This window comes from uncultured Fibrobacter sp. (assembly GCF_900316465.1).
GTDB lineage: Bacteria > Fibrobacterota > Fibrobacteria > Fibrobacterales > Fibrobacteraceae > Fibrobacter.
The window spans coordinates 31843-82147 of sequence record NZ_ONDD01000017.1 but is presented as its reverse complement, the minus strand read 5'-3'; the positions used below and the strand labels follow the sequence as shown (position 1 = coordinate 82147).

At 50.2% G+C, this 50305-nt stretch carries 39 protein-coding genes and 1 tRNA gene; 12 read left to right on the top strand and 28 right to left on the bottom strand.

The genetic code is table 11. From position 1 onward, the window contains the following. Positions 1-93 precede the first annotated feature (93 nt). Genes QZN53_RS08255 through QZN53_RS08235 form a run of 5 tightly spaced genes read right to left on the bottom strand, consistent with a single transcriptional unit; the run spans position 94 to position 9777 of the window. Positions 94-1536 (bottom strand): hypothetical protein, encoded by a 1443-nt coding sequence (locus tag QZN53_RS08255; RefSeq protein WP_163438543.1) that lies wholly within the window; start codon positions 1534-1536, stop codon positions 94-96. Continuing rightward, the gene (locus QZN53_RS08250; protein ID WP_163438542.1) at positions 1530-4250 is read right to left on the bottom strand and encodes a TIGR02171 family protein; all 2721 of its coding nucleotides are present in this window, start codon (positions 4248-4250) and stop codon (positions 1530-1532) included. Before QZN53_RS08250 ends, QZN53_RS08255 begins: the two co-directional genes overlap by 7 nt. A 3-nt stretch (positions 4251-4253) precedes the next feature. Next, positions 4254-7013: a TIGR02171 family protein gene (locus tag QZN53_RS08245; protein ID WP_163438541.1), complete on the bottom strand. Its 2760-nt coding sequence runs from the start codon at positions 7011-7013 to the stop codon at positions 4254-4256. A gap of 35 nt (positions 7014-7048) precedes the next feature. Then, on the bottom strand, positions 7049-7795 hold the full coding sequence (locus QZN53_RS08240; RefSeq protein ID WP_163438540.1) for a transglutaminase family protein: 747 nt from the start codon (positions 7793-7795) through the stop codon (positions 7049-7051). A 5-nt stretch (positions 7796-7800) separates the two neighbouring features. Next, a complete protein-coding gene (locus QZN53_RS08235) occupies positions 7801-9777 on the bottom strand; it encodes a hypothetical protein (protein WP_163438539.1) in 1977 nt (658 codons plus the stop codon). Positions 9778-9845: 68 nt separating this feature from the next. On the opposite strand from QZN53_RS08235, the gene QZN53_RS08230 reads away from it, so the two are divergent. Genes QZN53_RS08230 through QZN53_RS08215 form a run of 4 tightly spaced genes read left to right on the top strand, consistent with a single transcriptional unit; the run spans position 9846 to position 13759 of the window. After that, positions 9846-11219 (top strand): chloride channel protein, encoded by a 1374-nt coding sequence (locus tag QZN53_RS08230; RefSeq protein ID WP_163438538.1) that lies wholly within the window; start codon positions 9846-9848, stop codon positions 11217-11219. A gap of 3 nt (positions 11220-11222) precedes the next feature. Continuing rightward, complete coding sequence (locus QZN53_RS08225; protein ID WP_163438537.1) at positions 11223-12143, top strand: radical SAM/SPASM domain-containing protein; 921 nt, start codon at positions 11223-11225, stop codon at positions 12141-12143. An 18-nt stretch (positions 12144-12161) separates the two neighbouring features. Beyond that, positions 12162-12992, top strand: coding sequence for an arginase family protein (locus tag QZN53_RS08220; protein ID WP_163438536.1), 831 nt, complete (start codon positions 12162-12164; stop codon positions 12990-12992). 5 nt (positions 12993-12997) lie between these two features. Then, positions 12998-13759: a pseudouridine synthase gene (locus tag QZN53_RS08215; RefSeq protein ID WP_294652430.1), complete on the top strand. Its 762-nt coding sequence runs from the start codon at positions 12998-13000 to the stop codon at positions 13757-13759. Here QZN53_RS08215 and ftsE read toward each other — a convergent pair. From ftsE to QZN53_RS12970, 16 genes are all read right to left on the bottom strand, one after another. Further along, positions 13756-14445 (bottom strand): cell division ATP-binding protein FtsE, encoded by a 690-nt coding sequence (ftsE, locus tag QZN53_RS08210; protein ID WP_073317299.1) that lies wholly within the window; start codon positions 14443-14445, stop codon positions 13756-13758. The two genes, QZN53_RS08215 and ftsE, sit on opposite strands and share 4 nt — an antisense overlap. 35 nt (positions 14446-14480) lie before the next feature. Further along, positions 14481-15776 carry a peptidylprolyl isomerase gene (locus QZN53_RS08205; protein WP_163438534.1) on the bottom strand — a complete coding sequence of 432 codons (1296 nt, stop codon included), beginning with the start codon at positions 15774-15776 and terminating at the stop codon, positions 14481-14483. Next, positions 15776-16600, bottom strand: coding sequence for a hypothetical protein (locus QZN53_RS08200; RefSeq protein WP_163438533.1), 825 nt, complete (start codon positions 16598-16600; stop codon positions 15776-15778). The genes QZN53_RS08205 and QZN53_RS08200 overlap by 1 nt, the downstream gene beginning before the upstream one ends. An 89-nt stretch (positions 16601-16689) precedes the next feature. Then, positions 16690-18108, bottom strand: coding sequence for an MBOAT family protein (locus QZN53_RS08195; protein ID WP_163438532.1), 1419 nt, complete (start codon positions 18106-18108; stop codon positions 16690-16692). 3 nt (positions 18109-18111) lie between these two features. After that, a complete protein-coding gene (locus QZN53_RS08190; protein WP_163438531.1) occupies positions 18112-18510 on the bottom strand; it encodes a hypothetical protein in 399 nt (132 codons plus the stop codon). Between the two features lie 37 nt (positions 18511-18547). After that, positions 18548-19603, bottom strand: coding sequence for an FISUMP domain-containing protein (locus QZN53_RS08185; RefSeq protein WP_163438530.1), 1056 nt, complete (start codon positions 19601-19603; stop codon positions 18548-18550). 95 nt (positions 19604-19698) lie between these two features. Further along, positions 19699-19771 (bottom strand) — tRNA-Asn (locus QZN53_RS08180). A gap of 141 nt (positions 19772-19912) precedes the next feature. Continuing rightward, the gene (locus QZN53_RS08175) at positions 19913-20935 is read right to left on the bottom strand and encodes a pseudouridine synthase (protein ID WP_163438529.1); all 1023 of its coding nucleotides are present in this window, start codon (positions 20933-20935) and stop codon (positions 19913-19915) included. Further along, positions 20935-21570: a nicotinate-nicotinamide nucleotide adenylyltransferase gene (locus tag QZN53_RS08170; protein ID WP_163438528.1), complete on the bottom strand. Its 636-nt coding sequence runs from the start codon at positions 21568-21570 to the stop codon at positions 20935-20937. Before QZN53_RS08170 ends, QZN53_RS08175 begins: the two co-directional genes overlap by 1 nt. Before the next feature lie 64 nt (positions 21571-21634). After that, on the bottom strand, positions 21635-22243 hold the full coding sequence (locus QZN53_RS08165) for a hypothetical protein (protein WP_163438527.1): 609 nt from the start codon (positions 22241-22243) through the stop codon (positions 21635-21637). Between the two features lie 7 nt (positions 22244-22250). Then, the gene (locus QZN53_RS08160) at positions 22251-22658 is read right to left on the bottom strand and encodes a hypothetical protein (RefSeq protein ID WP_073053920.1); all 408 of its coding nucleotides are present in this window, start codon (positions 22656-22658) and stop codon (positions 22251-22253) included. Between the two features lie 5 nt (positions 22659-22663). Further along, on the bottom strand, positions 22664-23824 hold the full coding sequence (gene rsgA / locus QZN53_RS08155) for a ribosome small subunit-dependent GTPase A (protein WP_163438526.1): 1161 nt from the start codon (positions 23822-23824) through the stop codon (positions 22664-22666). Beyond that, complete coding sequence (locus QZN53_RS08150) at positions 23814-24089, bottom strand: hypothetical protein (protein ID WP_088628714.1); 276 nt, start codon at positions 24087-24089, stop codon at positions 23814-23816. The genes rsgA and QZN53_RS08150 overlap by 11 nt, the downstream gene beginning before the upstream one ends. Positions 24090-24452: 363 nt before the next feature. Further along, positions 24453-25586 carry an FISUMP domain-containing protein gene (locus QZN53_RS08145; protein ID WP_163438525.1) on the bottom strand — a complete coding sequence of 378 codons (1134 nt, stop codon included), beginning with the start codon at positions 25584-25586 and terminating at the stop codon, positions 24453-24455. Positions 25587-25701: 115 nt separating this feature from the next. Continuing rightward, positions 25702-25971, bottom strand: coding sequence for a hypothetical protein (locus QZN53_RS08140; protein WP_163438524.1), 270 nt, complete (start codon positions 25969-25971; stop codon positions 25702-25704). A gap of 2 nt (positions 25972-25973) precedes the next feature. Then, positions 25974-26201, bottom strand: coding sequence for a DUF4258 domain-containing protein (locus tag QZN53_RS12970; RefSeq protein WP_088628717.1), 228 nt, complete (start codon positions 26199-26201; stop codon positions 25974-25976). A gap of 182 nt (positions 26202-26383) precedes the next feature. Between QZN53_RS12970 and QZN53_RS08135 the strand changes: the two genes are divergently transcribed. The 4 genes from QZN53_RS08135 to purF all read left to right on the top strand — a co-directional run bounded on the left by QZN53_RS08135 (position 26384) and on the right by purF (position 30895). Further along, entirely contained in the window at positions 26384-27277 is an 894-nt protein-coding gene (locus QZN53_RS08135; protein ID WP_163438523.1) for a geranylgeranylglycerol-phosphate geranylgeranyltransferase, read from the top strand. 711 nt (positions 27278-27988) lie between these two features. Beyond that, positions 27989-29143, top strand: coding sequence for a hypothetical protein (locus QZN53_RS08130; RefSeq protein ID WP_163438522.1), 1155 nt, complete (start codon positions 27989-27991; stop codon positions 29141-29143). 10 nt (positions 29144-29153) lie between these two features. After that, positions 29154-29297: a hypothetical protein gene (locus QZN53_RS08125; protein WP_163438521.1), complete on the top strand. Its 144-nt coding sequence runs from the start codon at positions 29154-29156 to the stop codon at positions 29295-29297. 212 nt (positions 29298-29509) lie between these two features. Beyond that, positions 29510-30895 carry an amidophosphoribosyltransferase gene (gene purF / locus QZN53_RS08120; RefSeq protein ID WP_163438520.1) on the top strand — a complete coding sequence of 462 codons (1386 nt, stop codon included), beginning with the start codon at positions 29510-29512 and terminating at the stop codon, positions 30893-30895. A 54-nt stretch (positions 30896-30949) separates the two neighbouring features. Here the strand turns inward: purF and QZN53_RS08115 are convergent, their stop codons facing one another. Further along, positions 30950-31870, bottom strand: a complete 921-nt coding sequence (locus tag QZN53_RS08115) for an NAD(P)-dependent oxidoreductase (RefSeq protein ID WP_163438519.1) — start codon at positions 31868-31870, stop codon at positions 30950-30952. 198 nt (positions 31871-32068) lie between these two features. Between QZN53_RS08115 and QZN53_RS08110 the strand changes: the two genes are divergently transcribed. Genes QZN53_RS08110 through QZN53_RS08095 form a run of 4 tightly spaced genes read left to right on the top strand, consistent with a single transcriptional unit; the run spans position 32069 to position 35133 of the window. Further along, entirely contained in the window at positions 32069-33103 is a 1035-nt protein-coding gene (locus tag QZN53_RS08110; RefSeq protein ID WP_163438518.1) for a D-alanine--D-alanine ligase, read from the top strand. A 2-nt stretch (positions 33104-33105) separates the two neighbouring features. Further along, positions 33106-33741, top strand: coding sequence for a tRNA (adenosine(37)-N6)-threonylcarbamoyltransferase complex dimerization subunit type 1 TsaB (gene tsaB / locus QZN53_RS08105; protein WP_163438517.1), 636 nt, complete (start codon positions 33106-33108; stop codon positions 33739-33741). A 29-nt stretch (positions 33742-33770) separates the two neighbouring features. After that, positions 33771-34214, top strand: a complete 444-nt coding sequence (rimI, locus tag QZN53_RS08100; protein ID WP_163438516.1) for a ribosomal protein S18-alanine N-acetyltransferase — start codon at positions 33771-33773, stop codon at positions 34212-34214. After that, positions 34207-35133, top strand: a complete 927-nt coding sequence (locus tag QZN53_RS08095; protein WP_163438515.1) for an ElyC/SanA/YdcF family protein — start codon at positions 34207-34209, stop codon at positions 35131-35133. The genes rimI and QZN53_RS08095 overlap by 8 nt, the downstream gene beginning before the upstream one ends. 38 nt (positions 35134-35171) lie before the next feature. On the opposite strand, the gene QZN53_RS08090 is transcribed toward QZN53_RS08095, so the two are convergent. The 6 genes from QZN53_RS08090 to QZN53_RS08065 form a co-directional block, all read right to left on the bottom strand. Next, complete coding sequence (locus QZN53_RS08090; protein ID WP_163438514.1) at positions 35172-36938, bottom strand: glycoside hydrolase family 9 protein; 1767 nt, start codon at positions 36936-36938, stop codon at positions 35172-35174. Positions 36939-37110: 172 nt separating this feature from the next. Further along, positions 37111-40224, bottom strand: a complete 3114-nt coding sequence (locus QZN53_RS08085) for a right-handed parallel beta-helix repeat-containing protein (protein ID WP_163438513.1) — start codon at positions 40222-40224, stop codon at positions 37111-37113. Continuing rightward, positions 40224-41810, bottom strand: a complete 1587-nt coding sequence (locus QZN53_RS08080; protein ID WP_163438512.1) for a FecR domain-containing protein — start codon at positions 41808-41810, stop codon at positions 40224-40226. The genes QZN53_RS08085 and QZN53_RS08080 overlap by 1 nt, the downstream gene beginning before the upstream one ends. A 146-nt stretch (positions 41811-41956) precedes the next feature. Continuing rightward, positions 41957-42286: a translation initiation factor gene (locus QZN53_RS08075; RefSeq protein ID WP_073317374.1), complete on the bottom strand. Its 330-nt coding sequence runs from the start codon at positions 42284-42286 to the stop codon at positions 41957-41959. Between the two features lie 9 nt (positions 42287-42295). Further along, the gene (locus QZN53_RS08070) at positions 42296-45748 is read right to left on the bottom strand and encodes an MFS transporter (protein WP_163438511.1); all 3453 of its coding nucleotides are present in this window, start codon (positions 45746-45748) and stop codon (positions 42296-42298) included. A 112-nt stretch (positions 45749-45860) separates the two neighbouring features. Next, on the bottom strand, positions 45861-50279 hold the full coding sequence (locus QZN53_RS08065; RefSeq protein WP_163438510.1) for a cadherin repeat domain-containing protein: 4419 nt from the start codon (positions 50277-50279) through the stop codon (positions 45861-45863). Between the last annotated feature and the right edge of the window lie 26 nt (positions 50280-50305).

Sequence of the window (50305 nt, the reverse complement as noted above, 5' to 3'; positions counted from 1 at the left end):
CTATTTCAAAACAAGAATGTGACATCGCCTCACTCTCGCCAACGCTCCTGCTTAACGCATGGAGCTTATGGCTCACAGTTATACCGTTCGGCTCTATTTGAGTATTTTATCGAACACGGCGAAGTATTCGTCGCGGTAGGCCAGGTGCCAGCGGGAATCTTGTTGCAAAGCTTGCATAAGCGTATCCCAGCGGGCATAGTATTGCAGCGGGAATAAGGCGCGGTCAATGCCAAGGGAATCGGCGTCATGCATAAACAGGACCGGGTCTTTGGCGTAATCCAGATACCGCTCAAAAAAATCCGCTGTCTTCAGGATAAAACGTCCATCGATATAGATGGAATCGGCAGGATTCATTAGCGCCAAGTAACCGCCAGCGCGGTCATCGTTAAACAGCTTGCCAACATGCGGGTGTTTTACCATCCATGCTGCGGCATGCACTGGCACACGCTGGTAAGCGACCATAGAATAATCGTAAGCCGAAAGCGAACGAGCCCAAAAGCCTAGAATAAACGCAAGAAAAACTAGCGTAAATGAATAACGTGGAATGTGAAATGAGGTCGGAAGTTTCAGTTGCTTTGAGGGAACCGGGAGCGTTACCAAAAGCACCGGCAAGAACAGCACAAAGTTTCGTTCGGCAACAAGAGCAAGAATCGCCGTTATCAAGAGCGTCACATTCAAAATATCGGGCCTGCGAGCCTTATACAATTGCCAGATGGCAAATCCCATTCCAGCGACGCAGAACAAAATCATCAACACGCATTCCAGCGTATTCTCCCCCGCCATCAAGAGCGTGAATGGAGAGCGGTTTTCGGCGATTTCGCTCGCAAAGATGGACGCCGAGGACGAAAGTCCGAGCAATCGGTCCAACAACCCGAACGGATACAAGAACAAGTTCAAACCTTCTTTGTGCAAGAACGGCATCGCAAATAGTGCGACAACAAAAGCGCTACGCAACGCAAGCGCCTTCCGCGAAGGCCTATCGCCCGCCCTGCAAGGATTCCAAATTCCGGCAACCAGCACAAGCACCGCAAAAAGCGGGCCCAAAATGTACAAACCTTGAACTTTGCACCATGTCCACTGAATTGCAAGAACAAGAACGGCGAGGAGCGTGTTTACGGGAGTCAAGCGACCGTTCGCAAACAATCTCGGCAAGACATTCCAAAAAATTCCGAGAAACAATAGCGAAAAAAGCACCGGGCGCATTTCGAAATGGTAGCGGAAAAAGAACAGCGGGATAATGGTTAGGGCGAGGAATGCTGACCCTGAAACGAGTTCAAGGTGACAAGGACGACGGCGAAGGAACAGCGCAAAGACCGCTCCCCACAACACCGCTTTGAACGCCACCAAGAGCGGAGCACCGCCCAAGCCGTAGACAAAGCCAACTAGCAGTTGAAAGTATTCGTGCACATTCACAACGGGCGTGCGAACAGGCGTCCATGTCGTCACCCATTCGCGGGCACAAGCCAAATGCCACCAGATGTCGGTATCGGTCAGCGGAAAGATCGCAAACAGAATGACAAATGCGGCTATTACCATTTCAATGTTTTCAGGACAGAATCCAAGCGGTCTGTCATCTGTTTTTTGCCGGCGACACAGAGGTGATCACGGTTAAAAGACATTTGGTCCGTATAATCATGATCGCCATTCTTATTTTCATCCATTAACACAAAGTATCGATTTGCCTTGGCAAGCGAATCCAGCTTTTTCTTTTTCTCGGGATATTTACTGCGCTGCAGGCCATAAGTTCCAAAACTACCCGTCTTTTTGTACTGGGGGGCCATCGGGAAAATGATTCCGACAACATAGATATTCTTGGCGGCCGCACTGTCTACAATTTCAGCAAGTTCATTCAACCTTGCATCCAGATAGCGATCTTCTTGCTTCGTGAATACAGAATCCATCAACACGTCGGTTCCATCGGCATCCCAGCCGCGGCATTCGTCATCGAGTCCGCCGCGAGCAGAATAGCGCTGCATCCAGCCTTGACTTGCCGGATACGCATTCTCGACCGCTTCGATAAATCCGCTGGGCAGGCCAGATTTCCAGAAGTCGTGATGGGCATCGTAATCGTAACCGGGAACACCCATATGAATCAAACGCAAGTGGTCTTCCCTTCCGCTCCAATTGTCCAAATCTAGGGACATCACAATCGCTTTCAAGTTGTCGGAATGGTTCAACGCGTAATTTTCAACAAAATACATATCGCGGTTTCCGTCAATTCCAGAAATAGCCGTATTCAGCATATTCCATTCCGGATACGCATCCGGATCAACCCCCATTTCCATTCTGGAACTTCCGACTAAAAGCACTTCGGTTACATCAAGATTCTTCCAGTAGAGTTCCATCTTGATACGGGACTTTTCCGATTCAATGTCCAAGCCTTCGCCATAATAAACGCCGGCGCTATCCAGAGCCAACAAATCATCGTAGCCCGTAAAAGCCGTATTCACCCAAAGCGCAGGGTGCCAGAGTTCATCGCCTTCGGCCAATTCCACAACGCTAGAGTCCGAAAGATTCACCAAGACGATTTTCGTATGGGCACCGTTTGCATTCGTAAACGTCGCAACCGCCATATTGTGGTCACCCGGGACCCATTCGCTATGATCGAAAGAATAGCCCTTCGGAGCACCCACCGACTGAATCAATTTGCCCGTACTGTCAGCCACAAGAATCCGTTCATGGGTTCCATACTTAGAGCCAACATAGTCTCGCCCAGTCTTGCTTGCAAAATCAAGGAACATGGTACGCTTACTGCTATCTTGAGAAAGCGATGCGTTGCAGGCCTGTTCTCCATTATACCAAACTTCGGTTTCGCCAGCCATGTTCACCCGCAAAAGACGAGCTCCGGTAACAGCCAACTTTTGGTCTTCACTAATGCCACCATGGTATGCACCATCGAACAGCTTTTTCGGTTCGCCAAATTTACCCTTCGAGAATTTCACTTGCCAAGTCGAAGTTGACTTGAAGGTTGCATCATCCTTATTGTTGCCGGCATCGTTCACATACACAATAACCGTATCGCCGTTTTCAAGCACACGCCAACGCGGAATAGCCGCACTCTTTACATCCAGCTTTACAAGAGCCGAACCCTCGGCATCCAAGTTGCGCACATAAACAGAAGACTTGCCCGAAACGCCTTCAAGCTTAGTGCTAAAGGCAACCATCTTGCCATCCGGCGAAATATCCGGGTGGTATACATTCAAGGTATCTTCAATTTCAACGACCGAAAGTGCGCCGTTGGAATAATCGACAAAAGACAAGTTTCCCGACAAATCGTTACGGAACACAAGCTTGACTCTGTACGTATCAAAGAGCGACTTGATCGTCGAGGAACTGGCAAGAGGAATCACGCGGCTACCGGCAGCTTTACCATCAGAATTCATCCACAAAGCATCGGGAATTGCGCCAAAGGCCAAGCGGAAGCCCACATAATCAGCACGGGTTGAAGACGTTACCGTATACACGTCACCACGACCATAAAGGGTAATGGATTCTGCAGGCGTTCTGTAGCTTCCGCCCTTGACCACACGCTGACCAAGCGCACCGCCATCGGGAGCGCCCACATAGTTCATAACAGTCGTATCGCGGAAATTGCCAAGCCAGTCATTCATCCATTCCATGGCATTTCCAATCATATCGCAAACTTGCGCTTTTTCAAACTTCGAGCAAACCGCATGCAAATGATAATCAGAATTATCCGCCGTCCAGGCATCCTTTGCACTCCAGAAACGGCCAGCAACAAAAGACCATTCCGCCTCGGTCGGCAAGCGATACGCATTCACCTCGGGATGGAACGCAAAACCTTCCAAATTCACGCAATGCTTTTCGGAATTCAGTTCAATATTGCTATACGTATACGCTGTATCGAATCCCTCTTTTTTGCTGCGGGCATTTGCAAAAAGGACTGCATCGTAGTAGGTCAAGTTCGTTGCCGGATAAGCATCTTTTTCGCAAGGGACCGAAATTTTCGAAGATTTCATTAGCGAATTGAATTCGGCGCAAGTCACTTCCGACTTGCCTATCGAAAAATCGTAATTCAGGGTCACACGCATTTGCGGGCGTTCATTCGCCCTGGCAGCACCTTCGTTTGTACCCAGCAAGACTTCCTTTTTTTCATGCCTGACAACAACCATATTGTCCAGCGTGTCCGATTCAAACGCAGAATCGACATTCTGCTGCGAATAGATGTATTCAGAATTAGAACAAGCAAAAAAGGCAAAGCTCAACAGCAACAGAAAAATACGATACATTGCTTACCTCATTTCCTTCAAGACAGCTTCAATACGTTTGGTGATTTTAGGAGCACCCTTGGTGCAAAGATGGTCTTCATCCGATGCGACTTTATCATCGTAATCATGCTTGCCCATTTTATTTTCATCAAGCAATTTGAAATTCGGATAAGTCTTTTCCAGAGCCTTCAAATCGTCGATAAGTTCCTTCGCCAAGCTTCTACGCAAGCCATAACGGCCAAAAGCCCCCGTTTTTCTGTAAGCCGGATTTTGCGGGAAGATTACGCCCACCACACGGACATCTCTCTTTTTCGCGGTCTCAAGAATTTCCTTGAAAGCCTTCATTGAATTTTCAAGAGTTTCCGGATGATCATCGTAATACAGGGAATCCATCTCAATATCCGGATTTTTACTCCAAGGCTTACAACCGGTTCCAAGCATACGTCCGCGATCATCCAGGTATATATAATCGCCTTCAACCGTCATATAATTCGTCGTATATTCCAACAAACCAGACGGGTATCCGTCTTGCCAGTAATTATGGTTCTTGTCATAGACAAAGCCCGCATAATTTTTGTAATTGTTCTTGAAGAAGTTGTCACTATTCGGGCCTTCATCGGTCTTATACCAAAAATCGATATCCAACGAAATCACGACATACTGAAGCTTTTTGAAATGCGGGTAAATGTAATAGTCCAAGAAGTCCTTTGACATGTATATGGAATTCGGAGTCTGGGCCAGGTTAATCGCATAGAACGGTTGTACAAAATATTTGGGCGACACAGAATGTAACGGACGTGACGAGCCCACAATCACGACATTAGCCGTATCGCGGAAACGCCAAAGCAATTCCATATTGTAACGCATCAAAATGCCTTCAAGATTTTCGCCTGCATGCATGTATACACCGGCACTATCCTCATCGACTTCAAACCTGGATTTATCCAAAGCATCCGGAATCCAGAGATTCGGTTGCCACAAGTCATCGCCTTCAACCAGCTCGGTTATACTGCTATCACGCATGTTCACAAGCACAACCTTCTTGTGCATGCCGCTTGCTTCCGTAAGGGTTGCCACCGCATAGTCCGAACGGCCACGCACCCATTCCGTGTGATCAAAGGAATAGCCCAAAGGAGCCTTTATAGAGCTAATCAGCTTACCCGTACTATCCACAACCAGAATGCGTTCGTGAACACCGTACGACTCGCCCACGAATTTATGTCCAGTCTCGCTGGCAAAGTCAAGGAACAACGTTTTCTTGGATCCATCGGTCGCAAGCGAAACGTTGCAGGCCTGTTCTCCATTGTACCACAAAGTATCGCGGGCCTTGGAGCGAACCGTCGAAGAACCTTGCGCCACTTTGGCGCGGAGCAGTCTAGCGCCCGTCACAGCAAGGCGTTCATCGTCACTGATTCCGTCGTGGTAGGCTCCGTCAAAAAGCTTTTGAGGCTTGCCGAACCGTTCATTCTGGAATTTCACCTGCCACGTCGATGCCGACTTGAAAGTACCATCGGTTCTGTTATCGCCTGCATTGGTCACGTAAACAATCACCGTATCCCCATTCGGGAGAACCCTCCAGCGGGGAATCGCGGCATTATCGACCTTCAGTTTCACAATTTTAATATAGCCCAGCGAAAGCGACCTGACATACACTTCCGACTTGCCAGACACCCCTTCTAGTCCCGTAGAAAAAGCGACAAAGCGCCCGTTCGGAGAAACATCCGGATGATAAACTTCCAAAGTATCCTTGATTTCGGCCGTATAGATGGTTCCATCCGAATAATTCACATAAGCCAAATTACCGGTCAAGTTATTGCGGAACGCAAGAACGACTTTATACGCATCCAAATGAGATTTCAACGTACGCTGGTTCACCAACGAAATTACGCGCTTTGAATTGGGAATACCGTCATAGTCAATCCACATCGCATCAGGAATTTGACCAAAAGCCAAGCGGAAGCCAACATATTCGGCACGAGTAGACGATGTAATCGTATACACATCGGTACGGCTATACAAGTTAATGGCAGACGGCAACTGACGATAGCTTCCGCCTTTCACAATACGCTTGCCCATGTTGCCGCCATCGGGGGAACCGGCGTAATTATATATGGTCGTATCTCTAAAGAATCCAAGCCAGTCATTGACCCATTCCATAGCGTTACCGGCCATATCGCAAAAATCGGTAGAATCCGTAATTCGTGTACAGACCTCTTGCATTTGGATTCCCGAATTTTCAGCATTCCAGCTCGCTTTCGGATTCCAGCGGCGACCGGCCACCAAAACCCATTCCGCCTCCGTCGGCAAACGATAGCCGTCTACATCGGTATGGAAATAGAAACCTTCGAGGAATGTGCAATGGCCATCGCTATCGACCTGTTTGCTCGTATAGGAATAAACCGTATCAAAATTATCGGCCTTGCTTTTTTCATTTGCAAACAAAACGGCATCATAGTAGGTCAAATCTGTTGCCGGAAGATTCTTGTTTAAACAGGAGAGCGTGAGTCCCTGCGGTTTCATCAATTTATTGAATTCGCTACAAGTAACTTCGTGATGTCCCATCGAAAATGAATAGTCAATTTTGACTTTCATCTGGGGGTATTCTTCTAACTTCGCAGCGGTATCGTTCGTTCCAAGAATTGCAGTCGCATTATAAGCCGTCACGCGAATCATGCCATCCAGTTTATCTTTTGAAACCCCAAGATAAACATAATCGGATGTGGGATTCACATCGGCACAAGCAAAAAACAAGAGCGATATTAAAGAGAGTAAAATAACCCGCATTTGCAAAAAATAGCAATTTAGGGCAAAAATCACGATTACAGGTGGTCAGGTAAACGGCTTTTAGCAATCTCTTGGTTGGCCTTGATGCCCGGATATTCCGAGAAAAACTCCTCGGCCATGCGGTACCAGGTCAAAGCACGGCGCAGGTCGCTATCCAGGTACAGGTTTCCCATATTGAAGGCAGCGAGTCCCACAAACTGCGTGGCTGTAAGCGGTTTAAATTCAAGCCCAGTCCAAGGGCCGGCCTTGTACTTTTCGCGGTACTCAGCGTCAGTATAGCTATAGCCTTCGCGATTGGGTTCCAAGTTGATTGCCGTCGAGGAATCTGCGCCATAGCGCAAGAATACATGCCCTGGGAGCATGATGACCGAAAGAGGCAAGTCGCGCGCTTCGGCAAGCATCATCGCAAGCCAAGAAAGCCCCATGCAGCCGGACTTTTTCATTTGCAGCACATGCAGCGGAAGTATAGCCTCTGCAGTCACGGCAGCATCGCCCGCGCCAGCAAACTCAAGGCCCCAATACGTCCAGAGCAAGCTTTTCAAACTCCACAAGGTATCGCCGGTCGTCGCAAGCGAACTATCAAAATAAGCGAGTCCGCCATTCCAGAATTCAATAGAATCGAGGCATCCCGGCAAACGATCTTCAAAGGAACAGGCCGCATCCCTAAAACTCATCGTCTCGGCTCGCCCGCTCCAAAGCACCAGCGCCAATGACGCCGCAAAAACGACGATTAGCACCGGCCAAAAGAAACGCTTAGCGAGAGCAGAAAGACGAGCAAGCATAGAGACTAAAGAGCGTCCCACTCCATGGGAGACTGCCAGAAGTCGCGAGCCGTCATCATGTAAATCACGAGACGCTTGCTCTGCATATCCTTCTTCATTTTCATCATGCGGTGATAAACGCCCGGGCCGCCGCCCCAACTGGTAAGCACCTGTACATCGAGCCCTGTCGCATAAGCCAAAAGCGAGCCCGGGCCGCCGCTCTTTTGATCGACGGATTCAAACACGCCCGTAAAGGAATCGCCCATCAAGAGAATCGGCGAATTCTTGCCGCCCTTGTAGGCTTCGGTGCCCTTGAAGATTTTCATTGCAGGCAAAGTATCTGCCGGGTACTTAGACTTTTCGGCATCGGGCAAATGCGCCACAAGATCGCCTTCACGAACCGTTTTTGTTTCTTGCAGATTAAGTGTACCAGGCTGTGCGCCCGATTCAGCGTACCAAGAATACTGCGTCACGCGGCTAGCCAAGAGTTCCATGGCAGCAAGCATGCCAGGCAAAGACCAGTGCGTATCGTAACGCTGGTAGCTGTAATGCGGAGGTTCATCGCCCGACTTGGCTGCCATCAAGGCCGGGTAAAGATCAAGTACGTCGAGCCCTGCGGCAAGCATTTCGCGGGTAAATTCACGACCGGCCGGGTTCACGCAAAGGTCAGCGGCAGTGCCATCAACCAGGCGTTCGCCATAAATTTCTTCTTTCACCGGAACCGGCACCACCAAGAGTTGCACATTCAGGGAATCCAAGTACTTCTTGAGTTCTAGCAAGCGCGGGAGCGGATTATGCAAGGAATCCTGCTTGGTTATTTTATCTGCAAGCAAGTAATTGGCGTTGCGTCTAAACCAGAGCATATCGCCACCAGCCCAGGCATTTTGTTCCTTCGGGAGTTTCTTCAGCTTTTTCGAGAGAGCATCGCGGAACTTTTTCGTATCCGCATTTACAGGACACGAGCCTTCGAGCGAGGCAAGCGTTTCAAGCCTGAATGCAGAGCTTGTATCGAGCATGCGGTTCACCGGAACCACCTCGCCCGCTTCTGCCAAGGAATCCGCCGTACGCTTGGCGCGCAAGGCTTCGTCATTCATGCGGAATGCCGGTACTTCAAAAGCAATCCACATCGGCGTACCCATCGGGTTTCCGCGCATCACGGCAAAAGGCCTATTCTTGTCACCTTCCCAGGTCGCACCTGCCGTATGCGGTTCCAAGTCGGTATTCAAAGTCGGATACCAGTAAGACGACAAAGTACGAGCCCAGTTCATGGCATCGTCAATGTTCATTTCGCCAGTCAAGTAGTAATTCAAAATTTCAGCGGTTTCACCGGTAGAGCTAAACTTCAGCTTTCCGTAGAACACGGAACGGCCCGTCCATGGTGCAGGCATCACTTCGACCCACCAGTCCACTGAACCATTGCTCAAGGGAACGCCCCACATGCGAGTCACCGTCTGGAAGGCCCTGAATACATCGGGTTCATTCCACTTGACCGCTTCAACGGAATTCAACAACTGTGAAAGCGAATCGTTTCCGGTCTGCGCATAAAGAATCTTGGCTAGCGGTTCCCAAGCCAAAGGCTGGCGGCCCGCAATAACGGCAGGTTCATATTCCGAAAGGGAATCGAGCATCGGGAACGGATATTCAGCAAGCTTTGCCGAAGCCATTTTGCCCGTATAGTTTTCAGGCTTTTCTTCTTTGCCCGCCAAGCGAATCGGATTATTGAAATACGCCGCGAAATCAAGGGCTGCAAGGGTCGGCTTGTTGACCACACGCACCTGTTTGTCAGCACTCAAGAACTTCATTTCGAACACGGTCACCGGCGTCGAAGGCTGAGGCGGGAGTGCTGCCGGGCGCTCCGCAGACACGTTCTCGGTTGCGGGCGTGTTTGCATCCGATTTATTCGAGGCGCAAGAAGAAAGTACTGCCACCAAGAGCGACGACGAAAGCATCGCCAAAGAAATCTGAGTCAATGAAAATTTTTTAGAGCGGGATTCCAATTTCATATTTCAAATATACAAAATCTGCTTTTCGGACTAAATTTCTAAATTTACCGCGCAATCAAGGATTATCCATGAATTTTAGAGATTTTGGCAAATACAACCAATTCAAGGAACAATTCGCCGGCATGTCCCCCGAAATGAAGGAGCAAATGATGCGCATGGCGAAAGAACAGATGAAGGCGAGAATTAGCGCATTTGTTCAAAAGTGGCTTTCGTTACCGATTTTGACGATTGCCGCGGTTGTCGTTGGCGCTGTTGTAGGAGCCCTTACGGCATTCTTTGGGCAGGTGCTCTTGGCCGTAAGTGCGGTGCGTGATGCCAATCCGCTTTACTGGATTCCGGGTCTTGCCTTGATTGGTGTTGCAATTGTGCTTGGCTACAAGAAATTTGGCAAGGGCACCGAGCGCGGCATGGACATGGTTTTCGGGGTCGCCCACGGTAAAGAAAACGAAATTCCGCTGCGCATGATCCCGATGGTCGCGGTAAGCACATGGCTTACCCATTTGTTCGGTGGTAGCGCCGGCCGCGAAGGCGTCGCGATTCAGATTGGTGCGACTCTCGGGCACAACATCAGTAAAAAGATTCCTGTGGAAAACGCGGGCAAGATTCTGCTGATTGCAGGCATGGCCGCTGGCTTTGCGGGCCTTTTCCAGACACCGCTTGCCGCCATTGCGCTCGCACTCGAAGTCCTGCTGGTTGGCTACTTGAATCTATCGGCATTACTCCCAGCAACGGTCGCCGCATTTACGGCCTACAAGGTTTCTGAAATGCTCGGACTTGAAAAGTTCTCGGTGAATTTGAGCGCCCTGTTCCCGGATTGGAATGTGGCTGGACTCCTGTGGAACGAAAATGGTTTGAATATTCAATTTGTGCTGAAACTTGCGTTGCTCGGCGTACTTTTCGGCATTGTCGGCGGCGGTTTTGCCAAATTGCTTTCGCTCGCCAAGAAACTTGCCGCGAACAAGTTGCCGAATGCGGTCAAGCGCATCGCCTTTGTCGGCATCGCCATTAGCCTTCTTTTGCTGTTGTTCTGGCAGGGCCGCTACGCGGGCCTGGGCACGAATCTGATTGATTTCTGTTTTGCAAGCGGAGCCGCCGTTGGAACGACGGTTTTTGCCTGCGACTGGATTCTGAAATTAGCGCTCACGATTGCGACGATTGCCGTCGGGTTCAAGGGCGGCGAAGTCACGCCGTTGTTCGCCATCGGTGCAACATTCGGCGCTTGGGTAGCCGCCATGGTGGGCGTTCCCCTGCCACTTGCAGCAGCCCTCGGTTATGCCGCTGTCTTTGGCGGAGCCACCAACACGCTCTTGGCCCCCATCTTTATCGGCGCCGAAATCTTTGGATTTGACACCTTGCCCGCCTTCTTTATCGTTTGCGTAGTCGCCTTCGTTTGTAACGGCGGTCAAAGCATTTACGCCCAGAAAAAACTGAGACTCAAGTAAAGCATGAACGCGGTCTACATCGAAATCACGGACGTTTGCAATTTGAATTGCAGCTTTTGCCCCTGCGGAAAAGCGAATTCATCAGCATCGTCCCATTCGATAAATAAGCCGCGCGAATTCATGAGTACGGAACTGTTTGAGCGATGCATTACCGAATCGGCGACTGTAGCCGAAAATGTCTACTTTCATGTGCTTGGCGAGCCCACGCTGCATCCGGGATTCGGCCTCTTCCTGAAAAAACTGGAATCCACGCCCCTCAAGCTGAACCTGACCACCAACGGCACCACCATTGCACGCACCGGCAAGTTGATTCTTGCCTCCCCCGCCGTGCGACAGGTGAATTTTTCGACGCACGCCTACGCAGAACTTTCGCCAGAGATTGCCAAGCGTCATCTCCAAGATGTCCTCGACTTTTGCAAGATGGCAAACGCCGTACGCCCAGACCTGTACATCAATTTAAGGCTCTGGAATGTAGGCGATGATGCCAGCGATGTTTGGAATCGTACCATGATTTCAAAGGTCAACGAGGCTTTCGGTCGCTCCTCGGGCAGCGCCGAACCTAGCGCGCAAATTTCGCTGGAGCATTTCTGTAGCCGACACAAGAGTTTCCCCGTAGTCGGAAAAATCTACCTGCATCAAGATTCCCGCTTTGAATGGCCCGAGTTAGACGAAAGCCACGCCAAATCTACCGCAGGTTCATGCCGCGCCCTTGACACGCATGTAGCGATTTTGCTCAATGGGCGCGTCGTCGCCTGCTGTCTTGACCATAGTGGGCAAATTACGCTTGGCCGCATCCAAGAACAAAGCCTCGTCGAAATTCTTAAATCGCCTGCCGCCAAGAGCCTCCGCGAAGGATTCGAGAAGCACGAATTGCGCCACCCGCTTTGTCAAAGTTGCACCTTCTGCAAACGCTTTAGCAAATAAGTTTATATTTGAGTCAAGATGCCAGCCGTTACTGTTCAAGATTTCACAGGCGTTTACAGCGAGCAGCCCTTTATGCAAGGGTTGCTAGAGTCTGCGGCTACCGACAAAAATATTCATTGGTTTGATTGCACTCAAATTGACGGCACCGACTGCTACTGCGATGACGAAGCTCAAGCCATTCTCCGCCAGCAAATCGAAAGCGTAGGCAACGATTCCTTCGGCATTCATTTCTTTGACAACGGCAATTACCACTACATGAGCATGCTCTGGACGGACAGCGTTCAAGAACCTTTCGACCTTGTGGTATTTGACCACCATCCCGACATGCAACCGCCTAGATTCGAAGGAATCTTAAGTTGCGGTGGCTGGATTAAAGAAGTTCTGGGCCACAACAAGTTCGTGCAGAACGTCATCGTTATCGGAGTCGCCGACCACCTGGTTGAAGAAATCCGCGAAGACCTTACCCAAGTAAACTCCGCCGAAATTCTGAACAGAGTCACCTTCATCCGCGAAAGTGAGATAGCCTCCCTCTCATCTCACTTTTCACATCTCACATCTCTTTCGTCTAGCCTCTATATATCCATCGACAAAGACGCCCTCTCTACGGCAGAGGCCGCCACCAACTGGGACCAAGGTTCGCTCACTTTTGAACAACTCGCCGACACGCTCCAAACGCTAGCACAGAACCGAAAAATTCTCGGCATTGACGTTTGCGGCGAACGCGCACGCGACATGGGTTTTGAAGACACTGCTACAGCAGACGCGCTCAACAACGCGCTAAACAAAAAAATATACAACATGCTCATGACTTTAGCAACAAGAGGAGATTCCGCACCCAGTGCGGAATGACATTAATGGCGTTTCGTAGCAGCAACAAGTCCACAAAGCAGGGCGCCCACGGCGTTGCCCGCGTAATTTCCAAGCGCGGCTATTGCAGCCGCAGCCAAGCCGAAAAGCTGGTGCGCGAAGGCCACGTGATTCTCCGAGGCAAGCCCGTACGCGACCCTGAATCGCCCGCTTACGAAAACGACGAGATTCTCATAGACGGCGCCCCCGTTACAGCAAGCGAATTCGTCTACTTCGCCATGAACAAGCCCCGCGGAATCGTCACCACCGCAAGCGACGAAAAAGGCCGCAAGACCGTGATGGATTTATTCCGCGAACAATACAACAAAATGTACTCCGGCAAGCCCATGCCGCACATTGCACCCGTAGGTCGCCTCGACGCCGCAAGCGAAGGCTTGCTGCTGTTTACTAACGACACAGCCTGGGCGGATCGCGTACTCACCGACGCCACCCACCTCAAAATCTACCGTGTGCAAGTCAAGGGCAAACCCACCGCCGACGAACTTTCGCAAATGGAAAAAGGCTTTAGCGTTCCGCCCCGCGTCTTCGGCGAAAGCGAAGAATTCATGCACGCCGAGCGCGCGATTCTTCACAGCGAAGGCGACAAAAACTGCTGGCTTGAAATTACTTTATCCGAAGGCAAAAACCGAGAAATTCGCCGCATGCTAGCCCACCTCGGCTACGAAGTCATGCGCCTTATGCGCATTCAATTCGACAAGTACTCGCTAGGCGATTTAAAACCCGGCGAAATTCGCGCCATTCAGGTTTAAATCAAATCTCTGTTCAGGAGTTCGCCGTGGTCAAGCACCAAGCGGCGGAAAGGACTATTCAAGTAAAAGTCCGGGTTATGGGTTGCCATCACCACAGTCGTACCGCGGGCATTGATTTCCTTGAAGATCTTGAAGACTTCTTCAGCGTTTTTCGGGTCAAGGTTACCAGTCGGTTCGTCAGCCAAAAGAAGGTACGGATTATGCACCATCGCACGCGCAATCGCCACACGCTGCTGTTCACCGCCCGAAAGCGTATACGGCATGGCAAAGCGTTTCTGGCTAATGCCCACAAGGGCTAAAGCATCGAACACCGCGGCATTAATCTTGCTGCTAGGAGTACCAACAATGCGGAGCGCAAGCGCCACATTTTCAAACACATTGCGGTCCGGCAACAACTTAAAGTCCTGGAAGATGATTCCCATCTTACGGCGGAGCGACTGAATCTTGCTATCCGGCGTATTCTTGCTGTCATACAGGCAATCACCCGTAAACTTCACCATCACCTGGCCGCCGCGTTCTTCGTCCGGGCGTTCGTCCATGTAAATCAACTTCAAAAGCGTTGACTTACCGGCACCCGAATGCCCTGTCAGAAAAACGAATTCACCTTTATGAATACGCAACGTCACATTGGAAAGAGCCTTCCAATTATCCTCGTAAGATTTAGTGACGTGGTTAAAGTGAATCATAAGGCCCGCGACCTATTGTTTTAACGAAAAATAAATTATTCCGTCATGCGGATTTCGATATGGACTTCGTCGCGCCACTTTTTCACCAGCGCTTCAAGCTTCTGATTTTCGAGATGGGTTGCAGCCATCTGTTCAATCTTGCCATAATCTTCATCCAAAGTCAAATCGCGAGTCTGGCGGGAATCGTCCAAGCGGAACAAGTGGTAGGCGCCATCAATCAGAACAGGTTCCGAAATTTCGCCCACGTTCAAGTTCGCAACCGGTTCCACATATGCCGGTTCCATTTCGTTGCGCTGGAACCAACCGAGGCGGCCGCCGGCAAAATTGCTGGACTTGTCTTCACTAAACTTCTTGGCAGCAGCGGCAAAGCCTTCTGTCGTCTTAATCGCTTTTCTCAGAGAATCGGCGCGAGCAAGAACCGCGGCAGAATCCTTCGCCGTCGGAATCGTGCGGAGCAAAATCTGGGCAGAACGCACACCGTCTTCTTTACGGCCGAGCACGCGGGCAATATGCCAGCCAAGCTTCGTCTTCACCGGGTTAGAAGAATACTGACCGTTCTTCAGCAAATCCAAGGCACGTTCAAAGGCCGGATCCAGCTGGCCTCGCTTAAAGTAGCCAAGGTCACCGCCCTTCGCAGCAGAGGTATCCTGCGAATGGGCCTTCGCTAACAGTTCGAAGCTCATACCCAGGTTCAAGGTGTCAATCAAGGCATCCGCAATACGCTTCACAGAATCCACAATCATGGAATCCGGTTCAATCGGCAACTGAATGTGGCTCAGGAGCACGCAATTGAACTGCTGCGGAATAGAATCCTTGTAATTTGCAAAAAAGGCATCCACTTCCTTTTTGGTCGGCGTAACAGAACCGACGTGGCGCTGACGCACGCGGGCCATTTCAATATGGTTGCGGATCTGCTTCGAAAGCTGGTCGCGGTACTGCGCCATGCTAATGCCAAGCTGGGCACGAATCGCCTTTTCGAGCGTCGCAAGGTCCGTATTCTGGCTTGCGGCAAGCTGCGACAAGTGGGCGTTCACGCGCTGGTCGACTTCGGCATCGGTAATTACAATAGAATCGCGATCAATGCGGCTCAGCAAGACCTTTTCTTCAATCATCTGGTCAAGCACATACTTGCGCTGGTCTGCTTCAGACATCGCAGAACCTTCGGGCGTTTCCTGAAAACGGTACAAGTTATTCAAGAATTCCGAACGCATAATCGGCTTGCCATCGACCACGGCCGCAACCCCTTCCATCAACACGGGTTCAGCCATGGCAAAAGCGGCTAAAGCACTCAACGAAATAACAAATTGTTTCACTGCAACAGGAAACTTCATTACTTTTCCTTTTCGCTAAACACATTCATCTGCGAGAAAATCGGGCGAGCCTTCTTCCATTCCTTCTTCAGGCGGGCAAACACGGTCTTCTGGTGTTCGACCCAGGCGCGGGCAGCCACATCTTCAGCGACTTCGGCATAGGGCAACACATCGGCAGAATCGAGTCTCGACAGCACAACGACAGCCTTGAGCTGGCCACCGCAAAGCTTAACCTGCGAAAGCTTGCCGAATTCCACATCGGTAAACGACGGCAAAATGCAGCTATCGGGGCTAACGGCAACCGTGTCAAAGCGTTCAATGCGCTTCACCATCCAGCTTGCAGCCGGATAAGTTTCATATGTCAGCTTCTTATGTCCCTTATGGTACATTTCAGCCATCTGCCAATCCTTAAAGTAAATCACGGCACCGGTCAGCAAGTTCCTGCCGCGCACAAACAATTCCGGATGGGCATGGTAGTAATCCAGCTTTTCGGTATCGCCGAGCATCATGGTGTCGGCAAAGGTCTGCAAGTAATAGTCCACCGTAATCTTGCGTTCAGTACGTCTTACCTGTTCCTGAACGGCGGGGTCCTTCCAGAAGCCCTTGGCCATGGCTTCCTGGTAAATGGTTTCTTCATCAATCCAATGTTCCAGGAACGTCAACTTTTCACGGTCCGACATGTAATCCCATTCAGGGACAAGACGGTAGAGTTCGGCCTGACGGAGTTTGGTTTCGCCCACCGAAACCACAACCGGGTCTTCCTTGGAAAATGGAACATCGCAGCCCGTCAAGCAAATGAGCGAGCATGCACAAACAGTCAGCAGAGAACGGATAATTTTATTCATCGGGGCTAAATTTAGAAAAAACCGAGCCCGCCGCCCACTCAAACAACATTCTTTTACTTTCAATCAGGCTTTTTTCTAAAGCCGTAATCTTAGAATTGGAAATAAAGGAACGGATTGTAGCTTTGTGTAAACAAAGCGAGAATAGCCACGATAAAGATGACTAACGCCACAACCATACGAACCGGCGAAACCTTGCTGCACCAATCAAAGCTGCGGAACTTCCAGAACGAAAGCAAGGCAGCAAGAGCCATAAAGAACAGGCATGTCGGCGTAAAGATTTCAGCCGAAAGAATCGCATCGGCAGAGCTCACCGCATTGAACCCAAGCATGCACTTCCACATGCGCCAGGCTTCACCAATATTGTCGGCACGGAACAGCACCCAGCCAAAGAGCACAATCACCTGCGTAATCAGGACCTGCACCACTTTGGGAGCCTTGTAATAGAAAGCATTCTTGTTGTTCGCGCGTTCCACGATCATAAAGAAGGCATGGTACAAGCCCCAACAAACAAAGGTCCAGTTGGCACCGTGCCACACGCCGCTCACGAACATGACCAGGAACAGGTTAAAGTACAGGCGTGCCGTGCCTACGCGGTTTCCGCCCAGCGGAATATACAGGTAGTCGCGGAACCAGCTCGTAAGCGAAATATGCCAGAACTTCCAGAATTCGGTAATGCTCTTGGAACGGTACGGGCCGTTAAAGTTGCGCGGGAAATGGAACCCGAGCATGAGTCCAAGACCAATCGCCATGTTCGAATACGCCGAAAAGTCAAAGTAAATCTGGAACATGTACGCAAGCGAGCCCCACCAGCTATTGAGCACGCCAGGAGCATCAGCCGCAAACACACGGTCCGCAATAATGCCCACCTGGTTTGCAAGGAATATCTTTTCGGCAAAGCCAAAACAGAAAAACGAGATGCCGCGCACAAAATTTTCGAGCGTATGCGTACGGGTCGCCAGTTCTTCGGCCACGGTATTATAACGGACAATCGGGCCCGCCACCAACTGCGGGAACAAGGCCACGTAGCAAGCAAACGTCGCAAAGTCCTTTACCGGAGGCGCAGTCCCACGCCATACGTCAATGGCATAACTCATGGACTGGAACGAATAGAACGAAATACCCACCGGCAAGAGCACTGTCATAACAGAGAACGGTTCACAACCGAGCTTTGTAATGACGTCGTTAATTACGCCCATGCCGAACATGTAATACTTAAAGTAACCCAGCGCACCGAGGTTTACCGCAATAGCAGCCCCCAGCGCCAGATTCCGCTGCAGCTTAGAGGCTCCCGGAGCAGAGATAAAGCGCCCGGCCACGTACACCACCAGGGTGCAACCGAACATCAGGAACACGAGCCACGGTTCAAGCCAACCGTAAAAGACGTAGCTGAAAACCGTGATAAAGAAATTCAGCGTCGAATGCTTCGCGTGCAGCTTGTACAGCACGAAGTAGCCGACCAGGAACGTCGGCAAGAAATAGAACAGGAATAACTGAGAAGAAAAGACCACGAACTACTCGTTTACTTCGATAGCAAGGTAACGCGGAGATTCGTCGTCAAAGTATTCGTCTTCGACAGCGCCGTCCCAGTTGCCTTCGAGCGGCACGAGTTTGAGCTTATGCTTGGCCTTGGCCTTGAATTCGCCTACATTGCCCTTAGACTTGTCGGCCATTTTGTCCTTGACCTTGCCGCGAGCGATGAGCGGGTTGTAAACGCCCACCAACACGTCCTTGGCATCCAGTTTGCCCGATTCCACCTTAAGCACCTTGTACTTGAACACATACACGTAGCTGTACAAATCGTTGCTCGGCATCTTGCCCGGAATTTCGGTCAAGCGGCCTTCGATAGAAATAGGATCAGCCACGGCAAATACCGCAGCGGCAAACAAAATGGCAATCAGTTTTTTCAGCATAAAGCCTCCGAGATATAATATAGAAAATCTCGGTCGCCTAGTCGTCCAAAATGCAGCGGACAGACATCACCCAATCGACGCTACCGGTCTGCCTAAAGGCACGCAAATCGCCCCAATCATCCAACAGGCAGCGATATTCGTAATCATCCGATGTCCAAAATGAACCATGAATGCCACCACAAATGTTGGTTTCTCCAAAAAACACGGTGGCAACGCCCGAGAACCCAAACAGGTCAAAACCGACTTCATTAGGCCAGGATTTAACGGATTTTAAGCCATTCCCCACTATGGTGCTATCTTCAAGCTCAAGAGCAGCAAAATTGTCAAGTTCATCCCACTCTTTGGAGCTGGGTAAATGCCAGCCTTCGGGGCAAACCGTCAAAGCATCACTCTGATAGTAAAGGCGCCCTGTTTGCGTACAGTAATATTCGTGATCATACATGCACTCGCTGTTTTCGGAGGCGTAGTTCAAGTTTTGTGCAATCCAAGTCTGCGAACCAATCTTCACTGTACGGTAAACCTGACCGTCACGGGTATCCAAGAACTGACCATAGATGCCGGAACCAAGCATTTTGGAATTCAGGTAACCGGTATAGACACAATCGTATTCAGAACAGTCGTATTCAAGCGTCAAGTCTATGACCACATGCGACGAAGACGATTTTATCGATGCCGAGGATTCCGGTGCAGACTCCGAAGAACTCACGCCAGCATTTTCAGAAGAAGAAGACTCTTCCGCTTCGGACGACACCCCTTCGGATGACGAGGATTCTTTTTTGTTTTCACTGGACGAACTGGACCGCCGCGCTGAAGAAGAAGATTTAGCCCTCTTCGATGAACTGGAGAGTTCCACCCTGAGCCACAGGCCATCTATACACTGATAGTACGTGCCATCATTCATTACCAGAGACTGCTTGGGGTTTGGATTCTCGACACACGGCCCCATATTCTCCACATTCAGGTCGTCGTCAATGGAATCGTCATCAAGGGAATTAACCGGAGAACTTGTCTCCACAACCTTGCTATCACCGCCGCACGCACTCAAGGCCAGCGCCGCTAACAACATTGTGTACCGCAAAAAAACTTTGCGCATTCCGTTCTCCTTCTTTGCTACAAGTCTCTTCCCCAAGTATAATAAAAAGGTCCAACAACAGAAAAAGGTTCCGACTTGCATCGGAACCTTTTTCACTGCTTCACTTGGACTCGAACCAAGGACAACGCGATTAACAGTCGCGGGCTCTACCAACTGAGCTATGAAGCAATCTAGTCGTTAGACTCGGTCGTTGAGATCGCTCTCATCGACGGCACCAAATATAGATATTCAGAATATTTCGTCAAGGGGTAAGTGCGAATTTTTGCGATTTTTTTTGAAAATATTCATTTTCGAGGGCTTTTTTGCAACTTACGCATTCTTTTTAGCGTTTTGGACAAGCACCGCCATGTCTGCCGGGTACTCTTCGCAGTCGAAAACGCGCGGTTCTTTCCAATAAGGCAACTGGATTTCGACCTTGTACGCATAAAGCATCTGCGACTTGCCGCCGAGGGCCGCCAGGTCTTCGGCGCTAAGGCCTTCTTCGGAATTGTCGACAGAAGGATCGCGCGACCAGGAGCGAGACATCTTCTCGTAGTAAACGCCATCAAAGCTGTATAAGCGGTCGCCCAGAATCGGGTACCCGAGCTCAGCGAGGTGTGCACGAATCTGGTGCTTGCGGCCCGTCAAGAGTTCCGCCTCCACCACCGAGTACTTCGACTCGCCTGCCACCGGCTGCGAAAGCTGCCCCTCGCCCACCTTTCTAAAGCGCGTGTGGCAGGGCTTGCCATCGGCAAAGTGGTGCATGCGGAGCCGCAAGCGGTCCGCGGGGTCTTCGCGCAAAGGCATCGTGCAGTCTACAAGTTCAGACGGGAAGTCCCCGCGCACGACTGCCATATAAAATTTTTTCAGCAAAATGCGGTCCAGATTCTTCTGGAATCTTGCCGCCGACTCCGCATACTTCGCAAACAACATGAGTCCGCCCGTGTCGCGGTCCAGGCGATGCATGGGGGTCGCGGTCTCGTAGTCTGTCCCACGACGCACAATCGCCGTAAAGGTATTGTAGAATATATGGCCCGTATGGTGCACCGGCACGCCTGCAGGCTTTGCCACCAGCATGAATTCGTCGTCTTCGAACACGACCTTAAAATCCGTCGGAACTTCGGGCTCGGTGTAGTTCGTTACGTGGTACACCACCTTGTCGCCGCGATGCGCAATAGTTTCCAGATTCGCAGTTTCGCCGTTTACCGCCACAAAGCCGTTCGCAATCTTTTCGCCCCACAGTTCGCGACTGTGGTAAGTAAAGCGCTTGCAAAGCGAATCGAGCAACAGCCAGCCTTCATGCTCCGGCTGCACAACGCTTTCAAAGTACATATCAGATGGGGCGCGCGACATTATTCTCTATACAAATTGTGTTGCTTTATATACTCGTACACCTTCGGGTGTAAGCCCTTGGGTTCTTCGCCACACAGCAAAGCCTTGCGAATCGCGGTACTCGAATACACGCCTTCAAAGCCCTGCTCCGGCCCAAGCCAAAGCAAATCGGCATAGCCCTTCGCCTTGTGTTCCACGATATCCGGCTTCGGGTAACCGTTACGCGCAAAAACAATCAGCTCAATGTCGCGCAACAGCAAGTGGCCATTGTAATTCGTACCGAAAAAGTTCATCGGGTCGCGCCAATGCGGAATGCCGTCATACGTATCGGCGCCCGTCAGCAAGCGAAAGTTGATGTCCGGGAATTTTTCCTTGAGTCCGCACAAGAATACGTACGAGCCACGAAAGTCGCCCTGTTCAATTTCCAAGTCCGAAAGAATCAGCCGCGGGTCGCCTTCCATGGCGAGTTCCAGCATGGCAAAGCGGTCTTCGGGGCTCGCATTCAGCTTCTTGTCCCAGCGGTCGGGACTCGGCATAAACCACACCTCGTCGCAAAATCCTTTTTGCAAACAAGTCTTTGCTACCCTAATATGGTCCAAATGAACCGGATCGAACGCTCCCCCTAAAACAGCAACATTCTTCTTATAATCAGACAACTTAAATCCTCAAAAATCAAACATAGATTGCTTCAACCCATAAAGGGTTTCGCAATGACGTTCCCTAGAACACGTACACCGAGAATCCCAAATTCATCTGGATGCGTCCGCCATGAACTTTCTTGTCCAAGAACGGGTCGTAATGCGTCAACACCCAGCGATAAGCGACTTCAGCAAACAGCATCGTCTTCGAGAAAATAAACAACAGCGAACCAAAGCCAGCGCCCCATTCGTTCCAAGCCACGTCACCCAGGTCGCTCAATTCCTTCACGCGGGAATACGAGCCCAGCAAATACACTTCACCCAACAAGTGGAGTCCCAGTTCGAAATCCATTTCCGAATGGTCCACCTGATAATCCTTGCCATCATCGTTATCTTCTTCGTAACCGTACATGCCGTAGCCCACACGGAGCAATGCCATTCCCGGGTACCAGATACCGATCATCGGTTCAATCTGGCGGAGTCCGATTCCTCGGTCAGAGCCCACGCCCGTACCGGAGCCAAAGCCAAGAGCACCGCCCACAATCAACGGCGTGCGGATTCCGTTCAGCAACGGGCCGGCAGATGTTCCTGCAGCAGCCCCCGTGGTCGGGTCAATGGCCGCTTCCATCTGCGACCAGGCCGGAACGCAGGCAAACAGCGCAAACACGAGCAAGGCAATTATCTTTTTCATAGGCACCTCACGATACAGCTATCACCGCCACACCGAGCCCCACCAACACGTTCACCGCGGCATCGACCTTGGTCATCTTGAAGAATTTGGGGCGGATCGACTCTTCCTTAAAAATCTGCGAAATTTCCAAATGCGACAAGTACATCGAAATAGCGAGTTTCACAAATACGGCTCCCACCACCCAGTAGGCAAACTCCGAAAGATACGTAAGCGCAATATACAGCACCGAAAGCGTGCCCGTCAAGAAAAAGTTCGAGCGGCGCACGGCACTCTCGTCCGAATCGTTTTCCAGCGCCATCGCCTTGAATTCCTTGACCTTTTCGCAAATCGCCTCGTAACTCGTCACCAGCTGGTGCAGGTTATAGCCCACCAGCACAATCGACGCCACCAAGGTAATTTTTACAGCAATATCCATCAAACCTAATTCCTAGAATTCAAAATTCTCAAATAACTCGCATAGCGGGCCCGCGAAAGCTTACCCGATTCCACCGCCGCGCGCACAGAACAACCCGGTTCCTTCAGGTGCTTGCAATTGCTGTACTTGCAAGTAAACAAGTCACCCTCGAAAAATCCCGGGAAAATCTTCGCCAAAGTCTCGCCGTCCATGTCATCGTCACCGTCGGCAAGACCAATGCTCCTGATCCCCGGCGTATCAATCACGTAGCCGCCACCCGGAAAATCGAACAGGCTCGAAGAAGTCGTCGTATGCCTACCCTTTCCGTCGCGTTCACGCACGGCACCCGTTTCTAGTTCCGCACCCGGCACCAAGGCATTCACCAGCGTTGACTTGCCCACGCCGCTCTGTCCGCTGAACACAGACGACTTGCCCAGGAGTTCCTCGCGCAGGCGTTCCAGGCCCACCCCCGTCTTCACGCTCACGGGAATCACCTTGTCCACAATGCTCATGAAGTCGCGGATATCGTCGTTCAGGTCGGCCTCGCCATTCGGCAGCAGGTCCATCTTGGTCAGCACCAGCACGAACGGCAAGTTATTCAGGTTCGCCGCCAGCAAGAAGCGGTCCATAAATCCGTAGTTGAATTCCGGCTGCGTCACGCTCGCGACAATCACCACCTGGTCAACGTTTGCTGCCAAGGTGAGCTTACGTCTAAAGCTATCGCGAGGGCCGGGGCGCTTGAGTTCGCTCTTTCGCGGGAGCACTCGCACCACACAATACTTCTGCGAGCCAACGCCTTCGCCGCTGTCCTCGTCTTCGTTCACCTGTCCCAAAAGCACGCGGTCGCCCACCGCCGGGAATTCCCCCAGCGCCTTCGAAGTCGTCGCACGGTACATGGCCGTGACAGTCCCTTCTTCCGGCAAGCGCACTTCGCAAGTGCGGCGATGCACTTCGACCACCAAGCCCTCGACGCAATCCTTCTCGTCGATCTTTTCGAGCGGGTCCTTGATTTTCTTGATGCGGGGATTCTTGAATTCGCGACTGAAACGCTCCTTGACCGGGCGCTCGTCTACCACGCCCGATTCCAATTCACGCATCACGTCAATACGCCTGCTGCGGTGATCGCGGCGGGTCGGCTTTACGCGACGGAGCGGTTCCGGTTCGTCATCGAATTCGTTATTTAGCATCTTTCTTGCAATTTAAAAAATCCGGAAGCGTTTCCTGGAGTTCTTCTTCCGAAACAGGCCTATCCTGACGAATGGACTCCATTAAAAAATGAATCGCCTTGAGTCTTCCATTACATTTTTCGATACAGTTGTCGTAAAAGCCCTTCGTTTTGTAGTCGCCTTCGTTGATATGCTCCGACGCATACAAGAAATGCTCCACGCAAATCGAAAGTTGCTCGGCTTCCGCCCGCAAGTCCACAAGATTGCTTTTGGTAAAAAACGGCATACCGCAAATATAGTAAAAGGGGGACGCCTCCCCCTACTTGCAGCCCCGTGCCGGGTCTTCCACCACCCCCTCGAACGGGCGCTCAATCGCCGCGCCCGTAACGCCCTGGGCTACAAATGCCCACGGCTCCAGAGCTAAGCTCGCCTCGCTCGCATGGCCGTTCCGGAATGTTCGCTTTGCGGTCAGGCACTCGCCTCCGCTTTCCTCAAAGCATGCCACTCCCGCTGTCATGCCGGACCCGATCCGGCACCTCCTTTGATGCAAGCTAAAAGGGCCACACGGATTGGAAATGCCTAACGGCATTCTTTACAATATAATTGTCACACTGATTCGAAATCACTAACGTGATTTCTTGTTAGGACTTTATTTAACGAACGTGTCGCCTTCATCCATTACGCAACGGACTGGGAAAGCGCTAATCTTAAAACTTGGTGCTATACTAAAATATGAATCAGAGAGACTAACATACATTGCACCAACATCTTCTTTTGCCTGTTTTTCCTGAGGCAACCACAATATGGCAACATTTCTGTCACTAGCCATAGCCGATCCATCCCCATAAGGCAACACAGACATCCCACTGGAATTCGTATTTTTTCCATCCTTCCATACGGCACGAGACAACATAGTATAACTAGCATCGATTCCTCGTGGTAAAGCAAAATGTTTCCATTCGGTTTCGTTCATCACATGCCAACCTTCCGGACACACTCCCTGCACCTTGGCATCGTCGCCAAGTTTAACATTGCATTTTGAGTTATCAGCAACACCGACACTATCACACACTTTAGGAAGCCCCAAAGCCTCACTCCAAGTATAAAGTCCACCAAAATAATTGTCACAATACCAAGGATCATCGTTGTAACAACGTTTTTCCACTTTTGAATCGTCAAAAACAGTCGTTGTACTATCGATTATCGTATCAGCGTAATTCAGATTCTGAGTCATCACCGTAAAAGAATCAATGACAGTAGTGTTGCCACTTTGGACCTCCATATAGTATTGAACCGTTTTGTAAACCTTTCCATCACGAGGATCTTTAAAAGAACCATAAGTCACAGCCGGATTAAACACGCTATCCATATTCGGATAGACCTTGGGTTTTACTACATCCACAATAGAATCAACAACCCACTTGCCTTCTTTACAACTCACAAATCCTGTGTCTATTTCAGAAACAACTATTTTTTGTTCACCTTCTTCACATTGTTTAAACAAAATCGCAGAACTGCTGCTAGAATTCCGCGCGCTACTACTCGACTCGACCACCGACGAACTACTATTCTTACCGCTTACAGAACTAGAAGAGGATTTCTGCTTTTCTACTGATGAACTAGAATTTTTCGAACCCTTAGATGACGAGGATTGGAGATTACCACTCGAAGACGAATAATCACCGGCCGGTTCTGGGGAAACAGAAGAGGAAGAATCGTCTCCGCATGCAACAAGCATTGTCAGGAGAACGGACAAGACAAGAACGCTTTTAAAAATCTTCACAGAACCTCCAGTAACCTCAATCGTTTTTGACAAATTTAGTTAAATGTCGCAGGAATTGAAAAAGCCGACCCCAAGGATCGGCTTCGAGAGCTTCGTATGATTTGCAACCCGACCACTATGCAACTTCTATGTCAAGTTTGCTTTCGGTATAGCGTTTGACCACAGAATTAAGCAGAGTCTGGTACGGAATGCCGACGCGTTCAGCCTTCGCCTTGAACGCTTCCAAAACGCCCGGATCAAAACTCGTCCCGACTTTAGTCTTGCGTTTTTTAACAATTGCAATGGCTGTTGCCATCGAGGGTGCCGGAGGCATAGCGGTACCGGCATTATCGCCTGTTTCTTCGTACTCTTTCTCAAGAGCCAAAGCAAGTTCCTTGTTCGTCATAATTACCTCCTCGGGAAAAGCGTAATCAGTGTATCCGTGAGCGCATTATAGGCCAACCTAAATTTGCGTCCATCAAACAAAGTATCTACCAAAATCACAGAGCTGTCAAGATCAGATATTCTCCAAGATACGATGGGTCCATTGGAATCAAAGAAAGACCTTACCTGTTCTTCGGAAATACCTCTCTCGTCCATTCTCTGTTTTGCGTGTTCGCTAATTATTATGTTCATAATATATATTTCTATCTAGATATTGTCAAGATATTCTACTTTAGAGTGAAATTGATTCACCCCTCTTTACTATCACGCTTTTTTGGGCCACTTGAATACCATTTTCGATTGTAAAATTTTCAACAAAGCCGATCAGCGGAAGAAGAACCTTTCGTTTCTACAAATATTTCTATATTCACGCCATGCTCCTAGCGCTCGTTAAAATGTCCCGGCCGGTGAATATCGTGATTGCGATGGTCACGCTTGTGATTGGCTACTACCTGCTTTCGGCGTTGCCTACAACGACGGGCGGTATCGAATGGTTTCCGCTTGTTTTGCAGGCGCTCGGTTTTGCATTTGCAATTGCCTTTGCAAACATCCAGAACGACATCTGGGACTTGGATAGCGACCGCCTGAATCGGCCGGAGCGTCCGCTGGTGAGCGGAAAGGTTTCGGTGGCAGCGGCGCGAAGGGCGTGGATTATTCTTCTCGTGCTCACGATTGCGGCGGGCCTTGCCGACAGCCTGATGACCAAGACGAACTTCACGGCTTGCATTTTCTTTGTGCTACTCAGCGCGCTTCTGGTCGCCTACAACAAGTGGCTCAAGCACATCCCGCTTTTAAAGAACATGACGGTTGCCTTCCTTTGCGCAACACCCCTGATTCTCTGCCTGTTCTACCCCACGGGCCTCAAGGAATCCATCGAATCGACGCTTGGAATTTCGAACAAAATCGGACTTCTCTACCCCGCGATGCTGTTCGCAATACTCCTCACGACCGCCCGCGAAATCTACAAGGACCTGGAAGACGAAACCGGCGACCTCAAGGCAGGCATCATGACGTTCCCGCTGATTGCAGGCGCCCCCACCGCAAGGCGCCTCGCCGGCCTCATTTGCCTTTTCACCTGGGCCATTTTACCGCTGCCTGTCGCGCAGGGTTACTACCCCATGCTCTTCTTGATTATCACCGGAATCGCCTTTACTCCCGCCGTCATCGCGATTCTCGTTTTTGCAAACAAGCGTAACTACCGAAACGCTCAAAAACTGGTGAAAATCGCCATGTTCGCAGGCCTTATCTCCCTCGTCGTGAGCTGTTAAAAGCCTCCTTACTCAAAAAAGTACTTTATCCAAAGCCAAAACGGTAAGTTTTTTGTAACTTTTACCCGTATTTCATTATTTTAAGGAGGAAATATGAAAATCACAAAGTTAATCCTGACATTACTGTTTTTACCCCTTGGAGCATTCGCCCTAGACCCCCCGATAGAACCGATCGAAACGGTGAAAGTTTCCAGCGAAGACGATTTTGAACATCGTTCTACCTTTGACGGCTGTTGGTCACTACAAAAAAACACAGACTACATATTAACCCAAAACGTAAAATTGACAAGATGCCTTCACATCGGAGCAACCATTCGCCTAGATCTCAACGGCTACACGCTATCACGTAATTTAGATGATCTTTTTGTTACAGAAAAAGCATTGATTTTCCGTGTCGATAGGACACTTATCATCGAAGACAGCAACAAGAGCGAGAACAATAGAGGCATAATAGCAGGAGATTTCAACATTAATACCAGCATCCCTGCAATTCTCGTTAATGATAACGGCAGTGCCTTCCTGCTATCAGGAATAATCAATGTTACGGAGGAAAATCTGGCCATCGACTTACACGGGTCCCTTCAAATAGATGGGGGGAGTGTTTATTCCTATGGTACAGGTATAACCGCTCATTCCGGCTCAAAAGTTGAAGTATTCAGCGGATCTGTCAACGGAAACAACAGAGGTATAGTCGCAAAAGAAGGATCCAAAGTGACTCTTGCAGGAGGATCATTCAATACTAACTCAAACTATGCTGTAGAAGCTTTTGAAGACATCAATATTTCTGGCACTCCATATTTTCCCGATTACAACGCGCTGGTTCTCTCTAACGGAAAGAAAATCAATATTGTAGGCGAATTAAAAGATAAAGCCCTCATCAACGTAAACATTGCAGAGCCCTTGACAGACAAAAATCCGAAGATTGCCCTTTCCGGACAATCGGAAAACGTTACCAAAGACGCCATCAATAATATCTTCAGACATGTCACAGGAACAGCAACTGGTTACGAATTATACGCCTATAACAACACGCTCATGCTGAGAAAGGATTACCCCGCTATCCGGTACATAACCGAAGACGGGAAAACAACAGCATACATCGATGGCGACTACTACGGTTCCGTCGGCGACGTCGAAGAAAAACACGTAGACTCCGTCGTTTTCGAAAGAAAGTTCCCTCTTTCAGCAAACGGATACTCCACGATTATGCTCCCCTTTGCAGTGAACCTGAATCAACTGGGCGGGGTCAAGAATATCTACGAATTCCGAGGAGTCGAAGAAGTCAACGGCAAAATGGAAGTGCAAGTCCAAAACCTAAAAGAAACCTTTGATAACGAAAGTCAAGTTCGTACCACCGCATATACCCCGTATCTCATACAGATGGAATCCGAGACCCTCGAAATCAAGGGTGCTGTAGATATAGAAAAGACTCCTTTTAATCACGACTTCTTATACCAAAGTGGCAGCTGGTTTATTGACGGCTCCGATGAATACATGGAATTCACACAAGAAATGCTCGAAAGCGGCAACACCTATGGATTTAACGACCAAGTCACAGAAACCTTCAAAACCGCAGGCCAGTTTGTCAAAATCGGTGCAGGGGCCACGCTCCCGCCCTTCCGAGCATTCATATTCTCAAGAAATATTTTCTCTCACGAATACACTGAAAAGAATTACCCTGCCGCTATGAACGTCGTCATTGTCAGTAGCACCGACGGCAACGAACAGACGACCGCGATCGGCCGCATCGATACCCGTTCCGGAGAATTCAAGATGATCCGCAACTACGATCTTAAGGGCCGCAAGCTGAACAAAACTCCTAAAGCCCGCGGAGCTTACTACGGCAAGAAAGTCTTAAAGAAATAAGGAGGAAACAATGATCAACGAACTGAAGAAAAATTATAGCGCCCCCGAAATGAAAGAAATCAAGCTCAGTAATCAGGTCAACCTGTTGCAAGAGAGCTATGCTGGTCTACTTTCTAGACTAGATTCCTCATCGGACAAGACGGACATGGCATAGTCTAGTTTTACACAAAACGTAAATTTTACAGAAAGGTTTTACACTCATTGTAAAACCTTTCTTCTTTTTACTTAGGGATTTGGCGTTTTTGAGCCAAAATCGCCAAAATGGCACATTTTTTGCTTAACAAGGGCGGCCGTTCCCTTGCTTGCACCCGTCCGGGTGGGCTGTGACCTTCGAGGTAGAGGGGACATACATTTCAAAGAGGCGTTATGCTCGACGAATTGCACGAAGAATGCGGCGTGATCGGCATTTACAATGGCGACACTGTCGTAAGGAATATTACCATGGGGCTTTACGCCCTGCAGCACCGCGGGCAGGAAAGTGCCGGATTCGCGGTCACCGACGGAGACAAGATTCGCGTCCGCAAGTCAATGGGACTTGTATCGACCCTTCTCCGAGAACACGACATCAACGAATTTGACGGATTTGCAGGCATTGGCCACGTCCGCTACAGCACCACAGGTGCTTCAACGCTTGCCAACGCGCAGCCGATTCTGGTGAGTTGCAAATGGGGCCAGATCGCAGTCGCCCACAACGGAAACATCACTAACGCCGCCGAGCTCCGTGCCGAAATGGAAGCCGACGGCCATATTTTTCAGACGACTTCCGATTCCGAAATTCTTCTGCATGAAATCGCGCGCACCGAGGCCGCCGACTTAGGCGAAGCCATCAAGAAGGCAATTACGAAATTCACCGGCAGTTTCTGCCTCGTTTTCATTAGCAAAGACACCATGTATGTGGCCCGCGACGGATTCGGATTCCGCCCGCTGTCGCTGGCCCGCATGGGAAAAGCCTGGTGCGTTGCCAGCGAAACTTGCGCCTTCGACTTGCTGGGCGCCCACTACATTCGCGACATCCAGGCCGGCGAATTCCTGACCATCACCAAGAACGGGCTGCATTCCGAACGCTTCGTGCAAAAGGATCGTCTCGCTCATTGCATTTTTGAATACATCTACTTTAGCCGCCCCGATTCCAAAATTTTCGAGCAGAGCTGCGACAAGGTCCGCCGCAAAATGGGCAAGCAGCTCGCCAAGGAATGCCCGGTGGATGCCGACATCGTGATCTCGGTGCCCGACAGCGCTACTACCGCCGCTCTCGGCTACGCCCAGGCCAGCGGCATCCGCTTTGAAATCGGCCTGCTCCGTAACCACTACGTGGGCCGTACCTTCATTGACCCCACGCAGAACGTGCGCGAACAGAAGGTCAAACTCAAGTTCAACCCCATCGAAGGCGTGCTCAAGAACAAGCGCGTCTGCGTCGTGGAAGATTCCATTGTGCGCGGCACCACGCTCAAGATCCTTTCCAAGATGCTGCGCGATGCCGGCGCTTTAGAAGTTCACATCCGCATTGCATCGCCTCCGGTGGCACACCCGTGCTTCTTCGGTATGGATTTCCCGAGCCAAGGCGAACTTGCAGCAAGCTCCATGACGCCGCCCGAAATCGCCAAGATGCTCGGCGTCGAAAGCCTCGGCTACCTGAGCGTTGAAGGCATGAAGGAATGTACCGGCGAAGGCGAAAACTACTGCGCCGCCTGCTTTGACAACGACTACCCCGACTACATCGGAATAGACACGACAAAGACCCGCTGCGGTTAAAAGAAAAAGCGAGAGCATTTGCTCTCGCCTTTTTTATTTTCGTCTAAAGCCAAATTAAATCTGGTTATACGTCCACTTGACGTGATCCAGCATGAACTCGTGGGCGTCAAAGGCGAGCCCGAACTGTTCCTGGATCTTGCTCACGTCAAAGAGCATGGGCTCGTCGCCCCAACCGAGGTCAGTTTCGATGATTTTGGATTTGCAACCAGGTTTCATCGAGACCATCATTTCGGCAATTTCCTTCCAGCTCATCCAGACTTCGCCAAGACCGAGGAAGATTTCTTCGTTCTTATCGGATTCCAGCACGCTCAAATAAAGCTTTGCCTGCTGACTTGCGTGAATGAACTGCGTGCCGTCATTCTTGATGATATTGATGTCGCGGTTTTCCTTGACAGCCTGCGCCATCGCAAAAAAGCGACGGTCCGGCTGAGAGCAGCCATCGGGCCACGCGGGATTGCCGAACGTATAACCCGGGCGGATAATGTTGCGGGCCATCTTGACTTCGGGGAACTGGGTTCCATAACCATGCGTAAAACCAAGCACGAAGGCTTCACCAGCGGCCTTGGTGGCACCGTAAAGGTCCATCGGCAAGTTGCTCGTCACTTCGCGCATCGAAGGGCGCATACGGCCCATAGCAGCCGTGCTACTCGTATAAATAAACTTCTTGCAACCGGCCTTTGCTGCATTTTCAAGCAGCATCACCGTTGCACGGGTATCGTTAGCAAGCATCGTGCTCGGGGTATCACCCCAACCAAGAGCAATATGAATGCAGGCATCGCAGCCCTGAAGTCCTTCGGCCATCAGGTCAAAATCTGTCAAAGCGCATTCCACGAACGAAACATTGGAATTAGCCTTGAGTGTCGGAACTTTATTGGGGTGTCTGGTCGCAATCACGACTTCGTGACCTTTTTCCAAAAGGGCCTTGACCACATAATGTCCAATGAACCCTGTTCCACCAGTAACGAATACTCGCATACATATACCTCTCTATACCTATAAAATACAAACCTTTTGCAATACAGGCAACCTAGTTTGTTAAAAAAAGTGGAATACAAGATAATATGAGAAAATTTCTCATCACACATCCCACATCGCACATTTCGCACTATCTACTGCCTATTTTCTACGATTTTACTACATTATTTACAAAGATTTTTACTAAAGAGGTTTATAATGGCTCGTATGCGCGTACTCGTTTTAATGGGTGGCCCGTCCACCGAACATGATGTTTCCGTTGTCAGTGGCACCGGCGTTGTTCGTGCCATGAACCCGGACCGTTACAACATCCACCCGGTACTTATTGACAAAGACGGCACCTGGCACTGGTCTTCCCGCGAACTTTCCCCCTACCAGAAGGACAACTTCTCGGTCAATTACTTCCGCGGTCTCGAAGGCACTGCCGCAAACTGCAAAAAGAACCCCGCCCTTTCTGAACTTCCCGACGCCGACATCGCATTCCTCGCCCTGCACGGCAAATGGGGCGAAGACGGTCACATTCAGGCTTTGCTTGAAAACTGGAGCATCCCCTACACCGGTTGCGGCCTGCTCGCTTCTGCCCTCGCCATGGACAAGGTGAAGTCCAAGGAAATCTACAAGGCCAACGGCATTCCGACTCCGCCGTACCGCGTGATTTGGAAGCACGACTTTACTGGCGACACGCTCGTATCTGTTGCTGACGAACTGGGATTCCCGCTGGTTATCAAGGACCCGCTGGGTGGTTCTTCTATCGGTATCGGTATCGCCAAGGACTTGGACGAAGCCGGCAAGATTGCCCAGAATTTGTTCAAGGATTCTAACCGCCTGCTCTGCGAAAAGTTCATCGCCGGCGAAGAAGCCAGCTGTGGCTATATCGAAGGCGAAAAGCCGCTTCCGCCGACCGAAATGCGCATGACCACACGCGAATACTTTGACTTTGAAGCCAAGTACAACGGCGAATGCAAGGAAGTCACTCCGGCCGAATTCGACCCGGATCTCACGGCCCGCATTCAGGAACTCGTGAAAAACGCCCACTACGCCTTGGGCGGTGCAGGCTACAGCCGTACCGACGTCCGCATCACCAAGGACAAGCAGCTGTTCGCTATCGAAACGAATACGCTCCCGGGCATGACTCCCACGTCGCTCTTGCCGCAGCAGGCTGCCTGCAACGGCATTACCTACAGCCAGCTGATTGACTTGATTATCGACAAGAGCCTCTACATCAAGCGTTAATCATGACCTTCGATTTATTCGTAGATACTTCGCGCAAGGGAATCTCGATGGCGCTCCTTGAATCGGGCGCCGCCGACCCCCGTTACTTTGAATCTATTGACGAGGCGGCGCGCGGTGAAACCGCATCTGCCATGCTCGACGCCCTGCTTGAAAAGGCCGGCGCCTCGCTTGACCAAGTCACGCGAGTCATGGTGACGCTCGGCCCGGGCTCTTTCAGCGGACTGCGCACGGGAGTCGCCTTTTGCGAAGGCTTAAGCTTTAGCGGCAAGCGCAAACTCTACGGCGTATCTACCCTGCAAGCCCTCGCCTGCTTTGCCGACGCGCCCGAAAATGCAGCCGTCGTCATCCGCGCCCGCAAAGGCTACTGGTACCTGCGTCTTGCCAACAACGAAAGCTTTATCGAAACCGCCCAAGTGGTCGACGCCCTCAAGGCAAATCCGGTAAAGACCGTCGTTGTAGACGAGGCCGCCCTCGCCGACGAAGCATTGCCCGCCGTATTCAAAGAAATCGGTGCTACAACGGTTCTCGACAAAGGCCGCCCGCTAAGCGATTGGGCAAAGCTCTTCGATTCGGTCACCCCGAGCTTGATGCAAGAAGCAAACTACATTCAACCGTCGTACTTTGAAAAATTGCACTGAGTTTGCCCGAAGCCTCTAGGAACTGCGCTATGTCCATTCGCAAAATGAATTCCGCCGACATTCCTGCCGTACTGAGGATTCAGGCCGAACTTGCGTTTCAAGACTGGAACGAGCGACAATACGAACAAGAAATCAAGGCGCCCTACACCTACGCCGTCGTCTACGAAAGCGAAGGCGCCATCGAAGGCTACGCCGTATTCCACTTGTTGGGCGCGGATTCCGAACTGCTTTCGATTGCGGTAAGCAACAACGCTCAGCGCAAGGGAATCGGCACGCAGCTTTTGCACGCAGGGCTTTCACAACTCGATTTAGACAAGTCCGACTGCTGTTTTCTAGAAGTCCGCGAGAACAACATCAAGGCCCGCAACTTCTACGAAAAGCACGGATTTAATTTGTTCGGAATTCGAAAGAAATATTACGCCGACGGCGAAAACGCGGCACTTTACCGCACCGAAGGAGCTCAAATTGGCTAAGCTACCCACCAAAAAAGAAATTCAGAAAAAGAAAATCATCCTAAGCGCTGTCGCAGCCGCTTTCATTTTCTTGATTATAGTCTTCTACATGGTCATGACGCGAAGCGGTCACTGGCTTGTTGACGACGATGAATTCGAACATGTAAAGTGGGCCGTGGTTTTAGACGGACAATCTGCCGACATGGAACGCATTGACCTTGCCGCAGAACTCATGGCCAGCGGAAAGGTAGACTCCGTGCTCATTCTCGGTCGTCGCATTCTTCGCAACCGCAGCAATGCCGAATTCTATCTCGAAGACTTTATGCGTCTCGGCAACTTCGACAGCAACTCCGTCTTTATCGCAAGACACGACGATCCTTCGACTATCGGCGAAGCCTACACCATTATCCCCTGGCTCAAGAAACACAACGCCGACACAGTGCTGCTGATTACAGGGGCCGCCGCAACACACCGCGTCAAGCGCATTTTCAATGTACTTTCTGGCGAGGCTCCGGTTTACCTGACCGTAGATATTCACCACTACCAGTATAACGCAGACGCTTGGTATTCTAACCGTGAATCCCGCAAGGAATGGCTCCGCAACTGGCTTTCGCTCGCCGCCTCTTATTTTGACTTACTTCCGGCAGGCAATCTCTCCGACGCCGATTCCTTCTACTACAAGCCCATTGTTTCGGCCAAGGAATACGAAGCAGAAAAGAATCCCATAGTCGATTTACAGTCGCTGCTTCCGAAGGTCAAGGAAAAACTGGAAGAACCGGTGGAACTCCCTAAAGATACCGTCGCAAAAGACACGGTCGTCAAGGACTCTACCAAAAAAGAATCCAGCAAACCCGATAAGAAAGAAGCCGAGAAAAAAGACAGCGACAAAAAGGATTCTGACAAAAAAGAATCCGATAAAAAAGATTCTAGCAAAAAGTAAAACAGGCTAGACGATCCGATTCAATCGGAGTTGAGCCATTAATCGGTGCAAAGCAAAGCAAGCACTGCTGTAAGCGGCGCATTCCAGTTAATGGCCGTTTCGTTACTAGCGAACGAGCAGCGTTCATCTGTATACGAATAGCCCGAAGCTTCACCCGGATAATGCGGCACCACATTCGGCGTACGGTGCATATCCTGGCGGTCGCTATTGATGCCACCCACCAAAAGTCCCGGAATCGGTTCATCCACGCCATCGGAATGACTCAAGCGATGATGCGGTTCTTTCGGCGAACTCCATGCAGACCCCGTCACAAAGCTGACGTCTACAGGATTACGTCCGTAAATGAAATTCACCAGTTCGCGGCACCAGAAATCAAGCGACATTCCGCCCAAGCTAGGAGCCCAGCGCTTTACAATGGCAAGCGTCAGAGCATGGTTTGCAATATCGCCATTACTGCCCCAAATGAACCGGCGGACAGGAATGCCGTAAGCATCGGTTCTCTGCAAATCAATGATTTCGCGGGCGGTCATAGCAAGAGTCGTGCGGGCAAAGAGGCGGAATTCTTCGTCCTTATCTTGCAAGGCAAGCGCAATCCATCCAAAATTCTGCGTATCGCGCCAGTCCAAGCAAGACTTAGGCGGAATCACCTTCATGTCTTTCAAGAGCAACGGACGCAGGCTTTCGGCAGTAAGGCCTTCCACAGCTTCGCCGCGGGCCTGCAATTCGCGGTAAAGCATAGCGCGGGCCCAGAAAAATTCGTCTTCGGCATGATCGTCGCCGTAACCGCCGCTGCCTTCGGTATTATGCGGCCAGTCTTCGAACGGGCGCGACACCGCCCAATTGTAGGCCTTTACCGCGGCTTGCAGGCAGCGTTCTGCGAACGCCGTATCGCGTTTGCGATACACGCGCGAAGCTGCAGCCAGCGACCCCGCAAAATTCAGCGTCGAGGTCGTCGACTTTCCAAGAATCATGCGCTTTTGCAACGAGTCCGAATCTTTAGGCGAAACAAAGCCGTCCCAACGTTCCGGCGTCACCTTAAAGAACACGCCGCCATCGGTATCCTGCATGCGCAAGAAAAATTCCAGTTCAAAACGGACTTCGTCCATCAAGCTGTACATCTTGTGGCCATCGGGACCAACAATCGGTTCTGACGCATTGATGGCCTTGTAGGCGCGGTTATCACTCACGGAATCCGCAGTCAATTCGCAAGCAAGCAACAAAGTCGCAACAGACACGCCGCCATTCACAATGTACTTGCCGTAGTCACCGGCATCGTACCAACCACCGTGGGCATTCCAAGTTCCTTCGCGATTCATACTCGGATGAAACCCAATGCAATCGTCCAGGTGAGCCGCAGGCCTTGCCCACTTGCCCGCAAAATCAGAAGTCAATTCAACACCGCTGCGCTGGTAATAAAAAGACTTGATATTCGCAAGCAACTGACGGTAAAGCCATTCCGTCGAAATTTCAAAAGTTTCGGTTTCAAAGACCAAGGCATCTTTTTCGGCGACACCTTTCTTCAAAATCTGGATAAAAAAGATTCCCGTTTGAGAAACACCCGAGAAATCACCTGACCAAAGGGTTTCTCCAGTATATTCGCAAACACCATGATGTTCAAAAGACCCCTCTACCAGAGAACCTTCCCACATGGTTGACATATTGTCACAATGGAGGCGTCTTACAACACGGAATTTATAGGAATCAGGGCCTTCATGGGCCGATTTAAACTCCTGCGGATTCACAAAGAAAATCTTTGCCGCGTCGGGAGCATAGCCGACATGGTTGTAGCGAACAGGAATCTTCATATGACAAGAATAGTTATTCATAATACTATTCCCTAGTACCCCTGTATACAAATCTGTTTACCGCTGCAACCGAGCATTTTCCAAATCATCCCTAATAAAAAGAACTATAGCAAATTCTTTGCTATAGTTCGAAAAAATCGCTAAAAAAAGCGTAATTTTTTGTTTGGGTTAGCTAAAACTCGTAATTCAAGGCCGCAATTATATAGAAATCTTTATATTGGTCGGCCTTGCTGTCCGGGCGGTAGTTAAGAACCGTCCCCACGGTCCAGTCAGAATACAGAGCCGGAGAATGGTGAATGCGCAGCTTTGCCGAGGCGTCAAGGTCAAACTCCATTTCGTCGTAATCCTGATTTTCGATTTCGTAGCTCAAGAAGTTCTGACGAAGATTACCCGACAGCGTCAAATCCAAGAAATTCGGCTTGAGTTCCATTTCCAGATTGTCCATCAAGTTCCATTCAAATTCACTCATGTCGTTGCGGTTGTAGATCTTGTATCTGGGAGTCAAGGCAACCGTATTACGCATGCCTTCGAGCGTTGTCGTCAAAGAGATCGGATAGCGCTGTTCCAAGTAGTCGCTGCCATGCAGGTAATAGCCGAGAATGCCGTAGGTTTCGTTCTTGAGCTGGAATCTCGAAAGCAGACGGTCCTGTTCAAATTCCGACATGTCCGTAAACACCACCAACACGCCACCGATTTTCAGCACGTTGTCCGGCAACTTGCAAGACCAGCCCAATTCCAAGGTATGCTTCATCAGCTTTTCGGTAAACTGGGTGGCCAAATAAGGTTCGTCGGCCAAGGCATAGTAATCAGCCCAGCGAGCAGAGTCGATCTTGATGGTGTCTACACCGTTGAAAACCTTCATCGTTGCACGGCCCTTGATTTCTTCGAACCACGGATCGTCATAAATGCCCGAAGTGCCAGAATAGTTAGCGTACAGGCGCTGCGGTGTACTACGCGTTCTGTAGTTGAAGGCGTACTTGAACGTAAGTCCCATCTTGTCGTTCAACTTGAAATCGTTCTTCAAGTAACCGTCATGAATGTAGAGCGTTCTCACAGGGTCCTGTTCATGCTCTCTGAGCCAGTTGGTGTGTGCGCCCGGAAGTCCCCACTGCGTACCTTCACCCATTCCGAACAGATTATAATCGTTACCTTCACCGGCAGCGTTTTCGACATTCATGGTATAGCCAAAGCCCAAGTTCCAGAAGTCGTAAATCTTGTGTTTCAAGTTACCGCCAATCATACGAGTATTCTGCAGTAAATCTTCGGAACCGGCGCTGTAGTATTCGCTACCGACATACCTGAAGAAGCCTTCGACAAAAGTACGCGGATTAGACCACTGGTAAGATCCAGCAAAAGCCCAATGCTCATGACCCCAGAATTCACCGCTCGTCGGAGCAACGTCATCGCTATGGATAGTCTTTGCCACATCCTTCGCCCTGTTCAAGACTCGCTTCAATTCTTGACGCATTTCAGAAGGAGTCTTCATCGAGTTTTCGCCAAAAATCTGTTCCAGTCGTTCCCTGCTGAGCGAATTCACATCGTTCACATTGCTCATGAGCCTATTGAGCAGCGCAAAGTTGGACGGATCAAGACCTTCTTCTGCAAACACCTGGTTCACGGCACGCATCTTGGCCGCATTCAACGTGTCTGCACCACCCACAGCAATCTGGCCGTTCAACTTGATATCGCCTGGATAAAAAAGCCAGTTACCATCGGCGAACAAGTTTCTCGAAGACACCACCGGTTTCGCGGTATTCGTATTCGGATCCATGCCATCTCTCAAGAACGGATCATGCAAGTAATCCTCGCTAGACACAAAACCCAAGGTTCCGTTAAAGCGGCGGTGCATATTCCAGCGGACTTTAGCGCCGCCCACAATCCTCTGGGCCTCGGCTTCGCCGTCGTCCACATAGTCCTTGTAAACATCATAATTGCGATTACCCACAATCTTGGGAGCATTCTCTTCGCCAACAAACACCGAGCCCATGAACATCGGGTCATTCGCCGAATTCTTGAACAAATTGATATCGTAGCTTGCGCCAAAGGCATGGAGTCCGGCCAAATAAAGTTCGCCACCGTTAGCATAGAAATCACCCAACACCAAACGTTGCATTTCGTCGGTATAGCTAGCCTGGAATTGGTAAACCTTAAAATTGTCCCACTCATCGCTCGAAATATCGGCCACCACTTCAAACGTGGCTCCAGTCGGCGATTTCATCAACAGGTTTGCATTCCAGTTCGTAAAGAAACCCGGAACCTGGAAATAGTTGATGTAACGTTCGCCAGGCTTAACCGTATCTTCTTGCGAAACGTAATTTTCGCCCGAAGAATTGTGGCGGGTCAACACCTTGTGGTAACCCAGCTCAATCCCAACGTTACCCGAAATGCTCCATGCAGAATCCTGGGAACCCTTCATGGCGCCAACATACTTGGTGCCGTCGGCATACGGGTTCACCGGTTCTTCGCCAAGGGACTTCTTGTATTCACCGATGTTTCTCGAGAACAGCTTTGCATTGTCTGCCAAAGCCGGGCGAACATCTTGCGGCGGGATATCGTTGGCAACAAAGGCAATCTCGTTGTTCTCAACCGTAGAGTTTCTTTGCGTAAGTTCGTTGTCGCCCAAGTCAACAACACCCACTTCGTTCGCATCGATTTGCGTACGCATCAAATTCACAGTCGAATTTTCGCCAGCGACAAGAGCCACATGGTTACCTGAAAGTGTAGACGCATCGATATCGATTGCGGCACTGTGCGTAGCCCACACACCGGCATTCACGCAGTCTTCAACTCGAGTCCACTGCAGGGCCACAGAACCGTTGCGCACAAACACGCCCGCACGGTCTGCATGCGAAATAACGCCGTCGCGCACATCGAGCGAACCGCTTTCAACAGCAATGCCGAACACGGCATTTTCGATACTTGTCCCCTGAATTTCAGAGCGCTTGGCACCCGTGACCGAAATACCATTCCACAACTTGCCATCATCGGCAGAAGTCATGGTCACTGCGTTGCCCTTTTCTCCCATAATGGCAAGCGAGCCACCACGAACATCAAGCCCCGTTCCTTCTTTAAAATAAAGCGCCGTACCCGCTTCAACGACAAGCGCTTTCCCCTCGGGCACGACAATAGTTTCATTCACCAAGTACGGTGAGTTTTCTTTCTTTAAAAATCCGGTAAGTGTACCGCCTATGGTGCTCTTTTCGAGCGCTCCCCCTTCAACGGCAAAAGCACTCACATGGAGTGCTACCATAATTATTGCGGTTGAAGTCCAAACCCTTAGCTTCATCAACGCACCTCGTAATCCTTCTTAGCTTTAGCCGTGTAACCACTCTTGTGGACGACTTCGATATCTACATGATTTTTCGCACCTCGCGAAACCATGACCGGAATTTGGTAATCCAAAGTATGAATCTGTGTCAACGACTCCTGCAAGATAATCTTTCCGTTAAAGCGGACTGTCACCTTGTTCAAGTACTCAGGATCGTTTTCAGGTATCCGGATTCTAAACTGGAGCGTTTGCGAAATGTGGTCCGGAATATCTTGCGGCGGAGGCGGAACCTTCAAGATTTCGTGAGGCTCTCCAAAGACATCGATAGTGAATCGCTTGTTGGGGTAGCAGCCCATGGTCTTTGTGACTTCGACCTTGTTGGCGGCCTGGTCTTCGACACGGACTACGTATTCATGGCGACCCTTCTGGAGTTTAATTCTCTTCTGGGCATTCTTGGTAATCGCTTCTTCCGAAATCTGGCTACCATCCGATTCAATAGCCATCACGGCAGCATCGTTCTTCATGTCGCCCACCGACACGTTTGCAACGCAGTGCAAGGAATCGTAAGAAGAAATCGACGCGGTCGGAGCCTTGGTATTCACTTCGGGGCATGCCTTATTGATCTGCAAGTCAATCGTCTTGGAACTCGTGAGGCCAGCGCCCTTGAATTCCAAAGTTGCCTTGTCGGCAGTCCAAAGACCGTTTTCGTCGCTAATGGCAATCTTTTCGGAGAAGGTGTGAGCCTTGTCGTCGGCAGCGCGAATCAAGTTATTCGAGGTAAAGCCCTTGCCCACCTTCAAGACCAGCGATGCATTTTCGTCAGAGGTACGGTAAGAACCTTCAATCGAAAGACCGCCTTCGCAGATTTCTACCGGAGAAGTCGTGCTTACGACAAAACCATTTGCCGGAAGTGTCGCGGCAGCCTTCTGGGCTTCTTCGCGAAGTTCTTGCTGGAAGGTAGAGTCGGCCTTCTGCAATTCAGCCTGCAAGTCCTTTACCGACTTAGACTTGTCTTCCAAAATCTTGCTCAAACGCTTGGCAAAGCGGGCCTCGCCCGAAGACGCGAGCTTTACGACCACCAGAGAATCGGTTCCGAACGTGGTTTCGCCTGCGCCAATAAACACCGGCTTGTCGGAGCCTGCGGGGGTAATTTCGAGTTTACCGGTCTTAAGGCCAGCAAAGAATACGCCTTCGCCACCAATATAACCTTCGGTACCGCGAATCGATGCAGTTGCGGTTCCGGTCTTAAAGATAAACTTGGATTTTTTGTTTTTGAGTTTGTGGACGGCAAAGTTCAAGAAACCCTTTTCAACATCGATCTTGGTTTCAAAACCGCCTTCGTCGTTGGGTTCAAACAGCTTTTCCATTTCGACGATGGTGTTTTCACCAATCATAATGGAACTACCGTCAGGAAGTCCGAACACGACTTCGGATTCGACACCCGTACGCACCTTGTCGGACTGATAAATCTTGACACCAGTCCTAATTGCAGTCCATTCATTCTGTTTAGCTTTCCAACGGTCTACTTCGCCCAAAGTCATACGGACTTTACCGACCGCAGTCGCAGAAAATACCATTGCCGGCATTACGGCAAGAATCATCATTGAGCGTAAAAATGTTTTACTTGAAATGGAAACTCTGACCATCATGTGCCCCTTTCTATATCAAGTAAAAAGATATTCTTTTTTTACGCAAAAAGCATTACTTTTTTTTACAAGGTGATATAAATCAAGCCCAAAAACGGCTTTTTTTAGCCACCAGCGAGTTTTACGGTATATCCGCGCTTTTCTAGTTCTGTTTTTAGCAGATTCCGCTTATCGCCCTGAATTTCGATTACAAAATCCTTGACCGAGCCGCCTACCCCGCACTTTTGCTTGAGTTCACGGCCCAATTCCTTGAGTTCGGCTTCATCGAGCGGCACTCCAGTCACTACACTGGCCATTTTTCCGCCCCCAAGGCGCTTGAGTTGGATTCTTACCACACCATCGCCTTGCGGACGCTCCGCTTTGGGCTTTTCTTGCTTGACGCGGCCCCCTAAAGCGGTTGAATAGACCAATGTAGAACGTTCTTCGATACCCATTACTAACCTCTAGTCGTTTTTAAGGCCCAATCTTTCCATGGCAATCTTCTTACCGGTCTGGAAATCGCACTTTCCGGAGCCCAATTTGGGCAAATCGTCCAGTTTAAGCACGTAAGAAGGCTGCATCAGCGGCGGAAGCCCCACCTGCTTGAGCCTATCCTTGGCCTCGTCTTCAGAAATATCGCCTGCAAACAACAGGGCAATCTTTTCGCCCTTGGAGCCATCGGGCACGGCCACCGTAAAGTGGTCCACGCCTTCAAAGAATGTCGTTTCCGAAATCTTGAAGTCAACCGAGCCCAAGCTCACCATTTCACCGCCGAGCTTTGCAAAACGGCTATAGCGGTCTACAATGGTGAGGTAGCCGTCTTCGTCTACGTGGCCCTTGTCGCCCGTCTTGTACCAACGGCGGCCATTGATAATCGCAATTGCCTGAGCGGTCTTTTCGGGGTTCTTGAGGTAGCCCTTCATAATCTGGGCACCACCGATCAAAATCAAGCCATCTTCGCCAATGGGCAATTCTTCCATGGTATCGGGGTCTACAATACGGAACTGCGTACCCGGCAGCGGTGCGCCCACAGTACCCGGCTTGTTACCCACCAGCACGGTCTTGTAATCATCCATCAAGGTGTCCTTGGTATTCACGGCAGCCACAGGAGTCGTCTCGGTACAGCCGAAGCCTTCAAAGATTTCAAGTTTGAATTTGGTGCGGTAAAGCTGGCGAACATCTTCGCGAATCTTTTCGGCACCGGCGTAAATGCGGCGCACGCTTGCAAACATCAGCGGGTGTACCGCGCGGTTCACACCCCACATGCGCAGGAACGTGCCCGTCGCCACCATGAATGACACCTTGAACTGAGCACAAATACGCGACACAAGCTTTGCATCGGTCGGATCAGGGCAGGTGGCCACCGGCACACCTTCAACAAGGCAAAGCATGGTCGTAATCGAAAAACCGAACGCATGGAACAGCGGGAGCGAACCCAAGAACACGTCGTCTTGGCAAGGGTTCAGCACGCTTTCGCACTGTTTAATGTTACCCATCAAGTTGTAATGCGTGAGTTCCACGCCCTTCGGCCTACCTTCGGAGCCCGAACTAAAGATAACCGTGGCCACATCGTCAAGCGTCACTTTCTTGAAGAATCTTAGTTCCAAGTACCAAGCAGGCAACACGAGCACTCTCAAGAAGTTGAGAATCAAGGCACTCTTCGGAATCATTTCCTTCAGGTCTTCCATGTAGTATACTTTGTACTTCGAAAGCAGAATGTCCATGTTAATGCCCTTCTGCTTCAGCTTTTCGACAAAGACCTTGGCGGTAATAATGCTCTTGACATCGGCAACGCCACAGCAATAGTCCATGGTTTCGGGCGTATTGGTGTAGTTCAGGTTGTAAACCGTCTTACCGCGCACAAGGCATGCCATGTTGGCAATAATGCCCGGGCCCGAAGGCGGAATCAACACACCCACCTGCTTTTCGCCGATAGTTAATTTATCAATAACCTTGGCAAAAGAAAGAACCGCAGTCGTAAGCGTATGGGCCGACAAGTGCTTGCCGTCGGGGCTATACACCGAAGGACCACTCCCCACCTTCTTTGCCGTACGAATCCAGGCAGAGGCCACCGGACGGAGCTTGCGGATATAGGTTTCCCAAGCGGTAATAGAAAGTTCCTGCACGGCGCGCTTGATCGTTACCGGGTCGGCTTCGAGCGGGAGCTCGTTACCAAAAGCAACCGTCACAATACGCCCGCCCGAATGCACCAAGTCCTTAAAGCCAGCGTCGGCCATAGAATACGAACTACCCCACAGGCCCTGCACATAGAACGGCAACAACTTAACCTTAGGCACATCGCGAATAGCCGCCGAATAATCAAGTCTAAAGCGGTTCATGTTACCGGTCGAAGTCATTGCATTTTCGGGGAACATCACAACAGCTTCACCACGCAACAGCGCACGGCGCGCACTTTCCATCGCAGGAGCCGGGTTCGAAATATCCAAGTTGATCGTCTTCATCTGCGAAAGCAGCAGGCGCACATACCACTTTTCATACGGTCTGCGCGTAATCACAAAGCGCATGGGCCTCGGGCTTGCCATCTGGATCAGAGCCCAGTCGATGTACGAAATATGGTTACCCACCAACAGTACCGGGCCTTCCCACGGAATATTTTGCACACCCGACACCAAGAACTTGTAATGAATCGAAAGCGCCGAGCGCAACAACTGGCGGAGCAATGTATGCGGCATGGCCCAAAGCGCCCACACCGTACCTGCCAAGCAGAAAATACCCAAAATAAAGAACAAGTCCATGCGCCCAAAGTTCAAGTACTTAAGCGCCACCATCAAAAGCACGTCAAAAGCGATAATGCAAATGTTCTGCACCGCATTGCTAATCGAAAGCACGTGGCCAGCCGAACGCGGCTTAGTATTGTACAAGAGCATCGCAAACATCGGAAGCGCATACAAACCGCCACAGAAACCGAGCAAGGCAAACGCAATCGCATTATAGGGGCGCGGAATAAACGGAATAATCAGAATCAAGGCGGCAGCACCGGCCGTACCCAGCGGAATAAGTCCCATTTCAATAAAGGCCTTGGACATGCGCATGGCGTAGTAAGAACCAAGCACCAGGCCCACAATCGTCCCCACAATCGCATAGTTCGCCATCAAGTCCTTATCAAACAGCGAGCCCGAACCGAACATGTCTTGCACAATGAACAACAGCAAGAAAATCATGACCCAGAACATCGAAAGGCCAATAATCGACTGGCGGAGCGCACGGTTCTTCCAGGCCTTCTTGAACTTGCGGCGTGTAAAGGCAAAGTTGTAGTAACGGCTCCAGGGGAACTTCATTTCGGCGTCGTAGGCGCCAATAGAGGGGATTGCAAATGCGAACACGGTACCAAGGAGTTCCACGACGGCAATGCCCGCAATAATCGGGAGCACGCCCTGCATCAAGTGGGCAAAGTCAAGCGTCTGCGGAGCAATCTGTTCAAACGCCACCGCGGTCGCCGCAGCAGACAACAGCAAACTTACGAAGGTAACGATCGTAAAGCGGCCGGCGCCATTTGCAAGCATGCGCACGCCCACCAGTTCCTTGAGGTAGCCGCTTTTTGCCGGCGAGGCAATGGCCTGCAGCACAAAGAAAAGGGCCGCAGCCGCAAACACAAATGTCATACTTCCGATATACGCTGCCACACCGAACACGCCCACAGCCGGGATCATAAGCAGCGACGTAATGCGCAACACGCGTTCCTTGGGATACTTGTCCGAGAAATAGCCGGCGGGCGTTACAAGCAGCACGCACGGCAAAAGAATCAAGAGGTGCAGGACTATAAACGAACTGTCGCTCGATTCAAACAAATGCAAACGGTTAAGCACCAATTCCAAGAGGGCGATAAGAGCCGTGGTCGAAGCGACCTGTGAAAAAACGACCCCGTAAAAAGCGAAAGAACCTTGATGTTTTTCCATTTCTAATTCCTTGGATTTATGGGGTAAAAGATACACTTTTTGTATGTAAAAAACAGAAAACCCCGGCTAGGCCGGGGTCTATTTATTTCAACAGGTTAATTTTTTTTAAGAATTAATTCTGCGGACGGCGATAACCGAAGGACTTCAAGAGTTCGTCCTTATTCTTGATGACGTCACCCTTGCGCTTTGCGGAACGTCCAAAGCCATCGCCAGTTTCCTTGTACAGCTTGGCATCGAAATCAGCAGACGGGAGCGTACAACGGAGCTTCGAACGAATCGTGGCTTCGACCTTGTAGACGTAGGCGCCGGTAGCGTACTGCTTGCCGTTATCAGCCTTCACAAAGCCGTGCTTGTCCGGTTTCTGTTCAAAGTACAGTTTGAGCACGCCAGCTTCATCCGTAAAGCTCGGGTCGTTCAAATCCTGCTTGAAGTTGAAGTAATCCACGAAGCCACCCAGAGAGGTGTACACCCAAATCTTGGCGTGCAGCCTGGAATCATACAGGTTGAACTGACTGATATCGCTCGGGACCTTGACTCCGTCTTCGCAGAACTTTTCAACGTATTCTTCGACAGAAATCTTGGTTGCGTTGTCAGCGTCCACACCTTCGAGCGGGATCATGCCGTCAGACACAACGAGGTCATCCAAGGTGGCCAAGCCGCTCACGGTACCATAGCCTTCCTTCGGAACAATCACCGGCAGCTTGATATCCAAGGCGAGAGTCGGGCCCAAGTGACCTTCTTCCATTCCCGGATACGGTTCTTCACCACTGCCTTCCTTGTTCTTGACATGGCCACCGATCATGGTTTCAACTTCCTTGCCCGTAGAGGGGTTCTTGACGCTTACAGCGAAGGTCTGGCCCTTCTTCGGCGGGTTCACAGAATAGTATTCTTCGACCTTATCCTTGTCGATTTCGGTGACAGGCTGTTCCACAGCGATAGCGACGCTCTTGGAATCCTTCATCATGACAGACACCGTATCAGAGGCAGTGTTACCCGCCTTGTCGCGGTAGAAGCGCACGATGATATTCGGTCCCTTTTCAAGACCCTGGATTACCAGAGAATCCTGTTCGATACCGTTCACAGTCCACTTGACGTCTACGAAGTTCGAACGAACGACGGAGTACATCACCGGAGATAGGATTTCGACAGTCGGAACAGTCTGGTCAAGCACAATGAACACGGATTCGGTTGCAATGTTGCCATAGATGTTCTTGTAAGAGTAGGTCACAGCGTAGCCAATGTCGCCTTCGGCGTTCTTGACCATGTTACCCTTCTCGTCGATTGCGTAAGACACAACCATCGGGCTGCCCAGCTGGTCGATCTTCACCGTCGTCACAGAGAAGATGCCTTCGCTCACGTTGGAGTTCTTTTCGGAATCCTTGCCCTTGCCGGACTTGGAGCTCTTCGAAGAAGCACCCTGGACCATGAGTTCGCCGTTCGGACCCTTGGCATAGATTTCACCAGTCATGGCGTCAGCGATGTAAGAGACTTCAACTTCCTGGTCGCCGACCATGGTCTTGTAGGTCACCGTAATGACTTCAACTGATTCTTCCTTGCCCTTGGAGTTGATTACCGGCACCTTGATCGGTTCGCCATCAAGTGTAACCATGTAAGACACGGTCACAGTATCGCTACCGACAAGCTGCACGTAAGAGCGCTTTTCGGAATCACTGTTGACAGCGGTACGGGTTACGCCACCAGACGGAGTTTCGTCGAGCATAATCTTGCTGTCCGCAATCGAATTAATCTTCTTGAGCGTTGCGTCAGACACCTTCACCGGTTCAAGGTTCACTTCGAGTGCGAACGAAGTATCGCGCTTGTTAGCCGGATCCTTCACGTGGACGTAAACGGAATCGCGTTCCTTGTTCACATAAATGTTGGTATCGGCAGAGCCCGTATTTTCAACAATCGTGAACACGTTTTCGGCCTTGACGTGAGTCGGGTTCGCGGTCACTTCAACGAGCGGAATTTCGTCGTTGTACATGATGACCACGGTATCCTTACCCGGCAAGTCCTTAGACGGGTCCTTATAGGTAATCACGATGACATTCTTACCCTTCTTGAGCGTCGTATCAGCCGACACGATTTCGCCATCCTGACGCCAGGTAATCACGCCATCCTTCTTGTTCGTATATACCGTATCCGGGTAGTTCCAAAGCGTATCCGGATTTTCGTACTTGGTGATAATCACTTCGGACTGTTCGATCACGTTCGTCACGTTGATCTTGATCTTTGCGGTATCGTAGAACTCGCCGTCATCCACCTGAACATAGATTACGTATTCCTTCTTGGATTCGTAATCCAAAGTATCCTTCAGGATCACAATGCCCTTCTTCGGGTCAATCATGAACACAGCGGAATCGCCGTCCACAATCGTGTAAGTCAGGTCGGTGAATTCCTTCTTCTTATCCGGGTCGGTAGCCTTCACCGTATCGATAACAGTCCAAACCGTAGTAGATTCCGGAACGGCAATCGTCTTATCCGAAATAGAAGGCGGTTCGTTAACATCGTGGATGTTGACCACAATCGTCTTCGTGGTGGTAATCGGACCATTCTTGGCAGAGATCAACTGACACTTGCAGTTATCGTCGTACAAGCTGTCCGGAACATCCACCAGGTCAGTGATAGCGACATCAATCTTAACCGTCGGATTCTTTTCGTAGTCAAGACCGGGGCACTTTTCTCTCTTGACGCTCACGACACCGGTATGGCTGTTGATTTCGAAGCAGCCGGTCGGATCCTTCGCAATCTTGAAGGTCATCACGGAATCGAAGCGGTCAATATCAAACCACTTGATGGAATCGATAACGGTACCCTTCGGAGAATTTTCATCGACGCCAAGCGTATCAGTCAAGATTTCAGGTTCTTCATTCAAATCAATCAACTTGACAGGAACACGTTTATCAGTATAAACTGTATTCAAAGTTGTGTCACCGTATGTCAAGATAACCCAATATGCGGAATCCTGTCCACAGATATATTTACCATTTTCACAATCTAAAATGCTATCTGTGACAAGCAAGATTCTCATAAGATCGCTGGGATCCTGCACAATATCAAACAAATCAATATTGCCACCAGTCATCTTGGGATAGTTATCAAACAGCTCCGAATTCCTAGACAAGGAGTCTATATCGCTCGGGTGTTCCACGTGACCAAGAGTATCAGGCACCTTGCCGTTTTCAGTAATAACGAGAGGCCATACGTCGAACAGAGGCTTTTCGTTTTCGTCCGTCACGCGAATGGTACGATAGAGCGTATCGGCCATGCCCTTCGGGTCAGTCACGACAATACCCATCGTGTATTCCGGATCCGGATCGTTACGAGAGCTTGCATTTCTGAGAGCTTCGTAATCGAGGAGTTTTTCATCGTTGACGGTTACAGTAATCACAGAATTCTTATAATCGATCTTAAACAGGTCAGAGCCCTTCGTGCTTACGCTCGGGATAGTCGAACCGACATCGAACCACGTAACCTTTGCACCAGCAACATGGCCGGTATCTTCATCAACCACATGGTACTGGAACAAGACCGTACCCGTCGGAGTAACAATCTTCCTAGTACCATTCGGATTTTCCGGATTTTCCTTGACACCCACGGTCAAAGTATCAGTCGGCGTAACGCCACGGCTGGTGGTATCACAGAAGGCGATGCAGTTCTTGTTGGAATCGTCTTCGCCATCCGGATCATCCGGGCCGTCAATCACAATGATCGGCGGTTCATTGACGTTCTGAATCTTGACAGTTACTGTTTTAATAACAGGATCAAGGCATCTGTCTGTCTTGACATATTTGCTTCCGCTCTTTTCCCATTCGCAGTTGTCGACCTGAACATCGAACTTATATTCAGTCTTGGACGATTCATAATCCATCTTAGAAGAATCCTTAACAACAAGCAAGGAATCCTTCATAGCAAATGGAATATCGCCATTCGGATCAACAACAGAGTATTCCAAGCGAGCGAATTCATTCTTATTAATAGTATCCGGGTCTGTAGCAATCACAATACCGATTGCTTCGTCATTCTTCATGTTTTCTTTAGGATAGAAGGTGAATTTAGCCTTGTCAGTCTCCTTGATATCCTTATTGAAATCAGTAACACCCGTAATAGTCGGAGCTTCGTTCACGTCGACGATCTTAACGATACGGCGAAGCGAATCGCCCATGGAGGCGGTTTTATCATCAGGATCCTTCACGTAAACCGTCAAGTGATGGGTATCCTTGACCTTTTCGTAATCGAGTTTAGAACCATCCTTCACGGAGAGAATCATTCTCCATTCGCCGTTCACCTTCTTCATTCCAATCTTGAAGAGGGAATCGGCGCCAGAATTGCTTCTGTCCTTCATGGTTGCAACAAGCGTATCCTTATGGTTGACTCCCACGTCTTCGTCAACAACCCAGTAGTCGAACACAACATAGTTGGTCGGCGAATTTTCCTTGACAGACAGCGTCAAAATCTTAGTCGTATCGCCGGTGCTCGGAGGAGGATCATCGCAGAATGCTACACAGAGTGTATCGGGAGGATTCGGCACACAGGAATCGCCTACGCAATGTCCCG

What these genes read in the sequence shown, in the direction of transcription:
- QZN53_RS08150 (WP_088628714.1), bottom strand. Translation starts at nt 24,089, where the DNA reads ATGCCGTTTTTTACCAAAAGCAATCTTGTGGACTTGCGGGCGGAAGCC.
- tsaB (WP_163438517.1), top strand. Translation starts at nt 33,106, where the DNA reads ATGACCTTCGATTTATTCGTAGATACTTCGCGCAAGGGAATCTCGATG.
- QZN53_RS08235 (WP_163438539.1), bottom strand. Translation starts at nt 9,777, where the DNA reads ATGAAATTGGAATCCCGCTCTAAAAAATTTTCATTGACTCAGATTTCT.
- QZN53_RS12970 (WP_088628717.1), bottom strand. Translation starts at nt 26,201, where the DNA reads ATGAACATAATAATTAGCGAACACGCAAAACAGAGAATGGACGAGAGA.
- QZN53_RS08200 (WP_163438533.1), bottom strand. Translation starts at nt 16,600, where the DNA reads ATGAATAAAATTATCCGTTCTCTGCTGACTGTTTGTGCATGCTCGCTC.
- QZN53_RS08245 (WP_163438541.1), bottom strand. Translation starts at nt 7,013, where the DNA reads ATGCGGGTTATTTTACTCTCTTTAATATCGCTCTTGTTTTTTGCTTGT.
- QZN53_RS08160 (WP_073053920.1), bottom strand. Translation starts at nt 22,658, where the DNA reads ATGGATATTGCTGTAAAAATTACCTTGGTGGCGTCGATTGTGCTGGTG.
- QZN53_RS08215 (WP_294652430.1), top strand. Translation starts at nt 12,998, where the DNA reads ATGGCGTTTCGTAGCAGCAACAAGTCCACAAAGCAGGGCGCCCACGGC.
- ftsE (WP_073317299.1), bottom strand. Translation starts at nt 14,445, where the DNA reads ATGATTCACTTTAACCACGTCACTAAATCTTACGAGGATAATTGGAAG.
- QZN53_RS08070 (WP_163438511.1), bottom strand. Translation starts at nt 45,748, where the DNA reads ATGGAAAAACATCAAGGTTCTTTCGCTTTTTACGGGGTCGTTTTTTCA.
- QZN53_RS08110 (WP_163438518.1), top strand. Translation starts at nt 32,069, where the DNA reads ATGGCTCGTATGCGCGTACTCGTTTTAATGGGTGGCCCGTCCACCGAA.
- QZN53_RS08140 (WP_163438524.1), bottom strand. Translation starts at nt 25,971, where the DNA reads ATGACGAACAAGGAACTTGCTTTGGCTCTTGAGAAAGAGTACGAAGAA.
- QZN53_RS08135 (WP_163438523.1), top strand. Translation starts at nt 26,384, where the DNA reads ATGCTCCTAGCGCTCGTTAAAATGTCCCGGCCGGTGAATATCGTGATT.
- QZN53_RS08255 (WP_163438543.1), bottom strand. Translation starts at nt 1,536, where the DNA reads ATGGTAATAGCCGCATTTGTCATTCTGTTTGCGATCTTTCCGCTGACC.
- QZN53_RS08085 (WP_163438513.1), bottom strand. Translation starts at nt 40,224, where the DNA reads ATGAAGCTAAGGGTTTGGACTTCAACCGCAATAATTATGGTAGCACTC.
- rimI (WP_163438516.1), top strand. Translation starts at nt 33,771, where the DNA reads ATGTCCATTCGCAAAATGAATTCCGCCGACATTCCTGCCGTACTGAGG.
- QZN53_RS08250 (WP_163438542.1), bottom strand. Translation starts at nt 4,250, where the DNA reads ATGTATCGTATTTTTCTGTTGCTGTTGAGCTTTGCCTTTTTTGCTTGT.
- purF (WP_163438520.1), top strand. Translation starts at nt 29,510, where the DNA reads ATGCTCGACGAATTGCACGAAGAATGCGGCGTGATCGGCATTTACAAT.
- QZN53_RS08125 (WP_163438521.1), top strand. Translation starts at nt 29,154, where the DNA reads ATGATCAACGAACTGAAGAAAAATTATAGCGCCCCCGAAATGAAAGAA.
- QZN53_RS08190 (WP_163438531.1), bottom strand. Translation starts at nt 18,510, where the DNA reads ATGCTGAAAAAACTGATTGCCATTTTGTTTGCCGCTGCGGTATTTGCC.
- QZN53_RS08075 (WP_073317374.1), bottom strand. Translation starts at nt 42,286, where the DNA reads ATGGGTATCGAAGAACGTTCTACATTGGTCTATTCAACCGCTTTAGGG.
- QZN53_RS08185 (WP_163438530.1), bottom strand. Translation starts at nt 19,603, where the DNA reads ATGCGCAAAGTTTTTTTGCGGTACACAATGTTGTTAGCGGCGCTGGCC.
- QZN53_RS08240 (WP_163438540.1), bottom strand. Translation starts at nt 7,795, where the DNA reads ATGCTTGCTCGTCTTTCTGCTCTCGCTAAGCGTTTCTTTTGGCCGGTG.
- rsgA (WP_163438526.1), bottom strand. Translation starts at nt 23,824, where the DNA reads ATGCTAAATAACGAATTCGATGACGAACCGGAACCGCTCCGTCGCGTA.
- QZN53_RS08175 (WP_163438529.1), bottom strand. Translation starts at nt 20,935, where the DNA reads ATGTCGCGCGCCCCATCTGATATGTACTTTGAAAGCGTTGTGCAGCCG.
- QZN53_RS08115 (WP_163438519.1), bottom strand. Translation starts at nt 31,870, where the DNA reads ATGCGAGTATTCGTTACTGGTGGAACAGGGTTCATTGGACATTATGTG.
- QZN53_RS08090 (WP_163438514.1), bottom strand. Translation starts at nt 36,938, where the DNA reads ATGAAGATTCCTGTTCGCTACAACCATGTCGGCTATGCTCCCGACGCG.
- QZN53_RS08230 (WP_163438538.1), top strand. Translation starts at nt 9,846, where the DNA reads ATGAATTTTAGAGATTTTGGCAAATACAACCAATTCAAGGAACAATTC.
- QZN53_RS08220 (WP_163438536.1), top strand. Translation starts at nt 12,162, where the DNA reads ATGCCAGCCGTTACTGTTCAAGATTTCACAGGCGTTTACAGCGAGCAG.
- QZN53_RS08225 (WP_163438537.1), top strand. Translation starts at nt 11,223, where the DNA reads ATGAACGCGGTCTACATCGAAATCACGGACGTTTGCAATTTGAATTGC.
- QZN53_RS08205 (WP_163438534.1), bottom strand. Translation starts at nt 15,776, where the DNA reads ATGAAGTTTCCTGTTGCAGTGAAACAATTTGTTATTTCGTTGAGTGCT.
- QZN53_RS08165 (WP_163438527.1), bottom strand. Translation starts at nt 22,243, where the DNA reads ATGAAAAAGATAATTGCCTTGCTCGTGTTTGCGCTGTTTGCCTGCGTT.
- QZN53_RS08080 (WP_163438512.1), bottom strand. Translation starts at nt 41,810, where the DNA reads ATGATGATTCTTGCCGTAATGCCGGCAATGGTATTTTCTGCGACTGCG.